The 56,644-nt window shown below is 63.8% G+C and carries 56 protein-coding genes, 1 tRNA gene and 1 other RNA gene (1 of these 58 cut by a window edge); 37 read left to right on the top strand and 21 right to left on the bottom strand.

Annotated elements, in window-relative coordinates:
- The 12 genes from fumC to ACP153_RS14180 all read right to left on the bottom strand — a co-directional run.
- On the bottom strand, positions 1-1,190 hold the 5' portion of the coding sequence (gene fumC / locus ACP153_RS14235) for a class II fumarate hydratase (protein ID WP_424971669.1). The gene continues 202 nt to the left of window position 1, outside the view; only the first 1,190 of its 1,392 coding nucleotides appear in the window; its start codon is at positions 1,188-1,190; its stop codon lies beyond the left edge, outside the window.
- A gap of 127 nt (positions 1,191-1,317) precedes the next feature.
- Entirely contained in the window at positions 1,318-1,851 is a 534-nt protein-coding gene (locus ACP153_RS14230; RefSeq protein WP_424971668.1) for an SspB family protein, read from the bottom strand.
- Between the two features lie 96 nt (positions 1,852-1,947).
- Complete coding sequence (chrA, locus tag ACP153_RS14225) at positions 1,948-3,207, bottom strand: chromate efflux transporter (protein WP_424971667.1); 1,260 nt, start codon at positions 3,205-3,207, stop codon at positions 1,948-1,950.
- Positions 3,208-3,247: 40 nt separating this feature from the next.
- Positions 3,248-3,592: an antibiotic biosynthesis monooxygenase family protein gene (locus ACP153_RS14220; RefSeq protein ID WP_424971666.1), complete on the bottom strand. Its 345-nt coding sequence runs from the start codon at positions 3,590-3,592 to the stop codon at positions 3,248-3,250.
- 74 nt (positions 3,593-3,666) lie between these two features.
- Entirely contained in the window at positions 3,667-4,326 is a 660-nt protein-coding gene (locus tag ACP153_RS14215) for a DUF1194 domain-containing protein (RefSeq protein WP_424971802.1), read from the bottom strand.
- A 111-nt stretch (positions 4,327-4,437) separates the two neighbouring features.
- Complete coding sequence (locus ACP153_RS14210) at positions 4,438-5,067, bottom strand: phage tail protein (RefSeq protein ID WP_424971665.1); 630 nt, start codon at positions 5,065-5,067, stop codon at positions 4,438-4,440.
- Between the two features lie 105 nt (positions 5,068-5,172).
- Positions 5,173-5,865, bottom strand: coding sequence for a hypothetical protein (locus ACP153_RS14205; protein WP_424971664.1), 693 nt, complete (start codon positions 5,863-5,865; stop codon positions 5,173-5,175).
- A 176-nt stretch (positions 5,866-6,041) separates the two neighbouring features.
- Positions 6,042-6,734: a hypothetical protein gene (locus ACP153_RS14200; protein WP_424971663.1), complete on the bottom strand. Its 693-nt coding sequence runs from the start codon at positions 6,732-6,734 to the stop codon at positions 6,042-6,044.
- A 117-nt stretch (positions 6,735-6,851) separates the two neighbouring features.
- Positions 6,852-7,202: a transfer-messenger RNA gene (gene ssrA / locus ACP153_RS14195) on the bottom strand.
- 2 nt (positions 7,203-7,204) lie between these two features.
- Positions 7,205-7,555 (bottom strand): DUF4345 family protein, encoded by a 351-nt coding sequence (locus ACP153_RS14190; protein WP_424971662.1) that lies wholly within the window; start codon positions 7,553-7,555, stop codon positions 7,205-7,207.
- Positions 7,556-7,658: 103 nt separating this feature from the next.
- Positions 7,659-8,705 carry an extracellular solute-binding protein gene (locus ACP153_RS14185; RefSeq protein ID WP_424971661.1) on the bottom strand — a complete coding sequence of 349 codons (1,047 nt, stop codon included), beginning with the start codon at positions 8,703-8,705 and terminating at the stop codon, positions 7,659-7,661.
- A 94-nt stretch (positions 8,706-8,799) separates the two neighbouring features.
- Positions 8,800-9,528, bottom strand: coding sequence for a FadR/GntR family transcriptional regulator (locus ACP153_RS14180; RefSeq protein ID WP_424971660.1), 729 nt, complete (start codon positions 9,526-9,528; stop codon positions 8,800-8,802).
- A gap of 79 nt (positions 9,529-9,607) precedes the next feature.
- Between ACP153_RS14180 and ACP153_RS14175 the strand changes: the two genes are divergently transcribed.
- The 11 genes from ACP153_RS14175 (at position 9,608) to ACP153_RS14125 (ending at position 19,742) form a co-directional block, all read left to right on the top strand.
- Entirely contained in the window at positions 9,608-10,363 is a 756-nt protein-coding gene (locus ACP153_RS14175; protein ID WP_424971659.1) for a DUF2182 domain-containing protein, read from the top strand.
- A 38-nt stretch (positions 10,364-10,401) separates the two neighbouring features.
- Positions 10,402-11,106, top strand: coding sequence for a DUF1326 domain-containing protein (locus ACP153_RS14170; RefSeq protein WP_424971658.1), 705 nt, complete (start codon positions 10,402-10,404; stop codon positions 11,104-11,106).
- Positions 11,103-11,609: a DinB family protein gene (locus ACP153_RS14165; RefSeq protein WP_424971657.1), complete on the top strand. Its 507-nt coding sequence runs from the start codon at positions 11,103-11,105 to the stop codon at positions 11,607-11,609. Before ACP153_RS14170 ends, ACP153_RS14165 begins: the two co-directional genes overlap by 4 nt.
- Positions 11,606-12,712, top strand: coding sequence for a dimethylsulfoniopropionate demethylase (locus tag ACP153_RS14160; protein WP_424971656.1), 1,107 nt, complete (start codon positions 11,606-11,608; stop codon positions 12,710-12,712). Before ACP153_RS14165 ends, ACP153_RS14160 begins: the two co-directional genes overlap by 4 nt.
- 48 nt (positions 12,713-12,760) lie before the next feature.
- Entirely contained in the window at positions 12,761-13,747 is a 987-nt protein-coding gene (acuI, locus tag ACP153_RS14155; RefSeq protein WP_424971655.1) for an acryloyl-CoA reductase, read from the top strand.
- Positions 13,748-13,940: 193 nt separating this feature from the next.
- Positions 13,941-15,371 carry a cryptochrome/photolyase family protein gene (locus ACP153_RS14150; RefSeq protein ID WP_424971654.1) on the top strand — a complete coding sequence of 477 codons (1,431 nt, stop codon included), beginning with the start codon at positions 13,941-13,943 and terminating at the stop codon, positions 15,369-15,371.
- 97 nt (positions 15,372-15,468) lie between these two features.
- Positions 15,469-16,713: a class I SAM-dependent methyltransferase gene (locus ACP153_RS14145; protein WP_424971653.1), complete on the top strand. Its 1,245-nt coding sequence runs from the start codon at positions 15,469-15,471 to the stop codon at positions 16,711-16,713.
- A 19-nt stretch (positions 16,714-16,732) separates the two neighbouring features.
- Entirely contained in the window at positions 16,733-17,173 is a 441-nt protein-coding gene (locus ACP153_RS14140) for a TrgA family protein (protein ID WP_424971652.1), read from the top strand.
- A 13-nt stretch (positions 17,174-17,186) separates the two neighbouring features.
- On the top strand, positions 17,187-18,317 hold the full coding sequence (locus tag ACP153_RS14135) for a gamma-glutamylcyclotransferase (protein WP_424971651.1): 1,131 nt from the start codon (positions 17,187-17,189) through the stop codon (positions 18,315-18,317).
- A gap of 76 nt (positions 18,318-18,393) precedes the next feature.
- The gene (locus ACP153_RS14130; RefSeq protein WP_424971650.1) at positions 18,394-19,431 is read left to right on the top strand and encodes a cysteine synthase A; all 1,038 of its coding nucleotides are present in this window, start codon (positions 18,394-18,396) and stop codon (positions 19,429-19,431) included.
- A 221-nt stretch (positions 19,432-19,652) separates the two neighbouring features.
- Positions 19,653-19,742: transfer RNA gene (locus ACP153_RS14125), tRNA-Ser, on the top strand.
- 397 nt (positions 19,743-20,139) lie between these two features.
- On the opposite strand, the gene ACP153_RS14120 is transcribed toward ACP153_RS14125, so the two are convergent.
- Entirely contained in the window at positions 20,140-20,811 is a 672-nt protein-coding gene (locus tag ACP153_RS14120) for a GntR family transcriptional regulator (protein ID WP_424971649.1), read from the bottom strand.
- A 105-nt stretch (positions 20,812-20,916) separates the two neighbouring features.
- Here ACP153_RS14120 and ACP153_RS14115 point away from each other — a divergent pair, with 105 nt between their 5' ends.
- The 12 genes from ACP153_RS14115 (at position 20,917) to ACP153_RS14060 (ending at position 31,244) form a co-directional block, all read left to right on the top strand.
- Complete coding sequence (locus ACP153_RS14115; protein WP_424971648.1) at positions 20,917-21,786, top strand: SMP-30/gluconolactonase/LRE family protein; 870 nt, start codon at positions 20,917-20,919, stop codon at positions 21,784-21,786.
- Positions 21,787-21,810: 24 nt separating this feature from the next.
- Entirely contained in the window at positions 21,811-22,845 is a 1,035-nt protein-coding gene (locus ACP153_RS14110; protein WP_424971647.1) for a sugar ABC transporter substrate-binding protein, read from the top strand.
- A gap of 77 nt (positions 22,846-22,922) precedes the next feature.
- Positions 22,923-24,452, top strand: a complete 1,530-nt coding sequence (locus ACP153_RS14105) for a sugar ABC transporter ATP-binding protein (protein ID WP_424971646.1) — start codon at positions 22,923-22,925, stop codon at positions 24,450-24,452.
- Positions 24,449-25,450 (top strand): ABC transporter permease, encoded by a 1,002-nt coding sequence (locus tag ACP153_RS14100; RefSeq protein WP_424971645.1) that lies wholly within the window; start codon positions 24,449-24,451, stop codon positions 25,448-25,450. The genes ACP153_RS14105 and ACP153_RS14100 overlap by 4 nt, the downstream gene beginning before the upstream one ends.
- A gap of 1 nt (position 25,451) precedes the next feature.
- Positions 25,452-26,240, top strand: coding sequence for an SDR family NAD(P)-dependent oxidoreductase (locus ACP153_RS14095; RefSeq protein WP_424971644.1), 789 nt, complete (start codon positions 25,452-25,454; stop codon positions 26,238-26,240).
- 26 nt (positions 26,241-26,266) lie between these two features.
- Positions 26,267-26,761, top strand: coding sequence for a lactoylglutathione lyase family protein (locus ACP153_RS14090; protein ID WP_424971643.1), 495 nt, complete (start codon positions 26,267-26,269; stop codon positions 26,759-26,761).
- A complete protein-coding gene (locus ACP153_RS14085; RefSeq protein ID WP_424971642.1) occupies positions 26,754-27,785 on the top strand; it encodes a C-terminal binding protein in 1,032 nt (343 codons plus the stop codon). Before ACP153_RS14090 ends, ACP153_RS14085 begins: the two co-directional genes overlap by 8 nt.
- Positions 27,786-27,797: 12 nt before the next feature.
- The gene (locus tag ACP153_RS14080; protein WP_424971641.1) at positions 27,798-28,487 is read left to right on the top strand and encodes an RraA family protein; all 690 of its coding nucleotides are present in this window, start codon (positions 27,798-27,800) and stop codon (positions 28,485-28,487) included.
- On the top strand, positions 28,468-29,388 hold the full coding sequence (locus ACP153_RS14075) for a 2-dehydro-3-deoxygalactonokinase (RefSeq protein WP_424971640.1): 921 nt from the start codon (positions 28,468-28,470) through the stop codon (positions 29,386-29,388). Before ACP153_RS14080 ends, ACP153_RS14075 begins: the two co-directional genes overlap by 20 nt.
- Positions 29,385-30,020 carry a 2-dehydro-3-deoxy-6-phosphogalactonate aldolase gene (locus ACP153_RS14070; RefSeq protein ID WP_424971639.1) on the top strand — a complete coding sequence of 212 codons (636 nt, stop codon included), beginning with the start codon at positions 29,385-29,387 and terminating at the stop codon, positions 30,018-30,020. The genes ACP153_RS14075 and ACP153_RS14070 overlap by 4 nt, the downstream gene beginning before the upstream one ends.
- Entirely contained in the window at positions 30,017-30,718 is a 702-nt protein-coding gene (locus tag ACP153_RS14065) for an SDR family NAD(P)-dependent oxidoreductase (protein WP_424971638.1), read from the top strand. Before ACP153_RS14070 ends, ACP153_RS14065 begins: the two co-directional genes overlap by 4 nt.
- 10 nt (positions 30,719-30,728) lie before the next feature.
- Positions 30,729-31,244, top strand: coding sequence for a 2,4'-dihydroxyacetophenone dioxygenase family protein (locus ACP153_RS14060; RefSeq protein WP_424971637.1), 516 nt, complete (start codon positions 30,729-30,731; stop codon positions 31,242-31,244).
- A gap of 135 nt (positions 31,245-31,379) precedes the next feature.
- Here ACP153_RS14060 and ACP153_RS14055 read toward each other — a convergent pair whose 3' ends face one another.
- The 5 genes from ACP153_RS14055 to ACP153_RS14035 form a co-directional block, all read right to left on the bottom strand.
- On the bottom strand, positions 31,380-32,540 hold the full coding sequence (locus ACP153_RS14055; protein ID WP_424971636.1) for a lactonase family protein: 1,161 nt from the start codon (positions 32,538-32,540) through the stop codon (positions 31,380-31,382).
- A 1-nt stretch (position 32,541) separates the two neighbouring features.
- Positions 32,542-34,593 (bottom strand): ABC transporter permease, encoded by a 2,052-nt coding sequence (locus ACP153_RS14050; RefSeq protein ID WP_424971635.1) that lies wholly within the window; start codon positions 34,591-34,593, stop codon positions 32,542-32,544.
- Positions 34,590-36,149 (bottom strand): sugar ABC transporter ATP-binding protein, encoded by a 1,560-nt coding sequence (locus ACP153_RS14045; RefSeq protein WP_424971634.1) that lies wholly within the window; start codon positions 36,147-36,149, stop codon positions 34,590-34,592. The genes ACP153_RS14050 and ACP153_RS14045 overlap by 4 nt, the downstream gene beginning before the upstream one ends.
- Positions 36,150-36,217: 68 nt before the next feature.
- Positions 36,218-37,339 carry a sugar ABC transporter substrate-binding protein gene (locus ACP153_RS14040; protein WP_424971633.1) on the bottom strand — a complete coding sequence of 374 codons (1,122 nt, stop codon included), beginning with the start codon at positions 37,337-37,339 and terminating at the stop codon, positions 36,218-36,220.
- Between the two features lie 37 nt (positions 37,340-37,376).
- Entirely contained in the window at positions 37,377-38,570 is a 1,194-nt protein-coding gene (locus ACP153_RS14035; protein WP_424971632.1) for an alpha-hydroxy acid oxidase, read from the bottom strand.
- A gap of 194 nt (positions 38,571-38,764) precedes the next feature.
- Between ACP153_RS14035 and ACP153_RS14030 the strand changes: the two genes are divergently transcribed.
- Entirely contained in the window at positions 38,765-39,436 is a 672-nt protein-coding gene (locus ACP153_RS14030) for a GntR family transcriptional regulator (protein ID WP_424971631.1), read from the top strand.
- Positions 39,437-40,254: 818 nt separating this feature from the next.
- Complete coding sequence (locus ACP153_RS14025; protein WP_424971630.1) at positions 40,255-41,628, top strand: phosphomannomutase; 1,374 nt, start codon at positions 40,255-40,257, stop codon at positions 41,626-41,628.
- 7 nt (positions 41,629-41,635) lie between these two features.
- Here ACP153_RS14025 and ACP153_RS14020 read toward each other — a convergent pair whose 3' ends face one another.
- On the bottom strand, positions 41,636-42,190 hold the full coding sequence (locus ACP153_RS14020) for a helix-turn-helix domain-containing protein (protein ID WP_424971629.1): 555 nt from the start codon (positions 42,188-42,190) through the stop codon (positions 41,636-41,638).
- 410 nt (positions 42,191-42,600) lie between these two features.
- Between ACP153_RS14020 and ACP153_RS14015 the strand changes: the two genes are divergently transcribed.
- The 5 genes from ACP153_RS14015 to ACP153_RS13995 all read left to right on the top strand — a co-directional run bounded on the left by ACP153_RS14015 (position 42,601) and on the right by ACP153_RS13995 (position 49,424).
- On the top strand, positions 42,601-45,060 hold the full coding sequence (locus tag ACP153_RS14015) for a GcvT family protein (protein ID WP_424971628.1): 2,460 nt from the start codon (positions 42,601-42,603) through the stop codon (positions 45,058-45,060).
- A gap of 317 nt (positions 45,061-45,377) precedes the next feature.
- Complete coding sequence (gene hisD, locus ACP153_RS14010) at positions 45,378-46,688, top strand: histidinol dehydrogenase (RefSeq protein WP_424971627.1); 1,311 nt, start codon at positions 45,378-45,380, stop codon at positions 46,686-46,688.
- A 5-nt stretch (positions 46,689-46,693) separates the two neighbouring features.
- Entirely contained in the window at positions 46,694-47,758 is a 1,065-nt protein-coding gene (locus ACP153_RS14005) for a LacI family DNA-binding transcriptional regulator (RefSeq protein WP_424971626.1), read from the top strand.
- Entirely contained in the window at positions 47,755-48,726 is a 972-nt protein-coding gene (locus ACP153_RS14000) for a cupin (RefSeq protein WP_424971625.1), read from the top strand. The genes ACP153_RS14005 and ACP153_RS14000 overlap by 4 nt, the downstream gene beginning before the upstream one ends.
- On the top strand, positions 48,723-49,424 hold the full coding sequence (locus ACP153_RS13995; RefSeq protein WP_424971624.1) for an alpha/beta fold hydrolase: 702 nt from the start codon (positions 48,723-48,725) through the stop codon (positions 49,422-49,424). The genes ACP153_RS14000 and ACP153_RS13995 overlap by 4 nt, the downstream gene beginning before the upstream one ends.
- A gap of 115 nt (positions 49,425-49,539) precedes the next feature.
- On the opposite strand, the gene ACP153_RS13990 is transcribed toward ACP153_RS13995, so the two are convergent.
- Positions 49,540-49,926: a YciI family protein gene (locus ACP153_RS13990; protein WP_424971623.1), complete on the bottom strand. Its 387-nt coding sequence runs from the start codon at positions 49,924-49,926 to the stop codon at positions 49,540-49,542.
- Positions 49,927-50,024: 98 nt separating this feature from the next.
- Here ACP153_RS13990 and ACP153_RS13985 point away from each other — a divergent pair, with 98 nt between their 5' ends.
- The 7 genes from ACP153_RS13985 to ACP153_RS13955 are packed head-to-tail and all read left to right on the top strand — an operon-like array spanning position 50,025 to position 55,879.
- Positions 50,025-50,912 carry a fumarylacetoacetate hydrolase family protein gene (locus tag ACP153_RS13985; RefSeq protein WP_424971622.1) on the top strand — a complete coding sequence of 296 codons (888 nt, stop codon included), beginning with the start codon at positions 50,025-50,027 and terminating at the stop codon, positions 50,910-50,912.
- A complete protein-coding gene (locus ACP153_RS13980) occupies positions 50,912-51,574 on the top strand; it encodes a malonic semialdehyde reductase (protein WP_424971621.1) in 663 nt (220 codons plus the stop codon). Before ACP153_RS13985 ends, ACP153_RS13980 begins: the two co-directional genes overlap by 1 nt.
- A 3-nt stretch (positions 51,575-51,577) precedes the next feature.
- On the top strand, positions 51,578-52,033 hold the full coding sequence (locus tag ACP153_RS13975; protein ID WP_424971620.1) for an OsmC family protein: 456 nt from the start codon (positions 51,578-51,580) through the stop codon (positions 52,031-52,033).
- Positions 52,034-52,060: 27 nt separating this feature from the next.
- Complete coding sequence (locus ACP153_RS13970; RefSeq protein ID WP_424971619.1) at positions 52,061-53,149, top strand: C4-dicarboxylate TRAP transporter substrate-binding protein; 1,089 nt, start codon at positions 52,061-52,063, stop codon at positions 53,147-53,149.
- 17 nt (positions 53,150-53,166) lie between these two features.
- Entirely contained in the window at positions 53,167-53,688 is a 522-nt protein-coding gene (locus tag ACP153_RS13965) for a TRAP transporter small permease subunit (protein WP_424971618.1), read from the top strand.
- On the top strand, positions 53,685-54,989 hold the full coding sequence (locus tag ACP153_RS13960) for a TRAP transporter large permease (RefSeq protein WP_424971617.1): 1,305 nt from the start codon (positions 53,685-53,687) through the stop codon (positions 54,987-54,989). Before ACP153_RS13965 ends, ACP153_RS13960 begins: the two co-directional genes overlap by 4 nt.
- Positions 54,990-55,006: 17 nt before the next feature.
- Complete coding sequence (locus ACP153_RS13955; protein WP_424971616.1) at positions 55,007-55,879, top strand: dioxygenase; 873 nt, start codon at positions 55,007-55,009, stop codon at positions 55,877-55,879.
- Positions 55,880-55,883: 4 nt separating this feature from the next.
- Here the strand turns inward: ACP153_RS13955 and ACP153_RS13950 are convergent, their stop codons facing one another.
- Positions 55,884-56,594, bottom strand: a complete 711-nt coding sequence (locus tag ACP153_RS13950; protein WP_424971615.1) for a GntR family transcriptional regulator — start codon at positions 56,592-56,594, stop codon at positions 55,884-55,886.
- Positions 56,595-56,644 lie beyond the last annotated feature (50 nt).

Raw genomic sequence — 56,644 nt, 5'->3', positions numbered from 1 at the left:
CGGTCCGTATTGGCCTGAATGCCCACGACGCAATTGTCGGTGAAGGCCACGCAGGCATCGCCGATCAGCTGCATGGATTGCAGCACGTTATAGGCCATCATGGGCTTGTAGACGTTGAGCTCGAAATGCCCCTGTGTTCCGGCAAAACCCACAGCGGCGTCATTGCCGATCACATGGGCGCAGACCTGGGTCATGGCTTCGCACTGGGTCGGGTTGACCTTGCCCGGCATGATCGACGAGCCCGGCTCGTTCTCCGGCAGCATCAGCTCGCCCAGACCGCAGCGCGGGCCGGAGCCCAAGAGGCGGATGTCATTGGCGATCTTGAAGAGGCTTGCCGCCACGGTTTTCAGCGCACCGGACATCTCGACCATGGCGTCATGGGCGGCCAGCGCTTCGAACTTGTTCGGGGCCGTGACGAAAGGCAGGCCGGTGATCTCGGCCATGTTCGCGGCAACCTGCTCCCCCCAGCCCTTGGGCGTGTTGAGCCCGGTGCCCACGGCGGTGCCGCCTTGCGCCAGCTCATAGATCCGTCCAAGCGCGCCTTCGACGCGGGCGATGCCCATGGCGACCTGATGGCTGTAGCCCGAGAACTCCTGCGCGAGGGTCAGGGGCGTGGCGTCCATGGTGTGGGTGCGGCCGATCTTGATGATGCCGTCAAACTCCGCGACCTTCGCCTCGAGCGCGGCATGCAGCTTTTTCAGACCCGGCAGGGTGACGTCCCGCGCGGTCATCGCGGTGGCGATATGCATGGCTGTGGGGAAGGTGTCGTTGGAGGACTGACCCATGTTGCAGTGGTCATTCGGGTGCACCGGGTCCTTGGAGCCGATCACGCCGCCGAGGATCTCGATCGCGCGGTTGGCGATGACCTCGTTGGAGTTCATGTTCGACTGGGTGCCGGACCCGGTCTGCCAGACCACGAGCGGGAAGTTGTCGTCGAACTTGCCTTCGACCACTTCGCCCGCCGCCTGAATGATGGCCGGGGCGATATCGTCGCCAAGCTTGCCATTGGCGTGATTGGCCTGGGCGCAGGCCTTCTTGATCACGCCCAGAGCGCGGACAATCGCGATGGGCTGCTTTTCCCAGCCGATCGGGAAGTTCATGATCGAGCGCTGCGTTTGCGCGCCCCAATACTTCTCGGCGGGGACCTCAAGCGGGCCAAAGCTGTCGGTTTCGGTGCGGGTCTCGGTCATGGGGCGCTCCCTTCCGTATACGTTCGCATGCCGTTTACCGGGCGCATGCGCGCGGGGCAATCAGTGATTGCGCAAACAGGTCAGGGCCAATTGGCGCAGGGATTGCCGGGGCGCGGGGGCCGCTCAGTTACTTGCGGAACGAGTCGAGGCTGACGATCTCGGCCTCACCGGATTTCGCGGGCTTTTCTTCCGCGTCGGCGGCCTCGCTTGGCGGCGTGCTGCGGGTCTCAGAAGCGGGGACAAGGGTGCGGACCTCGTGGGGGCCGTCGACCGCGTCCTCCTCCAGCGCCTCGTCGGCCTCGTCATCCTCGTGGTTCTCAAAGCGCAGGCCGAACTCCACCGACGGATCGACAAAGGTGCGGATCGAATCGAGCGGCACGGTCAGCGCCTCGGGCTGATCGCCGAAATTCAGGATCACCGAGAAATCCGCGTCGCGCACTTCGAGCCCGTCGAACCAGTGCTGCAGCACGATGGTCATTTCGTCCGGATAGCGCTCGCGCAGCCAATCCGAGAGCTCGACTTCAGGATGCTGGGTGTCGAAGGTGATGAAGAAGTGATGCTCGCCCGGAAGCCCGCCCTCGGCGACTTCGCGCAGGACGTCCTGAATCAGGGACCGCATGGCGCGGTGCATCATGTTTCCATAGTCCAGGCGGTCCGCCATCCATGGGCTCCTCATCATCCTCGAGGTCAGGGTAAGTTGAGTCGCGGGTAATGGAAAGGTCCGCTTGGGAAAAAGGGCGTTTCCGCGCCAGGGTTTTCAGAGAAGCGCGAGACCACCCGCCAGCGCCGCACAGATGCCCAGAACCAGAGGCATGCCGAGCTTGAGCCGCAGCAGGAGATAGGCTGCGGCCAGGGTCAGACAGAGCGCGCGCCCATCGAGGGAGGAGAGCTCCGGCACAATCAGCGCGATCCCCGGCAGATCGACCGGGGACAGGCGGTCAAACAGCACATGGAGCGCGAACCACAGCGCGAGGTTCAGGATCACGCCCACCACCGCCGCCGTGATCCCCTGCAGCGCGCCGGTCAGGCGGGGCCGCGTGGCGATCCAATCCACATAGGGCGCAAAGGTGAAGATCCACAGGAAGCAGGGCACGAAGGTCACCCAGAGCGTGACAAGCGCTGCCGCCACCGCAAGCCCGGGTTCGCCCTGCAGGAAACCGGCGAGAAAACCGACGAATTGGGTCACGAGGATCAGGGGCCCGGGCGTGGTTTCCGCCAGCCCCAGCGCGTCGATCATCTGCTCCGGTCCCAGCCAGCCGCGCTCGGACACGACCTCCTGGGTCATATAGGCCAGCACCGCATAGGCCCCGCCAAAGGTCACCACCGCGAGCTTGGCGAAAAAGAGCGCGATCTGCGTCAGAAAGCTCGCGCCCACGGCCCAGAGCATCGCGATCGGGGCCAGCCAAGCGGTCAGCCACAGAGCGATCCGCCCCCAGGCCGGGTGCGGCGGGCGGGCGCTCGGGGCTGCAGGCTCCAGCGGTGCCACCCGGATCCGCAGCGCGCCATAGGCCGCCGCCAGCGCAATGATCAGCGGAAAGGGCAGGCCGAACACAAAGAGCGCCGCAAAGCTCAGCCCCGCCAGCGCCCAGCGGTCCGGCGCGGTCAGGGTCCGTCGCGCAAGCCCCAGCAGCGCTTTCAGCACGATCACCACCACCGCCGCCTGCACCCCGAGAAACACAGCCTGGATCAGCGGCACCGATCCCAGCAGGGCATAGGCAAAGGCCAGTGCAAGGATCACGCAGGCCCCCGGCAGCACAAAGAGCCCACCTGCGATCACACCGCCCAGGGTCCCGCGCAGCCGCCAGCCCGCATAGGTCGCAAGCTGCATCGCCTCCGGCCCCGGCAGGAGCATGCAGAACGAGAGCGCGTTCAGGAATTGCGGTTGGCTCAACCAGGGGCGCGCCTCCACCAGCTCTTCCTGCATCAGGGCGATCTGGGCCGCGGGGCCGCCAAAGGACAAAAGCCCGATCCGTCCAAAAACGCGGGTCAGCTCGGCAAGGGAGGGGGCAGGGGTCATGGACCGGATCTAGCGCCGCGAGATCACGGGCCCATGACGCTCAACCATGGAGCGCGACACTGTCGTCGGGCGCCTCGGCCCGGTCCGTCATGCCGTAATCGCGCAGCACATGGGCCACGCGCAGCCGGTAGTCGCTGAACATGCTTTCACGTCCGGCCTTCTGGGCCTGCCGGTGCTTGGTCAGGCGCCGCCAGTCATCCAGCGCCTTCTCATCGCGAAAGAAGGAGACCGAGAGGAGCTTGCCCGGGGTCGTGAGGCTCTCGAACCGCTCGACCGAGAGAAAGCCGTCGATCTCTTCGACCAGCGGGCGCATCTCGGCGGCCATGGCGAGATAGGGGTCGGTCTTGCCCTCGGCGGGGTAGACTTCGAAGATGACAGCGATCATGGGGACTCCTGTGATGTGTCGGGGCCGGTGTGCTTGGGGCGGGTGCGCCTGGGGGGGAAATGTCCAGGGCGCGGCTAGAACATGATCTGCGCGGTCTCGCGGCGGATCTTCTCGCGTAAGGTGCGGGCATAGTCGCGATAGCCGCGGGCGGTCATGACGAAGCCGCCCCGGGTAATGACCGAACGCTTGAAGTAAGTGGTGATCGACAGGCCCAGGGACTCGATGGCCAGCCCGTTGATCTCGATCCCCGCACGCTCGGCAGTGCGGCGCGCGGCGCGTGGATCGGTGCCCGCATTGTCCGGTCCGTCGCCCGAGACATCGATCACCTTGCGCGCGCAATCGGGCACATCGGCAAATTGCGCCATGGCCGTGCTCAGGGCCTCGCCCACTGCGGTGTTCGACATGATATAGGCCCGCGGCATCTTGCGCGCGCGCTCGGCAAACAGCGCCAGATCGGCGGGCGTATGCATTCGCGTCCAGGGGATCGAGATCTGCTGCGCGTCGCGCCCCGACCATTGCATCACGGCCAATGCCATGCGCCCGCGCACCAGCGCCTCTGAGATCTCCGCATCCCCGAGCGCTTCGGCCAAACCTTCGGTCTGAAACCGGTATTCCGCGGCATCGATGGATTGCGACACATCAATCGCCAGCAGCAAAGCGGTCTGGCAGGCCTGCACTGCGGGCGCGCAGGTCAGGGCAGCGGCGGTCAGAGCGGGGGCTAAAAAGCGGCGCATGGGGATCTGCATGGCGCTACCATGGCGCGAGCGGGGACAGGGCGCAATCACTCTATGCGCTCACAAGTCCGGGAGGATGGGCGGCCCCTCCCGGAGCTCGCCCGGCTAGGGTCAGTTGCGCGAGGGGAAGATGCCCTGCAGAGCGATGCAATAGCGCAGCACAAGCGTCGGCTGCATGTTGTTCGCGGGCGTGCCGCTGCCAACGGTGTTCTGGGTCACGCTGGCCATGTCGCTGTTCATGGGCGTGTTGGGGGTCGCGCTATAGATTGACGCGGTTGGCGACAGGGCTGGCACGCCCCCGGCGGGGGAGGGCGATGTCCCCGGGGCCGCATTGCCCTGGATCGTAACGGCGACGCCGTGATTGTGGGGCGGCATGTTGTCGACGGACAGCGTGGTGGTCTCCGCGCCGACTTTCTGGCCGAGCGCGCGGTTCGAGAGGCCAGCGCCCTGGCCGAGCGAGACCGGCACGCGCCCGCGCAGATCCGGCAGTCCGAATGTGGTCCGGCCATCGCCTCCATAGACTGTCCCATAGAGCGCAAAGAGCGCGTTATTGTCCGCGATTTGCAGGATTTGCCCAGCCGCTTCGGTCCAACCGCGGGGACAATAGTTGAAGCCCACGAGCATGATCTCTCCGATAAATGGCTCTAACCCGGCCTTGGCGGGGCTGGCGGTCAGGGTGCCGAAGGCGCCACTTCCCAGAGCGGCGACAAGTGCGACGGATTTGCAAAAGGTTTTGAACACAGGAAATCTCCCAATCTGTGTGAAGGATAAAAAAACGCCCCCCGAACGGGGTCGGGAGGCGCGGTTTGGCATCTGTTTCAAGTCATGTGGGGTCGGCGGCGCGGATCAGCTCCGGCGCTTGCGCGCGCTGTAGCCCAAAAGACCCAAGGCGCCGAGCAGGAGCGGCAGCCCCGCGGGCAGCGGCACCGGCGCCGTGGTCGGCGCATTGTCGAATTCATAGCTCAGCGCGACAAAGTCGATCGCATAGGCATCTTCGCCCGAGAAGCCGGGGCCCGCGAATTGCAGGAAGTCCTGCTCCGGGATGATCGTGATCGTGTTGGTGCCCGTGACCAGCGTGTCGGCCATGACATCGAACATCACCGTTTCGACGCGGACCGGGCCGAGCCCATCCGCCGTGGGCGCCGAGAAATAGGTGCCCACATCGGTGCCGTTCACCTGAATGCGCGCGCCCTCGAATGCGTCACCGAAGGTGCCGCCATTGGCCGGGCTGGTCGCAAAGAGATCGAGGCCCCAGAATTTCGCCGTGAGCTCCACATTCGAGACGACGAGCCCCGTCAGGTCGAGGGCGAAATCGAAGCTGGCGATGCCGATCTCGCCGAAGATATCCTGCTTGTCCGGGTCCAGACCGCCGGAGTTGTCGAATGGGATGGCCGGGGGCAATCCGATGCCGACCGGGCAGGGGACATTCAGGCCAAAGCAGTCGTTATCCCCGAACGTTATGGTTGTGAGTGTGGTTGCCGAGGCCGCGGAGGCGCTGGCGAGGAAGGCTGTCGTCAAAATCGAAAAAAGACGCCGCATCTGGGTCTCCCATACAAGGTAAGGTTGAAACCACCATTCCACTCGTTAACCCACGCCCCAGAATGCTCAGATTTTGACTAAAATAGAAACAGTTTTTTCTGCCGGCTGCCTTGAGCCTGGGCGAGCGGCAGGGCGCGCGGGGCGCGAGATTGCGCCCCACACGCGGTTGCCGCGCGTCACGATCCTGCAGATTGGCCCTGCGAGAGGCGCGCGCGCCCGACCCAGCCCAGCAGACAGAGCGCGCCCAGACCCAGGGGCAGGCCGCCCGGCAAGGGGATCGGCGCGGTGTGATAGCTGAGCTCCACGAAATCCAGTGCATAGGTTTCCGGCAGGCCGATCGCGTCTATGAAATCCTCTTCGGGAATGACCGTGATCGTGTTGATCCCGGTTACCAGCGTGCCCGCGAGCACGTCGAAAGAGACCGTCTCCACCCGGTCAATGGTCTGCGGGCCGAAATCGGTGGAGGCGGCATAGGTGCCCACATCCACGCCATTCACGATGAACCGTGTGCCCGCAAAGGCATCGCCGAACGGCCCCGGATGGGTGCCCGGCGGGAAGGAGGCGAGCTCTGCCCCCCAGATCCGTGCGGACAGGGTGACATCCGAGATCCGCTGATCGGTCAGATCGAGCATCACCTCGAACGAGGAGCGCCCGATCACGCCGAACACATCCTGATTGGCCGGATCGCTCGCGGTTGAATTGTCAAAGGGCTGATCCGCCTCGGCGGGTTCAGCGATGAAATCCGGGCAGGCGATGTTAAGCCCAAAGCAATCGTCGTCGCCGATCATCACGGTCACCATTGTGCTCGCCGCCGCCGGGGCGAGCCCCGCCAAAAGGGCCGCGCATGTGGTCAAAAGCAGTCGTTGCATGAAAGTCTCCTCCCGAGAAAATGCCGGTATTCAAAGAACAGGGGCCAGAGGAACCTTGCCGCAACGCGACAGCTGCGACCTTGATCTTGGTTAAAGACCGGCAATCTGGAGGGAGGAAATGCTGGCTTCTGTTGCCAGGTGCCAGCGGACCCCGCCTTACGCGGCTAGGCGCAAGGGCTTAAGTTTCGGTGTTGTTACTGCTTACGCAGCAACGGCCACCGGAGCACGGTTGTCGTTTGCAACTGTACAATTTAGGCCGATAACGGTGGCACCCAGCCGAGACAAAGCTAACCCCTTTAGACGTTCGTCGATCCTGTTTCGGCCCCATCTGCCCGCAAACGACGGGGATGTTGGTGGAGCCGCCGGGTACCGCCCCCGGGTCCGATCCGCTTATTACGAGCGCGTTTATGTCCATAGTCCCGAAGGACAGCACCCAACATAAGGGCAGGCGCGCGAAGTTGAAAGAGGGATCAGAGGTTGATCGCAAGCGCGAGGGCCGCCACCACCGCTTCGGTCGCGAAAAAGCCCCAGGTGCGGCGGGTGGGGGCCTCGTCCCGCAAGAGCGAGGTGAGCCGCCCCATGGCCGCTCCGCCCCAGGCAAAGCCCACCATGGCATAGGCCGTGGGGCTGCCGAGGATCAGCGCGCCCACCCCCAGCCCCACAAAGAGCGCCCCCGCCGAGGCGCGGATTTCCGACACCCCCATGGTGGTGGCGCCGCGCTGGAGATCGAGCGCCTCCATGGTGAATTTCGGGGCAAGCCAGCCAAAGCAGCCGAGGCCGATGCTGAGAAGGGCGATCAGGATGTTCAGAATGTCGATCATGGGGTCCGGTGTCGTTTGGTGTCTCGCAAGGAGCTAGGGCGCGCCTGAGACGAAAACACCGCGCCAAAGCGCGGTGGTCCCTGATTTCCGAAAAAAGCGGGGCTTAGAAGCCGGCCTTGATCCGCTCAAAGGTTTCCGACTGCTTCTGACGCAGGTCCATATCCATGGGCAGCTGCGCGAGCACGGGCGCGTTCACCTCGCCCAGACCGACCTCGGCCAGCGCCTCGGCCCCGACCTCTGTCATCGCCGCCGCGTTGGAGTGGCCATAGCCCGCCTCCAGCAGGGGCTGGGTCGAGCTCGGGTCGAGCACCGCGTTGAGGAAGTCATAGGCCTTGTCTTCGGAGCCCTGACCTTTCGCGAGGTTCACATAGCCGCAGAGCCAGAGGGAAGATCCCTCTGCCGCTTCCTGCTGGTACCCGATCGGGAAACCTTCCTCGGCCATGGTCGGCAGGGTCTCGTTCCACGCCCAGGCCGCGACGACTTCGCCCGAGGCCAGCAGCTGCGCCAATTCTCCCGGATCGGTCCAGTAGGTGCGCAGGTTCGGATGCACCTCGCGCAGCCAGGCGGAGGCAGCGTCGAATTGCGCCTCCGTGGCCGTTGTCCAATTCGTGGTGCCCGTGGCGAGATAGGCCAGCGCATAGGCGTCGTCCACATTGTCCGGCAGTGTCAGCATCTGGCTATAGGCCGGGTTGCGGAAGATCTCGAGCGTGGCGACATCCGCCGCAGGCACCTTCTCGGTGTTATAGGCGATGGCGGTGGAGCCGAAGTCGACCGGGATGAAATAAACATCGCCGATCCCCTCGGTCACGTCCTGCCCGGTGAGGTTCGCGTTCAGATCCCCGTAGGAGGGGATGCGCGAAACGTCCCAGGGCTCGAGAATGCCGCTCTCGACCCATTTCGTCACCGAGCCGGCGCAGACATGGCTCACATCGGGCTGGAAGCCGGAGACGATCTTCTGAAACGCCTCTTCCTCATCGCCAAAGAAGGTAAACTCCGGGCTGTCCCCATGGGCCGCGGTATAGGCGGTGTGGAAAGCGGGGTCTTCGAACCCGGCATAGTCAAAAACGATCAGATCGCCATCGGCGGCCCAGATCGGCGCGGCGAGCGCGACAAGCGCGGTGGTGGCGGTCAGGCGAAAGGCTGCGGTCATCAGGGTCCCAAGCTCCAAGATCAACGATACGGGCGCGACGTTAGAAAGAACGCCCGGTGGGTGCAATACGCAGAGCAACCGGGGGCAGGCCCGTTCAGCGCGCCGCCCGTTTTGCGCGCATCTGGCTGCCCAGATCGGCGGTGTAATCGGCGAGATCCGACAGGGCCGCGGTCACAGCGGCCCCGTCCCGCGCGGCCATCCCGTCGCGGATCCGACCATGGAGCGTCGCGATCCGCGCGCGAGAGCGCTCGGTATAGGTGATCATGTTCATCAGGGGTTGCATCCCCTCGACCGCGCCAGCGAGCTGATAGCTCAGCACCGGGTTGTCGGCGGCCTCCACCAGCACCCGGTGAAAGGCCACATCGGAGGCGCAAAAATCGGTATCGCTCAGGCTCGGGTCCGCCTGACGGGTGATCTCGGCGCTCATGGCCGCGAGATGCGCGTCTTCTCGCCGGGCCGCAGCGAGCGGAGCCACCGCGCGTTCCAGCGCAAAGCGCGCCTCGCAGGCGGTCTCGAAATCCACGGCATTCATGCTGAGCACGAGGGTCGCTGTGGTCTCCTGTTGCGCGGCAGCTTCGGCAAAGCTCAGCCGGTTCACAAAGGCCCCGCCCGTCGCCCCGCGCTGGGTCCGGATCAGGTTCTGGGCCGCCAGCCGCTTCAGTGCCTCGCGCACGGTTGGGCGGGACACCTCGAACCGCTCGGACAGCTCGGCCTCCGAGGGCAGGCGATCATCCACCAGAAGGTCCTCGCGCAGGATTGCCTCCTTGATCGCATCAGCGATCTGAACGGCCAGGTCACGGCCCGGGTCGAGTTGATAGTCCATGCCCGCTCCATATGTCAGACATTAATTGTTTGACATTTAGTCTGCGCCGATAAATCCTGATCCGCAAGAGGGAGGATTCATGACTTATCTGCGCGCATCCATGCGGAGCCTGTCCTGGCTCACGGTGTTCGTCATCATCCTTCTGGCGTGGTGGGTGATGTTCGACATGGCCCGGATGAGCGGCGTCGATGTCTGGGGTCGCCCGGTGGGCATGAACATGATGCCGATGGAGAGCTTCGGTACGCTTTTTGCCATGTGGGCGATCATGATGGCGGCGATGATGCTGCCCACCATGGTGCCGACCATGGGCACCTATGACGCGCTGATCAAATCCGCCAATGGCACGCGGCTCGGCTGGGTCGGGGTGCTGTTGGGGTATTTCGCGGTTTGGGTCGGGATGGCCGCCGCGCTGGCCGCGCTGCAACTCGTCGCCTTGCAGGCCGGGATCGTGGACGGGCTTGGTGCGTTCCACTCGCTCTGGGCGGCGGGCGTCTTGCTGCTGGCGGTGGGGGCGTTCCAGTTCAGCCGCCTCAAGGCGACCTGCCACGGCGTGTGCCATGCGCCGATGCAATACTTCCTCGGCCATTGGCGCACAGGCTTTGTCGGCGGGTTGCGCATGGGGGCAGGGCTGGGCGTGTTTTGCGCCGTCTGCTGCTGGGGCCTTATGGCGCTGGGTTTTGTTGGCGGTACCATGAGCCTTGTCTGGATGGGGCTCGCGACCCTGTTCATGGTGCTCGAGAAGCTGCCCCAGATCGGGGAATACGTGATCCGCCCCATGGGTGCAGCACTCATTGTGGCCGGGCTGGCCGTCATCGGCCTCGCGGCGGTCGGATAATCACCGGGTCTGGCACCCGGCAACGGAGAGGGAGAGGCATGGCAGTGAAGAAAGCGCGCAAGAGCGACCGGCTGCAGGTGATGGAGCGGATCGACGCCCGGATGAACCCGCGGCGGCGCCGGGCCGAGCCCACAAACTGGGAGATCAAGGGCGAGCTGTTCCTGAACTGCTCCTGTGATCTTTTCTGCCCTTGCGTGGTCTCCCTGGGCAAGCACCCGCCCACGGAAGGGCACTGCCACGCATGGATGGCGATCCGCATTGATGAGGGGCATTTCGAGGGCGAGAGCCTGTCGGGTCTCAATGTCGGTCTGATGGTCGAGATCCCCGGACGCATGGCCGAGGGAGGTTGGCGCGTGGCGGCCTATGTGGACGAACGCTCCAGCCAAAAGGCCTATAACGGGATCCTCAAGATCTTCTCGGGCGCCGCGGGGGGGACCACGGGGCTCTTCACCCTGCTGGTCTCGGATATCGTTGGCGCGGAACGCGCGCCCGTGGAAATCGTCACCGATGGCGCGCGCCGCTCGATCAAGATCGGCCGCAAGATCGAGGGCGAGATCGAGATGATCGGCGGTGCGGATCCGAACCACCCGGTCATGGTGTCGAACTCGAAATACTGGATGGGGCCGGATATCATCGTGGCCAAGGGCCTCAAGAGCCGGGTGCGCGATTACGGGCGCATGTGGGATTTCGGCGGCAAGTCGGCCGAGATCTGCCCGATCCACTGGCAGGGACCAGGCAAGTGATCACGCCGGAATACTGCCGCACCATGGCGCGCTACAACGCCTGGCAGAACGGGTCGCTCATCGCGGCGGCCACCGGTCTGTCCGAGGCGGAGCGCGCCAAGTATCGCGGCAGTTTCTTTGGCTCGATCCAGCAGACATTTTCCCACCTTCTCTGGGGCGACACGCTCTGGATGAGCCGCTTTGATGGCTGGGACAAGCCCAAGGGCGGGATCACCGACAGCGTCCGCTTTGTCGAGGAGTGGGACCGGCTGACCGACCTGCGTTCGGATGCGGATGCGATGATCCGCGACTGGGCCGACGGGCTGGACGAGGCCGCGCTGGGCGGGGATCTGAGCTGGTATTCCGGCGCGCTCAAGGCGGATGTCACGCGACCGATTGCACTTTGCGTGGCGCATTTCTTCAACCACCAGACCCATCACCGGGGTCAGATCCACGCCATGCTCACAGCCGCAGGCGCGCGCCCGGAGGATACGGATCTCTTTGTCATGCCGGAGGGGATATGACCCATCTTCTTTCGCCATCGCGCCGGTTGCGGCGCACGCCCTTTTCCGACGGTGTCGAGGCTGCCGGGGTGCGGGCCTATACGATCTATAACCACATGCTGCTGCCCACGGTGTTCGACAGTGTCGAGGCCGATTACCACCACCTGAAGTCCAAGGTGCAGCTCTGGGATGTCTCCTGCGAGCGGCAGGTGGAGCTGCGCGGGCCCGATGCGGGCAAGCTGATGCAGCTGCTCACGCCGCGGGACTTGCGGGGGATGCTGCCGGGGCAGTGCCTCTATGTGCCCATGGTCGATGAGACCGGCGGGATGCTGAATGATCCCGTGGCGCTCAAGCTGGCGGAGGACCGGTTCTGGATCTCCATCGCCGACAGCGATCTGCTCCTCTGGGTGAAGGCCCTGGCCAATGCAAGGCAGCTTGAGGTGCTGGTCGAGGAGCCCGACGTCTCGCCGCTCGCGGTCCAGGGGCCTCTGGCGGATACGCTGATCGCGCGGATCTTTGGTGCGGATGCGGTGGCGCTGCGCTTCTTCCGCTTCGGCTTCTTCCAGTTCGAGGGCCGCGATCTGGTGGTTGCGCGTTCGGGCTACTCCCGGCAGGGCGGCTTCGAGATCTATGTCGAGGGCAGTGATCTGGGCATGCCCCTCTGGCAGGCGTTCATGGCGGCGGGCGAGGATCTGGAGATCCGTGCCGGCTGTCCCAACGGGATCGAGCGGATTGAAGGCGGGCTGCTCAGCTACGGCAACGATATGACCCGCGCCAATACCCCTTATGAATGCGGGTTGGAGCGGTTCTGCAATGTCCAGACCGCCATTGGCTGCCTCGGGCGCGACGCGCTTTTGCGGGTGGCCATGGACGGCCCGAACCGCCAGATCCGCCCGATCGAGATCCGCGGGGAGGCCGTGCCGCTCTGCGACCGGGCCTGGCCACTGCTGGCCCAGGGGCGGCCCGTGGGGCAGGTGACCTCGGCGGCCTGGTCCCCGGATTTCTCGACCAACGTGGCGATTGGCATGGTGCGGATGACCCATTGGGATCCGGGCACCGAGCTCATCGTCGAAACCCAGGACGGCGCCCGCGAGGCGGTCGTCCATGACACATTCTGGCACTAGGCGACGCCCATTCGCGGCGCGTCGCAGCACGACTCAAGGAGAGTTCAGATGAAAGCATTGGTGGTCCGCAAGGAGGGCGACGAGAAACCTGTCGCCGCCGTCGAGGAGATCGGGATCGACGATCTGCCTGCGGGCGAGGTGACGGTGGATGTCGAGTACTCCACGGTGAATTACAAGGACGGGCTCTGCATCGGGCCGGGTGGTGGCCTTGTGCGGAACTACCCCCATGTGCCGGGGATCGATTTCGCCGGTACGGTCTCGGCCTCCGACGATGACCGCTACAAGCCGGGCGACAAGGTCGTGCTGACCGGCTGGCGCGTGGGCGAGGCCTATTGGGGGGGCTATGCCGAGAAGGCCCGGGTGAAGGCCGACTGGCTTGTGCCGCTGCCCGAGGGGCTGAGCACGAAACAGGCCATGGCCGTGGGTACGGCGGGCTTCACTTCGATGCTGGCGGTCATGGCGCTGGAGGATCACGGGCTCGCCCCGGGGCAGGGTCCGGTGCTTGTGACCGGTGCGGCCGGGGGCGTGGGCTCCGTGGCCACCGCGATCCTAGGGGCCAAGGGCTATGAGGTGGCGGGCGTCACCGGGCGGCCCGAGACGGCGGACTACCTCAAGAGCCTTGGCGCGACCCAGATCGTGGCGCGCGAGGACGTCGCCGAGACCGTGAAGCGTCCGCTTGAATCCGAGACTTGGGCGGGCTGTGTCGATGCGGTGGGCGGCGCCATGCTGGCCCGCGTGCTGGGCCAGATGCAGTACGGCGCCTCGGTGGCTGCGGTCGGTCTCGCGGGGGGCGCGGGCCTGCCGGCGACAGTCATTCCGTTCCTGTTGCGGGGTGTGAACCTGCTCGGGATCGACAGCGTGATGCAGCCCTATGACAACCGTGTCCGCGCCTGGGGCGAGATCGCGGCCCATCTGCCCATGGACAAGCTCGAGGCGATGGTAAACCCGGCGACCCTGTCGGACCTGCCGCAGCTCGGGCGGGACATCCTCAAAGGGCAGGTCAAAGGCCGTGTGGTCGTGGATGTGCGCGCCTGAGCGCAGGCTCTGAAGCGGATTTAAGTGTTGAAAGCCCGGGCCTTGCGGTCCGGGCTTTGTCTGTTTTGTGAAGCATTTGCGCGGTGGTGCCGATCTGCGCCGGACCGCCGCGACGCTCCCTGCACTCCAATGCTTGACCTGCGATCCCGGCGCGCCATGTCACGCTCAAGCGGAGACGCGCGTGAGGGTTGAGATGAGCGAGACGGACAAGAGGGCACCGGTCCTGTGGTGGGTGCGCCGGGATTTGCGGCTGTCGGACAATGCCGCGCTGGTGGCGGTCTGCGCCTCGGGTGCGCCGGTTATCCCTGTCTTCATCTGCGACGATCTGCACGACGGCCTCGGCGCGGCGCCGAAATGGCGCTTTGGCCTCGGCATTGCAGCGCTGCAGGCGCGGCTGCGCGAGATGGGATCGGAGCTGATCCTGCGCCGGGGACCCGCGCTTGAGGCGCTTCGCACCCTGATCGCCGAGACCGGGGCGCGCGCCGTGCATTGGAGCCGTGCCTATGATCCGGATCAGGTTGCCCGGGACACGGGCGTCAAATCCGGGTTGAAGGCCGATGGCATCGAGGCCCAGAGCCATGCGGGGCATCTTCTGATCGAGCCTTGGACGGTCGAGACCGGCACGGGCGGGTTCTACAAGGTCTATACGCCTTTCTGGAAATCCGTGCGGACCCGCGAGATGCCCGCGCCCCTGCCGCAGCCCGCCGCCATCCCCGCGCCGACTGCGTGGCCTGCCTCGGATCCGCTAGAGGATTGGGCGCTCGGCGCGGCCATGAACCGGGGCGCGGCCATCGTGGAGCCCCATCTCGCCGTGGGCGAGGACGCGGCGCAGGCCCGGCTCGAGGCCTTTATCGCGCAGCGCGTGGCGGCCTATGACACGGATCGGGACATTCCCGGGGTTCCGGGCACCTCGCGCCTGTCGGAGAACCTGACCTATGGCGAGATCAGCCCGGCCACCTGCTGGGCCGCGGGCCGGCGCGCCATGGAGGAGGGGAAGGCCGGGGCCGAGACCTTCCTCAAGGAGCTGGTCTGGCGCGAGTTTGCCTATCACCTCCTATGGCACACGCCGCGCCTGCTCGACAGCAATTGGCGCGAGGAATGGGACGACTTTCCATGGCGCGAAGACAATGCCGACGCGGAGGCCTGGCGCCAGGGCCGCACGGGCATTCGCTTTGTCGATGCGGCCATGCGCGAGATGTATGTCACGGGCACCATGCACAATCGCGGGCGGATGATCGTGGCCTCGTATCTGACCAAGCATCTGATGACCCATTGGCGGGTCGGTCAGGCCTGGTTCGATGACTGCCTCGTGGATTGGGACCCGGCGGCCAATGCCATGGGTTGGCAATGGGCGGCGGGCTCGGGTCCGGACGCGGCACCCTATTTCCGGATCTTCAACCCGGACACCCAGCTCGACAAGTTTGACCGGGACCAGAGCTATCAGCGTCGCTTCATCGCCGAAGGGCAGGGGAGCCCGGGCGACACCGCGCTCTCCTACTTCGAAGCCATTCCCCGCGCCTGGGGCCTCTCGCCTGATCAGCCCTATCCGAGCCCGATTGTTTCGCTGGAGGCGGGCCGAAAGCGCGCGCTCGAGGCTTATCAGGCCCGCCGGGCCGCCGCATAATTGACACCATTGGTGTAAACCCCCTACGACAAGAGAGCACGTCCTTGAATCGGGGGCGTTTTTGACTGCCCCGCTCGGGCCATAGCCGAGGACCTAAATGACACTGCTTGCTGGAACCAAAGGCGCTGCCGACACGATCCTGACCAGCCCCAAGGGGCAATCCAATCTGCCCCGGTATTTTCAGGCTGCGTTCGACACTGCCGCAAAGATCGAGCATGGGCGCCTGGATTTCATCCTCGCCGATGGGCGGCGGTTCCGGGTCGAGGGCGCGCATCCGGGTCCCGTGGCCGAGCTGGTGATCCATAATGACGACGTGTTCGGCCGGCTGATCCGCGAGGGCGAGCTCGGCTTCTGCGACGCCTATCTCGATGGCTGGTGGAGCACGCCGGATCTGCAGGCCTTCATGGATCTGATCAGCGCCGATAACGAGGCGCTCTTTGACGGCTATACGGGCTTTGCCGTGGTGCGCGCGGTGGAGAAGCTGCGCTTCTGGCTGCAATCCAACAGCAAGAAACAGGCCAAGAAGAACATCTCGGCCCACTACGATCTGGGCAACGAGTTCTACGGGCTCTGGCTCGACGATACGATGACCTATTCTTCGGCCATGTTCGAGACGGGTCAGGAGAGCACCGAGGCCGCCCAGCAGCGCAAATACGCCTCCATGGTCGACGAGATGGGCGCGGCCCCGGGCGACCATGTGCTGGAGATTGGCTGCGGCTGGGGCGGGTTCGCGGAATACGCCGCCAAGGAGCGCGGGCTCAAGGTCACGGGCCTCACCATCAGCCAGGCGCAATATGACTACGCGGTGGCGCGGATCGCCAAGGCGGGCCTATCGGATCAGGTCGAGATCAAGCTGCAGGATTATCGCGACGAGCGCGGGCTCTATGACGGGATTGCCTCCATCGAGATGTTCGAGGCCGTGGGCGAGAAATATTGGCCGGTCTACTTCGACACCCTGCGCGATCGGTTGCGCCCGGGTCGCCACGCGACGCTCCAGATCATCACCGTCAAGGATGCGAAATTCGAGACCTATCGCAAGGGCGTGGATTTCATCCAGAAATACATCTTCCCGGGCGGCATGCTCCCTGGTCCGACCGTGCTGCGCGATCAGGTGCGGCGCGCGGGGCTCGAAGTGAAACGCTCTATCGAGTTCGGCGAAAGCTACAGCCAGACCCTGCGCCGCTGGCACGAAACCTTCAACGAGCGCTGGGACGATGTCTCGTCTTTGGGCTTTGATGACAGATTTCGCCGCATGTGGAACTTTTATCTGACATCTTGTGCTGCCACCTTCCATTACGGGAACTGCGATGTGACGCAGATCACCGTGACCAAACCGGGGTGAGGGCAGACAAGAGGGCGTCATGCCGACAGGCGCAAAACTGATCGGGGCAATCATTTTCGGACTGACCGGTGCGCTGGCGGCGTGGATCGGGATCCCGGGCCTGCCGGACGGGCGGCAGGCTGGGGCGCTCTTGCCGCTCGCGACCTTGTCGGGCATCTGGTTCGGCTGGCGGATGGCGGGCACTCAGGTCGGCGGCACCCTGCGACAGGCGCTGACGCTTTCGGTGCGGACTGTCTCGATGATGCTGGCGGCGACGCTCTTTCTGATCGCGGGCGAAGAGGCCTATCAACGCTCCATCAAGCTGCGCTATGACGGGCCCATCGAGGCGGTGACGGATGTGGCGAACCTGATGCTCTATTTCGGTCAGATGGCCATACAGGGGCCGGTGCTGACGGTGCTGGCCTTGGGGATTGTCACGGGCGCGGTCTTTGTCCGCTGGGCTGGCTACACGTTTGAATAAGGCATTTGATGGCATGACGCGCCTCTTTGTGTTCGGCACCCTGCGCGATCCGGCGCTGCTGGAGCTGGTTCTGGACCGCGTGGCCGAGACCCGCGCGGCGGCGCTGCCCGGGGCGGCGGTCTTTCAGGCTGAGGGACATGATTTTCCGATCTGTTTGCCCGCAGGGCCTGAGGACCGAGCCGAGGGGCTGGTGATCGAGGGGCTGTCGGAGGGGGACCTCTCCCGGCTGGATTTCTATGAGCTGGGCTTTGGCTATGCCCGCGAGACGGCAGAGGTCGTCCTGGAGGATGGCAGCAGGGTGATGGCCGCGCTTTACCGTCCCGATGGGCCAAGCCTTGCCCCTGGCGGTGCGTGGGATCTGGCAGCCTGGCAAGACCGCTACGGTCCGATCACCCGAGAGACAGCCGTTGAGGCCATGAGCTATCATGGCAGCCTCAGCCCGGCGGAGATGGCTGCGCTCTGGCCCGTGATGGAGGCGCGCGCCCAGTCCCGGATCGCCGCGCGGGAACGTCCCGCGCCCCGGCGCGCCGGACTGCCGGACCCGGCGCAGATCCGCACCGAACGGATGGAGATCGGCTATAACGGTTTTTTTCGCCTCGAAGAGCACCATCTCAGCTATCCCAGCTTCAATGGCGGGCAGAGCCCGGTTGTCAGCCGGGTGGCCTTTGTGTCGGTCGATGCGGTGACGCTGCTGCCCTATGACCCGCTGCGCGACCGGGTGCTGCTGGTCGACCAGTTTCGCGTCGGCCCCCATGTGCGCGGCGATGCCCAGCCCTGGACGCTGGAGGCCGTGGCGGGCCGTGTCGATGGTGGCGAGACCTGGGAGGAAGCCGTTCACCGCGAAGCGCGGGAGGAGGCGGGGCTGACCCTCTGGCATCTGGAGCATATCGGCTCCTACTACCCGTCGCCCGGGGCGGTGACCGAATACCTCGCCTCTTACATCGGGCTCACGGATTTACCGGACAGTGCGGCGGGGCTCTTTGGCGTGGCCGCCGAGGCCGAGGATATCCGGGCGCTCTTGGTGGAGTTCGACGATCTCATGGCGATGACACGGGACGGTCGGATCCAGAACGGACCGCTCATGATCTCGGCCCTGCGACTGGCGGCGGATCGCGAGATGCTGCGCGCGGTGCCGCGCCCGTGACCGCCCTGTGCGCGAGGCCTTGAGGTCCGCCCGGCCCGGGCGTATCACTCGAACACCGCGCGAAAGGGAGATCGCCATGCAGACCTACAAGGACCTTGCGGAGGCCATTGGCCACACACCGCTGATCCGGCTGAACGCCGCCAGTGAGGCGACCGGTTGCGAGATCCTGGGCAAGGCGGAATTCCTCAACCCGGGCCAGTCCGTCAAGGATCGCGCAGCACTCTATATCATTCGCGATGCGGTGGCGCGGGGCGCGCTGCAGCCGGGTGGGACGATCGTCGAGGGGACGGCGGGCAATACCGGGATCGGGCTCGCGCTGGTCGGGGCCTCCATGGGGTTCAAGACCGTAATCGTCATCCCCGAGACCCAGTCCGAGGAAAAGAAGGAGATGCTGCGTCTGGCCGGTGCCGAATTGGTACAGGTGCCCGCAGCGCCCTATCGCAACCCCAATAACTATGTGCACTACTCGCGCCGTCTGGCCGAGCAGCTGGCCAAGACCGAGCCCAATGGCGCGGTTTGGGCGAACCAGTTCGACAACACGGCCAACCGGCAGGCCCATGTGGAGACCACGGGCCCCGAGATCTGGGAGCAGACCGGCGGCAAGGTCGACGGGTTCATCTGTGCGGCAGGCTCCGGCGGGACCGTTGCGGGCGTAGGCATGGCGCTCCAGCCCAAGGGCGTGAAGGTCGGGCTCGCGGATCCCGATGGCGCAGCACTCTATCACTACTATGCCCATGGCGCGCTGAAGGCCGAGGGCTCGTCGATCTCGGAAGGGATCGGGCAGGGGCGGATCACCGCCAATCTCGAAGGCTTCACGCCGGATTTCACCTATAACGTCCCGGATGCCGAGGCGCTGCCGCTGGTGTTTGACTTGCTGCGCGAAGAGGGGATCTGCCTCGGCGGGTCCTCGGGCATCAACATCGCGGGCGCGATCCGTATGGCCAAGGATATGGGGCCGGGCCACACGATCGTGACCATCCTGTGCGACTACGGCACGCGGTATCAGTCCAAGCTCTATAATCCTGATTTCCTGCGCGAGAAGGGCTTGCCCGTGCCGGAATGGCTCGACACCACCCCGCGTGGGCTGCCCTCGGTCTTCGAAGAGGTTTCCTGAGGGCTGAAGGGGGCGGCATCGTTCAAGAACGATGCCGCGGACCCGCGTCGCTCGCAGCTTTTGGGCAAGGGACATGCCCGGTTTCTCAGTTCCAGGCGCGGCATCGCAGGGCAGGGCGTGGCAACAGGGCCGCACCATGCGACACCCGCGACAGGATGGCCCAAAACACCCCACTTCTGCCCTTGCAACCGCCCCGGCTTTGGCGCTAAGACGCCCCTCACGGAGAGGTGGCCGAGTGGTCGAAGGCGCACGCCTGGAAAGTGTGTAGGCGGGAAACCGTCTCCAGGGTTCGAATCCCTGTCTCTCCGCCACTACCCCAATCTGTACAGCATCAATCGATTAGAGCGTGTCTTCGTTTCCGTCGGTTTTCCTCCCTGTCACGCGCTTTACCTCACAGGGTGGCGAGACGTTCGGCGTGTGTCTGTGTTTTGCGGGCAGTTGACGCAGTAGTTGGTGATGGCTTTCGGCCCTGGGCGGCACGGGGATGGGGCTGTGTTGTACTTGGTCGTCGATCCCTCCGGCGCGCCGCCTTGGGTTGTGCGCATGAAGGTGAAAGACTAGCAAAACGGCAAACGGCAAACGGCTCCCTTGCGGACCGATTTCGGCTTGGGTCGCTCGTTGGCCATGAGGCTCACAAAGAGCCATGCTCGATTTGCAGGGCCGCGCCAAGATCTTGTGGGATGAGATTCCCGAGAACCCAAAGCTAGATCAGACGTGAGCCGTTCCTTCGAGGACAATCATCGCGCTGCTATAAGCCTGACGCGTTCGGTCAATGTGCTGCTCGAGAAGTTCCCGGATCACACGCATCTCGCCATCGCGAACCGCTCTGGCAAGGCCGACATGCTCCTCATAGGAGAGGTCCGTGTGCTGGGGCAGTTTCGCGAGATGCGTGCGCAAGGCCGCAATCTTGCCCACATAGCGCGTATAGCTCGCGGTCAGATAGTCATTCCCCGCATGCTCAAAGATCAGGTGGTGGAACGTCGTGTCGAGCTCGAGATAGCGCCGCTCGTTCTGCGAGGTTCGTGTGGACTTCATCTCGTCAACGACAGCGGCCATGTCCTTTGCCAGCCCCTCCGGGCTGCGCTTCAGTGCAAGTTCAAAGGCGGCGGTCTCGATCGCCTGACGGAAGTCGCAGATCTGGGTCACCTCCGCTTCGGAGAGCGTGAACACGCGCGCGCCCTTCTGGGGTTCGATGCTGACCAGGCCCTCATCCCTCAGCTGCGCCAAAGCCTCCCGGACCGGTGACTTCGACACACCGAGCTCTTCTGAGATTCGCCGTTCTGAGAGCACCTGACCCATCTTGAGCGTGCCGTCGACGATACTGTTGCGTAGGTGCTCCAAGGCCAACTCACGCAGGGATTTTGGTCTCTCCAGGGCCATGATCATTCCTCCCAAAATTCCTCTTGCAAGAAAAACGATATCTGATACACCAGAATAAGCAAGCTGGAATATCAGATATCAGATTTGCGTTGGGAGGACGGTAAAATGCTTGCAGAGCGCGTTGTTGCCTGCCGGAATCAGCACGGAGAAGGGATCTTCTGGGACCCGGCCGAAGGTCTGGTCCGCTGGACAGACATCGAAGGCCGCGCGCTCTGGGCCTATGATCCTGCCGACGATGTTTCCGCAATGATGCCCATGCGGGATCGGGTGTGCTGCTTCGCACCCCGCCGCCAAGGCGGGCTGATCGTCGCCTATGCCGACCGCGTCGCCTTGTTTGATCCGGAAAGCGGATCCGAGGAGCTGATCCATAGGTTCGAGCCCGAGAACCCCGACACCCGTCTCAATGACGGGCGTACGGATAGGGCAGGGCGCTTCGTCTTGGGGGGCATGAACGAGGTGACGGGCAAGCCCGACTCTTCGGTCATCTCGATTGGTCCGGATCTGTCGGTCAGGACATTGATCGAGGGCGTTTCATGCGCCAATTCCACCTGCTTCTCGCCGGATGGGGCCACGATGTATTTCACCGACACCCCGGACCGCGAGATCCTGGCCTTCGACTATGACGCCGAGGGCGGCAACCTGTCGAACCGGCGTGTTCATGCCGATTTCACCTCAGAGCCCGGTCTGCCTGATGGATCCTGCGTGGATGCGGAGGGCGGGGTCTGGAACGCAGAGTGGGAGGGCCGCCGCGTGGTGCGCATCGCACCCGATGGCGAGATCGACGCGATCATCGAGGTGCCGGTCTGGAAGCCCACCTGTTGCGCGTTCGGCGGACCCGATCTGGACACGCTGTTCATCACCACATCGCGGCTCATGAGCGATGAGGATGTTCTCAGGAAAGAACCGGATTCCGGCGGCCTCTTCGCCGTCAAACCCGGCATTCACGGCGTCATGGATGCGCCATTCAACGGATAGACAACAGATCTCAGGAGGAGAAACATGCGAAATTCCGTAGTCAAGATGACCTGTGCCGCGAGCTTTGCGGTGTTGGCGAGTGTGGCCTTGGCCGAAGACTATCCGACACCGGTGGCGCTGGCCGAAGGGGCCCAGGCGCCGATCGATGCGATCACGCCGGTCAACGAGACCTTTCGCATCGCCTACATGCCCCCGGCGACGGAGTTCAACTACTACATCGCCATTGGTGAGGGCATCAAAACCGTCGCCGCAGAGGCTGGCGTGGACGTTTTCATGCTCGCCCCGCAATCGGGTGCCGACATCAACGGTCAGATGGGCATGATCCAGGACGTGCTGACCCAGGATGTGGATGCGATCATCTTTGGCACCCATGACGAGTTCGCGGCGGCACCGCTCCTGAAGCGGGCCGTGGACAAGGGCATGGCGGTCCTGATGATCAACTCCGACATTCCGAATTTCCCCACGCCGATCCATGGCGTTGTCGGCTATTCCCAGCGCAACGGCACGCATAAGCTCGCCGATTGGGCGATCGAGACCTATGGCGCCGATCCGCTCCGGGTGGGCATCATCGAAGGCCAGCCCGGCTATCACTCCACCGAACGGGTCGGTGGGTTCCTCGACGGGATCAAGGGCAACGAGAACTTCGATGTCGTCGTCTCGATTGATGGCAAATGGAATGTCGAAGGCGGAAACACCGCAGGCATGGACATCCTGCAGGCGCATCCGGATCTCGACATGATCTTTGCAGCCAATGACTACATGATCATCGGAGCCTCCTATGCCGCCAAGGCGCTGGGCCGCTCGGACATCGTGCTGCTCGGCAATGATGGCGACACCTCGGGGCTCGAAGAGATTGCGGCGGGCAATGTCACCGCGACGGTCAACACCTCGCCCTTCCTGATGGGCAAGGCCGCGATGCACGCCACACTCGACGCGCTTGAGGGCACCTATCCCGGCGGCTGGATCGAGACGCCCACATCCATCGAGGATGAGCAGGGGGCCATCTCGGTTCTGCAAGAGCCCGAGAAGCTCTTCCCGCAGCCCTCGAAAGACTACTGAGGTCCTCCCCGGGGTTCGGGGGCGCGCTCTGCGCTGTCGGACCCCTCCCTTCCCATCGACAAGCAGCAGGTGACGATATGGCGAAGCAAGCGCAGACGCCTCTCTGGGAATTCGTCGATATCTCGAAGTCCTATCCAGGGGTTCTGGCGAATGACAAAGTGTGCATCAAGCTTATGCCCGGATCGATCCATGGGCTCTTGGGGGAGAATGGCTGCGGCAAGTCGACCATGATCAAGACCCTGTCGGGTGTGCAGCAGCCCGATAGCGGCAAGATCCTCTACAATGGCAGTCCGGTGACGATCTCCGATCCGCAGGCAGCCCGAGACTTCGGCGTCGCGACCGTGTTTCAGGAGTTTTCCATCGTGCCCACCTTATCCGTGGGCGAGAATATCTATCTCGGGAACATGCCCCGGTCCCGCTTGGGCGTCATCGACTGGCAGAAGGTGCATGCCGATGCCGCCGCCGTTCTGGCCGATATGGATGTCGATATCCCGACAGAGGCGATCACGGGGAGCCTGTCCGTCGGCGAGCAGCAGCTTGTCGAGATCGCCAAGGCCGTGGCGATCAATGCCAAGATGATCATTCTCGACGAACCGACCGCAGCGTTGGGCGAGGATGAAATCGAGCGCCTGCATGACCTTTTGCGGGCGATGCGCCGGCGTGGGACCGCGATCCTTTATGTGTCGCATCGGCTTGATGAGGTAGAGCGGATCGTCGATGAGGTCACGATCCTGCGCAATGGCCGCGTCGTGCGGGCCAGCGGCGAGACCGAGATCAATGTCGCGCAGATTGTCAGCGCCATGGTGGGCGAAGACATTGGCGAGCATTACCCCAAGGAGCAGAATGCCACTCGGGACGTGGTGTTCGAGGCCCGCGATATCGCGACAGGGGCGGGCGTCTCGGAGACCTCCTTCTCGCTCTGCAAGGGCGAGGTTCTGGGGCTCGGCGGTGTGCTGGGATCAGGGCGGACCGAGATCGCGCGCGCGATCTTTGGCAGCGATGAACTCACCGCGGGTGAGCTTGTCCTGAATGGTGCACCTGTCGCGTTCCGCAACGAAATCGATGCCATTCAGGCCGGGATCGCGCTGGTGCCCGAGAACCGCAAGTTCGACGGTCTCTTCTTCAATTTCCGCGCCAGCGGCAACATCACCTCGGCGGCACTCGGCACGCTGTCACGGTTCGGGGTTCTGGACCTCAAGGCCGAAGAGCAGGCGACCCGAGATCTGATCCGTGACCTCGAGATTTCGACCCAGGCGGAGGAGAAGACCGTCAACTTCCTCTCCGGGGGCAACCAGCAGAAGATCGTGATCGCCCGCTGGCTCTTCTCGGATGCGCAGATCCTGATCCTGGACGAGCCGACCCAAGGAATTGATATCGGAGCGAAAATCGCCGTTTACAAGCTCATCAACAAGCTGACCCGTGCGGGGAAGTCGGTCATCCTGATCAGCTCTGACCATGATGAGTTGCTCGCGATGAGTGACCGGATCGCTGTTGTTCAGCACGGCACGATCCGGCGCATTCTGCCGGCCTCGGAGCTGAGCCACGATGATCTCGTGCGTGCCTCCGCCGATCCCGTCGACATTGTGAAAGAGGAGGCTTTCGCGTGAAACGCGTTTTTGACACCCAACTCATTGGTCCCTTTGCGGCCATGGTCATTGTCGCGGTGATTGTCGCCTTGACGACCGACCGTTTTCTGAACCCCGGCAACTTGTCTAACCTGTTTCTTCAGGTCAGCATCGTGGCGCTGATCGCGATCGGGGCGACGGTGGTGATCTTTGCCGCCGGGATCGACCTGTCAGCGGGCTCCATGGTGGCGCTTCTGACGATGATCCTGGCGCAGATGCTCAAGTTCATGGGCATTCCGCTGGCTCTGGCGCTCCCCCTGATCCTGGTCGTGGGGGGGATCTTCGGGCTGATCCTGGGGCTGATCACGGCCTATGGACGCATCCCGTCCTTCATCACGACGCTCGCGGCGCTGATCGCTTTGCGGGGGCTGGCCCTGACCTTCAACAACGGCTCGCCGATCTTCTCGCTGAACCCCGCGCTGGAGCCGATTTTCTACGGCAAGGTCGCCGGCATCCCGCTGCCCTTCTTCTACCTGCTGTTCTTCTATGGGCTCGCGGCCTTCACCATGAACTTCACCAAGCTCGGGCGGGAGATCTACGCGGTTGGCGGCAATCCTGCAGCCGCCGTCCTGACAGGCATCAACGTCAAGAAGGTCCAGACGATCACCTTCGTGGTGGCCGGGTTCATGACGGCCGTGGGCGCGATCCTGATGTCGGCCCGGCTGAATTCCGGCTCACCCAATTACGGACAGACGCTGGAGCTTCAGGCCATCGCAGCCGCTGTGGTCGGCGGAGCGAGCCTCGCAGGCGGGCGCGGCAACATCCTCGCCACCTTCATGGGCGCGATGACCATCGTCATCGTCCAGAACGGGCTCAACCTGAATGCGGCCCCGTCTTCGGTCCAGAACATCGTGCTGGGGCTCATCATTCTCATGGCCGTGGGCATCGACATGTGGCGGGCCGAGATCTCGTCGCTGATGGCACGGGTGTTTGGCCGAACCAAAGGCGCCGCGAGCGCGCCGAAACGCAAGGAGGCCTGACATGGATCTGGGGCTGAAAGACAAACTCGTTCTGGTCACCGGATCCGGTTCGGGGATCGGCAAGGCAGCCGCTCAGGCCTATCTCGAAGAAGGCGCGCGCGTTGTGGTCCACGGGCTGACCAACGAAGAGGTCACAGCCTGCGTCGCAGGTCTGTCACCCCTGGGAGATGTCACCGGCAGAGCGGCGGATCTGACCAAGCCGGAGGAGGCAGACGCGCTTGTGGCCTTCGCGCAGGATCAGGGCGATGTCGATATCCTCGTGAACAATGTGGGCATCTTCTCGGTCAAGCCGTTTGCCGAGCTCAGCGATGCCGACTGGATGCGGTATTTCGATATCAACGTGATGTCCGCCGTGCGGATGAGCCGCGCCCTCCTGCCAGAGATGTTGGAGCGGGGCGAGGGCTCGATCATCAACATGGCCAGCGAGGCTGGTGTGAAGCCGCTGCCGCAGATGGTGCATTACTCGGTGACCAAGACCGCGATGCTGGGCCTGACCCGCGGCATGGCCGAGCTGACCAAGGGCACGCGCGTCCGCGTGAACTCGATCCTCCCGGGGCCCACCTGGACCGAAGGGGTCGAGGCGTATTTCGACGGGCTCGCCGAGCAAAAGGGCGCGCCTTTGACCGAAATTGTCGATGGATACTTTCAGTCGGACGAGCCCACCTCTCTGATCCAGCGCTTTGTCCAACCGGAGGAGGTGGCCCGGATGATCGTCACGATCTCCGCCAGCACCGCATCGAACGGGGCCGCGCACCGGATCGAGGGCGGCATCGTCCGCAGCATTCTCTGACACATCTGACCCCATAGGAGCCAACCATGGTCGCACTCACTTTCTCTCATATCGGCATCACTGTTCCCGACCTTGAAAAGGCCGTCGAGTTCTATGCCAAGGGCTTCGGGATGTATGTCATCATGGGCCCCACCGAGATCCAGCATGACGAAAGCGCCATCGGCCAGATGTGCGATGACGTCTTCGGCGAGGGGTGGGGCTCGTTCCGGATTGCCCATCTGTCCCTTGGCGATGGGGTGGGGATCGAGCTCTTCGAGTTCCCGAACACGATCGAGGAAGAGCGCCCCTTCGAATACTGGCGCCGGGGCCTGTTCCACTTCTGCGTTCAGGACGAAAACCTCGAGGAGCGGGTGAAGATCCTGGAAAGCCTGGGCGGACGGCAGCGGATGCAGCAGGTCCGCAGGTACTATCCGGACGAGAAGCCCTACCGCATGGTCTATATGGAAGACCCGTTCGGCAATGTGTTCGAGCTCTACAGTCACTCCTATGAACTGACCTATTCGGCGGGTGCCTATGTCTGAGTGGCCGACATTCACCCCCCGCACAGATCGTCCGAAAGTTGTCATCACCGACTATGATTTCGGGGATGTCAGCGTCGAGCAGAAGATCCTGGAGGCGGCTGGCGCCGAGGTGATCGCGCTCCAAGCCAAGAGCGAGACCGACCTCTCGGAGGTCGCGCCCACATGCGCGGCCATGATGAACCAGTATGCCCGGATCGGAAAAGATACCATCTCCTGCATGCGCAACTGTGAGGTCATCGCCCGCTACGGTGTAGGGGTCGATATCGTGGATGTGGAGGCCGCGACCGAGCGGGGCATCCTCGTGACCAACGTGCAGGATTACTGCACCGAGGAGGTGGCGGATCACGCCATTTCCCTCTGGTTGACCCTGTCGCGCAAGCTGCCGGAATATGATCGGGCGACCCATGCGGGTGTCTGGAAATGGCAAAGCGGCCAGCCGGTCTTCCGGCTGCGCGGACGGACCATGGGCGTCGTCTCCTATGGCAAGATCGGTCAGGCGATCGCCGTGCGCGCGAAGGCGTTTGGCGTCGAGGTTATCGCCTATGATCCGTTCCTGCCTGCGGAGGTTGCCGCGTCTCAGGGGGTCGAGCTGGTCTCCAAGGCCGATCTGTTGGCGCGGTCGGACTACATTCTCATGCAAGCACCCATGACGCCGGACACACGGCATTTCCTGTCGGATGCGGAATTCGCCGCGATGAAACCCGGCGCGATCCTGGTGAATACGGGCCGCGGTCCGACGGTGGACAACAAGGCGCTCTACCGGGCCTTGACCGATGGCCATCTCGCGGCAGCAGGTCTTGATGATCCCGAAGAAGAGCCGGCCAAGCGGGCCAATTGGACACCCGCCGACAACCCGATCTTCACCCTGCCCAATGTGCTCGTGACGCCGCACGCGGCCTACTATTCCGAAGAATCCATCCGCGCGGCACGTGTCACTGCCGCCACGCAGGTGGCCAAGGTCCTGACGGGGCAGCCACCCGATTACACAGTCAATGCCATGGCATTGGCCGAACAACTCGCATAGCAGGAGACGCCCATGCCAGACGTGAGCACAGACCTCAGGGTCTTCAATGATTTTCAGCGCAATCCCGAGCTCTTGAAGAAGTTCGACAAGGTGCTGGAGGCCTATTCAGCCGCCGCCATCTTCGCGGATGTGCAGTATCGGACCGGTGTCATGGACAGTGCCATCAAGCCTGCCTTCCGCGCCAAGGTGACAGGGCAGGCCGTGACTGTGCAACTGTCCAAGGGTGATCTCGTCGACCCGTTGCGGGCGCTGGAGATGGGGCAACCCGGCGATGTCATCGTGGTGGATGCCGGAGGCGATCAGCAAACTTCGGTCTGTGGTGGGCTCATGGGCGGGCTGGCCAAGAACCGCGGCATTCGCGGCATGATCGTGGATGGCACGGGCCGGGATACGGATGAGCTGGAAGACATCAACTGGCCGATCTGGACCAAGGCGATCACCCCGCGCGGCACCCACACGATGTTCTCCGAGCGCAAGGAGGAGCTGTCGATCAACGTGCCCATAGCCTGTGGCGGCGTGGTTGTGAAACCGGGTGATTTCATCGTGGCCGACCTCATGGGGGTCGTGGTCATCCCGCTGGAGATTGCCGAGGAAACGGTGCGTCTGGCGCAAGAGCAGGCGGATCGCGAGGAGGCGACGCGGGAATGGGTCGCGCAGGGCAAAACGGTCGAGGATCTCCTGAATGAATTCGGCCGCATCTGAACCCGCGCTGATCGGCATCGATTGGGGCACCTCGTCCCTGCGGGCGTTTCTGATTGGCGCGCAGGGCGAAGTGCTGGACAAGGTCTCCTCTGCTGAGGGGATCATGCATGTCAAGGATGGCGACTTCGAAGCTGTCTTTCGCAAGCTGATCGCGGTCTGGGGGGCAAATGCGAAGGTCCCGGTTCTGGCCTCTGGCATGATCACCAGCCGCAATGGTTGGGTCGAGACGCCCTATGCCCAGGTTCCTCTGGGCGCCGGGGATCTGGCACGCGCTCTGGTGCCGCATCCGACCTCTTGCGGCATGGATCTGCGCTTCATCACCGGGGTGACAACGGATCACGCGGCGGGCCCGGATGTGATGCGCGGCGAAGAGACCCAGATCATCGGGGCGCAGGCGCTGGGCATGTCCGATGGCACTTTCGTCATGCCGGGCACCCACAGCAAATGGATCCGCGTGGCGGATGACCGGATCGAGGATTATGCGACCTACATGACCGGCGAGATCTTCGCCGCTCTGAAAGGCCACACGATCCTCGGGACCCTGATCGAAGATGGTCCTTATGACGCCGAGGGGTTTTCCCGCGGCGTTGCGGCGGGCCTCGATAAAGGGTCCAGCCTGCTCCATGACCTGTTTCACGTGCGGACATTGCCGCTCATGGGGCGGATGGAGAGCCGGTCCGTGGCGGACTTCCTGTCGGGCCTGCTGATCGGGGCAGAGGTCAAGGCGGCGCAGGACAGAGGTGATGCGACGGCCGCTGTCACAATCATCGGGCGGAGCGATCTGGCCGACCGGTATGAGACCGCCCTGACCGCTGCGGGGCTGCATAGCACCCGTGCTCCGGATGACATCGTCGCCTCGGGGCATTTCCTGATCGCGCAAGCAGCCGGACTAATTTCATGATGACACTTCCGGATGCGCTGGCCGCGTCGCCCTTGATCGCGATCTTGCGCGGCCTTGAGCCTGCGCGGGCTGCCGAGACGGCGGAGGTTCTGGTCGAGGCGGGGTTTCGCGCCATCGAGGTGCCGCTCAATTCCCCGTCAGCCTTGGTCTCGATCGAGCGGATCTCGCAGCGCGTGGGGGGCAAGGCCCTGATCGGGGCGGGCACCGTTCTGACCGCGGCAGAGATGCATTCGGTTGCCGATGCCGGGGGGCGCATCATCGTTGCGCCCAATATGAACCCCGCACTCGGGGCTGCAACGGTGGCACGTGGGCTGGCGTGGTGCCCCGGTGTCATGACGCCGAGCGAGGCGTTTGCCGCGCTCGAGATCGGGGCGGGGGTTCTGAAGCTGTTCCCGGCTGAAATGATCCCGCCCAAGGTGGTCGCGGCCCTGCGCGCCGTGCTGCCACGCGAGGCTCTCGTTGCAGCCGTCGGCGGCATAACCCCGGACGGTATGGCGGCCTACCGCGATGCAGGGTGCGATGCGTTCGGGCTTGGCTCGGCGCTGTTCAAGCCGAGCTATTCGCGCAAAGATATCGCCGAGCGCGCAAAACGATTTGTCGCCATGTCCGCGGAGCTGAGACCCAGGCAATGAAAACAGCAGTTGTTACCGGCGGGACGCGGGGGATTGGGGCAGGGGTCGCCAAGGCCCTCGTCGATGCGGGTTGGCGCGTTTTGGCGGCTTCCGCGTCCGAGGCCGAGCGCGCGGCGTTCGAGCCGACGGCGGGGATCGAGCTTGTGGATCTCGACGTGACAAAAGACGCCTCCGTATCCGCCGTGTTCGAGGGGCTGGACCGGTTGGACGGTCTTGTGAACTGTGCGGGTATCCTGCGGCGCGGTGAGGAATACGATATCGACGTGTTTCGCCAAGTGCTGGAAGTGAACCTGACGGGCACAATGCGCTGTTGCCTTGCCGCACATGATCTGCTCGCGCGGTCCAAAGGGGCAATCGTCAACACGGCCTCCATGCTCAGCACCTTCGGGGGACCGCTTGTGCCGGCCTATTCCGCCTCCAAGGGCGGTGTCGCGCAGCTGACAAAGGCGCTCGCCGGGGGCTGGGCGGATGACGGCATTCGCGTCAATGCCATCGCACCGGGCTGGATCGAAACCGAGATGACCCAGGGCTTGCGGGACGACCCCACCCGCACGGACGGCATCATGGCGCGGACCCCGCTCAAACGATGGGGAAAGACATCCGAGGTCGGCGTGCTCGCCCGCTGGCTTCTGAGTGACGAGGCCAGCTTCGTGACCGGCGCGATCTATCCCGTCGATGGCGGCTATCTGGCGATGTGAGGAGGACCCCATGACTGACGAAACCGCGCGTATGCCCTATCAACTGCCGTTTCCCAAGGACGCGCAGGATGAGATCGTCATTCCCAACGCCATGACCGAGGATGAGCGGCTCTGGGTGCCGCAAGCCGAGAATGTGTGGTTCCGTCCGCTCTGCCTCAACCGGTCTCAGGGCTACTGGATGAACCTTCTCAAGGTGCGCAAGGCCGGCGTTCTGTCACGCCATCGCCATCCTCAGCCTGTCCATGGCTTCGTGCTGAAAGGGCGCTGGCACTATCTGGAGCATGACTGGATCGCCGAAGAGGGAAGCTATGTGTTTGAGCCGCCCGGCGAGACACATACGCTGGTGGTTCCCGACGATGTCGAGGAGATGGTCACCTATTTTCAGGTCAATGGCGTCATGTGCTACGTGGATCCCTGGGGAAAGGTGACGGGATACGAGGACGTGTTCACCAAGATCGATCTCTGTCGCAAACACTTCGCCGAAGTGGGTTTGGGCGAAGACTATGTGGATCAGTTCATCCGCTGAGCAGCCAGTTAGGTGATCGCGCGCCGCGCTGTGCGTGTGCTGTGTTCACGCTCATAGCACCTGTCTCAATTGGCGGATGGCGACGCAGGGCCATGGCCCCGGCGGGATGGCTTTGCAAGGGCCGGCCCGGTCCCCCTAGAACGCAAAGTCGACCGGTGTGGGGCAGGGCACTTCAAAGAGCGGGTCTGACAAGCTCCCATCCTCCGGGTCGATCGCGAACACCACAATGGTGTTGGAGCCTTGATTGCCCACATAGAGGAACCGCCCCTCGGGGCAGATGTTCATGCCGCGGGGCCGTTCTCCGCACGTGGATGTCCAGCCGACGGGGCTCAGCCGCTGGAACGCGTCGTCGAAGGCAAAGACCGCAACCGAATTCATGCCCCGGTTCGTCACATAGACAAACCGTCCGCTCGGGTGCAGTCGGATTTCTGCCGTGGTGTTCCCCCCTGCAGGCACAAAACCCGGGTTCGTCGGATCAAAGCGGGGGCGACCGAACGGGCTCGCCGGGGGAAGGGCCGAGAGTGTTTGCCGCCAGATCGCACCGGGCTCCCGCTGCGCAGGTGGTGCGAACACATCAATCGTCGAGGACAGCTCGTTCAGCACGAGTACATAGCCGCTGACCGGATGCACGGTGAGGTGCCGTGGCCCCGTACCCCCGGCGGTCTGGATATAGGGCGTTGCATGGGGCACAAGCCGTCCCGCTTTGCGCTCGAGGGTCCACAAATACACGCGGTCCTGTCCAAGATCCGCGCCAAGGATCAATCCGAGGCCTGGGTCTTCGGCTATGAAATGTGGATGCGGCTGGCTCTGACGGGCCGTGTCCGGGCCGCTTCCGCGCGCGTCCTGCTGGTCCGACATGGGCGCGATATGGCCATCATCGGTTAGAGGAAAGACAACGAAGCCTCCGGAAGCATAGTTCGAGGCCAGCAAGTGCCCACCATCCTGCGTCACGCTCAGGTGACAGGGCCATGTTCCCCCAGAGGGTTGGCTGTTGAGTTTCGTCAGCGTTCCGGTGTCCGGATCCCGGTGAAAGGCCAGGACCTTGCCCGCGGGCGTTCCATCCGCGCCCGGCCCCATCTCGGAGACGGCGTAGAGCGCCTGACGCCCCGGCGAGAATGCGAGAAAGGACGGGTTCTCCGCCGGAACCGTTTGGGTCAGCTCAAGGCTCCCATCTTCGAACCGGTGAAACACATAGATGCCAAGGGCTTCACTGGCAAAGGGCTCACCGGGCGCCGTGTGCGGAGCCGTATAGGTGCCGACATACAAGGATCGGGGCCAGTTTGTGTCGTCGTTCATGTTACCGTGCCTGTGCTGCTCTGTGTTTGTCCGCGCCTCGAGACAGTTTTTGCAGAAGGCCGCCAAGTCTCTGTGAAGACTGCGCGAAAAGGATGAGAATAAGGATCGCCCCATAGAGAACCTGGCGCCAATAGGGAGGCATCTGAATGACCGCCAAGGTGCTTTGCAAGAGCGTCACGAGGAGGACCCCCACAAGCACGGCCAGAAGATGCCCGCTGCCACCGGTGATGCGCGTGCCCCCCAGAACGACCGCTGCAATGGCCGGCATGAGATAGGCGCTGCCCATGTCCTGAAACGCCTTTCCAGAGAAACCGGTGAGCAGGGCCGCACCAAACCCGTAGCAGAGGCCAGCAAAGACGAAGACACCCGTGATGACCAGCGGGGTTCGCACGCCCGAAAGATAGGCCGCGCCCTCCGAGAACCCGATCGCCTCGATCTCGCGCCCGATCTTGGATCTGCGGAGCAGAAAGGTCACCAGAAGGATCGCGGCCAGGACCACCAGAATGACATTGGGAAGGCCAGCGATTGATCGCTCCGCCCCGAGAAACACCATGGCGGCAGTCGCTTCGGATCGCGGCGCGAAGCCACCGGTCAAGAGCACCATCATACCCAGAAGAATGCTGTTCACGCCCAGGGTGAAGATGATCGACGGAATGCGAAGCAGCGCGACACCGAGCCCGTTGATCAGGCCGATCAGTGCCCCGACAAGAAGTGCGACGGGGATCGCCAGCGGCCCCCCGATCGAGGTGGAGACCATGGCGCAGGCCGTGATCGCCCAGGGCAGGGACAGGTCGATTTGCCCGATCTTGATGACCAGAAAGGCCCCCATAGCAAACATGGCCAGAAAGGCCGCGGATTGGAGCTGCAAGATCAGGAAGTCTGGCGACAGGAACGGGGGCTGCTCGCCACGTGCGAGCAGGACAATGCTGGAGAGAACCAGCAGCAGGCCCACAATCCCGCACCCTAACCAGACGGACCGCCAGATGTCATGGGTCTCGCGGGACCTGTCAGCCTGACCGAGGATGGAGATGCGATCCTTCGTGCGGAGCGCTTGGGCCGCACCGATCGAGATCGCCAGCAGCAGCACGATCCCCTCGAAGAGCGGTTGGATCAGCGGGCTCGCTTCGATCAGCCAGAACACCTTGTCGGTTACGCGCATGATCGACGCGAGCAGGCTGAGGACGTAGGCGCCGAACACGGCCCCTAAGACCCCGCCCACGCCACCGATGAGGGAGGTTCCACCGATGACAGCCGCCGCGAGCGAATTCAGGGTGTAGTAGCCCGCCTGAATGGGGTTCGCGTCTCCGGTCAGCGTGAGCGCGGCCAGGAAAATCCCACCAAAGGCTGCAAACAGTCCACCCAGCCCGTAGGCCATGACGCTGGCTCGCTGGACCGGAAGGCCCGAAACCAGCGCGGAATTGCGGTTCGACCCGACGGAGATGATCGCGCGCCCCAGGCGGCCGAATTTGACAGGCAGCCACACCAGCGCGATCAAACCCGCGATCAGGAGGGCCGCACTGGGCAGGTTTCCAAGGAAGGTTGCGCCGAGTGGCTCGGGCAGCCAGAGATCGGCCTCATAGGTGAACGCATCCGCGAGGCCGAAATGCACATCACCGCCGGGTTGCGGACGCAAGGCCAAGGCGGCGCCCGCATAGATCGCGCCCGTGGCCAAGGTGGCAATAACGGGCTGAACCCGGCCATAGACGACAATAAGGCCATTGATGAGGCCTGCGAGAAAGCCGGTGCCCATGCACAGGATCAGCCCCAAGCCCACCATTGCCGGAGAGCCGTCGAGCACATGGGACGCGACAGCGCGCACGAGAATGAGGATGGATCCGATAGACAGATCGATCCCCCCCGACAGCAGAACGATGGACTGACCGATCGCAGCAAAGGCGAGCGCCGCACCCTGATTGACGTTCGTTGTGATCGTCGCTGTGGCAAACCCCGACGGGTGCTGATGGGCGTAGATCCCGTAGGCACAAACGAGCAAAACGGCTGCAACGAGACCGGTCCCGAAGACACGCTTTGGCAGCGCAAAGAGAGCTTTCATGCGGGTGTCTCCTTCGTCGCCAGAGGTTCCTTGACTGCGTCGACTGCCTGCAGGGGCAGGTTGAACGCGGCATTCACCAGGTTGTTTTCTGTCAGCATTTCGCCCGAGAGCTCGTGGCTTACGCGGCCCTCATAGAAGACCAGCACCCGGTGGCAGCAATTCGCGAGCTCCTGATAGTCCGAGCTGTAGAGAAAGATCGTGCACCCCGCGGCGGCCAGTTCTTGCAGCAGAACAAAGATCTCTTGCTTGGTGCCAACATCGATACCGCGCGTGGGGTCGTCGAGCAGTAGGATATCGGGCGTCTCCAGCAGCCACTTGGCCAGCACCACCTTCTGCTGGTTGCCCCCCGACAGGGTGAAAGCAGGCTGGCGGGGTGAGGCGGCCTTGACCTTCAGCTTCGTCATGACGTCGGACAACCTGCTTTCATTGCGACCCGGTGCGCGCAGGACATCCGCGATGTAGCCCGCCTTGGACGCCAGAAGGATGTTGTCCCCAATGGACATTTGTTGCGCGAGGCCCAGCGATCCCCGGTCTTCGGGCACATAGGCCATGGTCGGTGTCCTCCGCACACGCTCAGCCGGTGTTGCGGTATTGGCATCCGTGCCCGCGAGCCTGAGGCTGCCTTCGGTCCCCTTCAACGCCCCGAAAAGCGCGAGCAGCAATTCGTGCTGCCCCTGACCATCCAGACCACCTATACCCACGATCTCACCGCGCCGCGCTGAGGCGCGGACGTCTTGCAAGACCCCGGCCCAGGATAGCTGATCAATCTCGACCAGCGTGTCATCGCCGTGCACGGACGAGAGCGGCGGGAAGGAGGCTTCGATACTCCGGCCCAGCATCATCTCGACAATCTCGCTGTCGCTCCGGGCATTGGCGTCAAAGCTCTCGACCTTGCGCCCGGAACGGAACACCGAGCATTCATCTGCCAGTTCGCGGATCTCGCCCATTCGATGCGAGACATAGAGGATCGCAAGGCCTTCATCTCGAAGCTGGCAGGCCAGGGACAGAATATGCCGTGTATCCGAATTGGTGAGTGCGGAGGTGGATTCGTCAAAGATCAGCAGCTTCGGATCCCGCGCGAGACCTTTCGCGATCTCAACAAGCTGACGCCGGGAGAGGGGCAGGTCGCGCACCATCGTGTTCGGGTTCAGGTCACTGGCGCCGACGCGTTCCAGAAGGCGGGCTACCTGCCGACGCTGCGCCCGGCGATTGATCAGACCAAAGCGCATGGGAGGATCTGCCAGCAGGATGTTGTCGGCCACGCTCAGGTCAGGCACCAGTGACATTTCCTGAAAGATACAGGAAACGCCTGCGCGCTGGGCCTGTACCGCATTGGCAAACGCGACCGGTGCGCCGTTGATCTCGATCCGCCCATGGGTAGGCGGTTGAACTCCGGCAATCGCCTTGAGGAGCGTCGACTTGCCCGCGCCATTCTCGCCAATGATCGCGTGTATGCGTCCTGCACGGATGTCGAGATCAACGCCGGAGAGCGCGCGCACGGGGCCATAATGGACCTCCAGGTCGCGCAGACGCATGAACGGTGCATCTCCCGTCATCTTGCCCCTCCCGTTCCTTGCAGAGCGAGGCGGATCGGCCTGGGCCAACCCGCTTCTGCTCGCTGGTTCTAGTTCACATCCTGCGTCATGATCTGCTCTGCCGTGAAGTTCACATTGCAGGGCGGAAACTCGTTCGGAGTGAAGAAGTTGTCGTCGAGATCAGACCAATAGTTCATGCCATCCTTCAGCTCGCCAGAATAGGCGACGGGCAGGGGGACAGACATGAGTTGCGGCAGGGCTTCGCCTTGAAGGGCCGCGATGGCGGCCTTCACAGCAATAGCCCCGAGGGCCGGCGAATAACCGACCGAGACAACTTCAAGTCCCTGATCGCTCAGTTCCGCAGCCATCTTGCGAAAGCCGTTCTCGGCTTCGGCGGCAATCGGAACCAGCGGGTGGCCTGCATCCATGATCGCGCGCAGGGCGCCTGTGCTGCCAGCCTGCACGGCGAAACCATCGAAGCTCCCATGGGTTGCAATGGCGTCCGCAACGACCTTTTGTGTGGTGCCATCATCCCAATTGCCGACAACCTCAACGACCTCGATCTCCGAATGCGGATCGAGGATCTTGCGGAGGCCGTCATGTCGGTCCAGATCCACCGAAATACCCGGCAGACCGCGCACCTCGAGGACCTTGCCGCTTGTGCCCATCTTGTCGATCAGGAATTCGCCCTGGATGCGGCCAAACTCATGGTTGTCCGAGCTGAGCTGCATCAGCTTGTCGGTGCCTAGCACGTTGTCGAATGTCATGACGATAGACTCAGCGCGTTCGCCCGCGCGGATTACGCGGTCGAAACCATCTGTGCTCATCGCATTGGCGATGACCGCGTCGTAGCCCTGGTTGATGAAATCTTCCATCGCGGCGATCTGCGCGGACACATCCGTGCCGGTTGAGATCACTTTCAGCTCATCGATATTGGCGGATATCTCGGGTGTTTCGGCGAATGCGAGCAGCGTTTTCAGCATCTGGATCCGCCATGTGTTGCCGGTAAAGCTGTTGACGACGGCGATCCGGTACGGCCCCTCGCGGCCCTCATGCACCCAGGTATCTGTCGTTTCGGCCCAGGGACGGAAACACTCGGCCTTGAAACTGGCATCTTCTGTCGGACTGCGCCAATCCGCGTGAGCGGCAGTTGCGCAGGTGCCAAGCAGGGCGACCAGGACCGCACCCTTCAATTTGCCTTTTAGTGTCACGATGATCTCCTCCTAAATCGATATGGCTGTTGGGCGTTCATTTCATGCTCACCGCTTTTTGGGGCGGCAGCGCAGGTTCAAACGCGCGCTGAGTTTCGAGCAGATAGTGAGAGAGCTGGTCGAGCCGTTCAGCGCCAAGCTGGCTCATATTGGCTTCGATATCCGATCGCAGGACGTGGATCAGATGCTCGATGCCGCGGGCGCCAAAGGCCGCAACGGCGTAGAGAAAGGCGCGCCCGAGCATCACGAAACTGGCGCCTTTTGCCAGCGCGCGCATCACATCCAAACCCCAGGCCACACCCGAGTCGTAGATCAATGGAACCTCGGGCCCCACGCCCGCCCGGATCAGGGGCAGTTGGTCGATCACCGCAGGTCCCGCTTCGAATTGTCGACCCGAATGGTTGGACACCCAGATGCAGTCCACGCCCTCGGACACCATGCGCGCAGCGTCATCCGGGCGCTGCACGCCCTTTACGACAAGCTTGCCATCCCATTCCTCGCGGAGTTCCCGAAGATAGGTCCAATCCGGAATGCCCCGGATCAATGCACCTGCATGGGTAAAGCTTTCGCGGCCGCGCTGCGGGACATAGTCGTCAAAAAACCGCATGCGCGGCATGACGCCTTCGCGCAGATGAGCGACACACCAGGTCGGGTGGCGCAGCATCTCGGCGATCGTCCGCAGGTCAAACTTGGGCGGGACCGTCAGGTTTGCGCGCCGTTGGCGTTCCCTTCGGCTTTCCTCGGGCACGTCGACGGTCATGACCAAGGTGTGAAAGCCAGCCGCCTTGATCCGAGGTAGCATTTTGCGACGCAGCTCGCCTGAATTCACCGGATAATGCTGAAACCAGCCATTTTGACCGATATGGGGGGCGATGTCCTCGGGCGAAGCGACGGCGACGCTTGAGAGGCAATAGGGGATATTCGCGGCGACGGAAGCTTTTGCGAGCATACGTTCCGCGCCGGCCCAGATGAGCCCTGACATGCCCACGGGCGCCATGCCAAAGGGCAGGTCATAGCGTTCCCCCATGAGCTCGCAGGACAGATCTGCGGTCGTCCGGCCACATAGCACGCTTGGCATGAAGCCGATCGCGTCGAGCGCGTCGCGGTTGATCTTGAGACCCAGCTCGCGCCCGGTCGCACTGTCGAGATACTCAAACGCGAATTTCGGAATCCGGCGCCGCGCGGTGCGGCGCAGGTCCTCGCACGAGGGGTGGGAGAGGTCGAGGCTCATGGCGTTCCCGCCGCCGCGCCGCGCATGAGCTCAAGAACGGCGCCTTTGGCCCGCGATCCGAGTGCTGTCATGTTGTCCTCCCGGGGAGATCGAATGCTTTTGCGACCTCTCATTGCGATCTAACATATCAGATATTGTATAGACTTCAACCCGGTTTGTGATAGTGTGGGGGTGCCGCGATAACCGAGGACGCCATGGCTCAAGTTACACAGATCAAACGTCCGGATTCCCTGAGCAAATCAGCAGAGGACTTTATCCGTGACCAGATTGTCCGGGGGCGTTTCCAACTCGGAGAAGCCTTGCAGGAGGCCAAGCTGTCATCGGAGCTCGGCATCAGCAAAACGCCTATTCGCGAAGCGTTGGCCGCCTTGAATCTCCAAGGCCTTGTGCAAATCATTCCGCAACGGGGGGCGTTTGTGTTCACGCTCTCGGAGCAGGATGTGGTGCAGTTGTGCCAGTATAGGACGATCCTGGAGCATGCCGCCCTCGACCTCGCGCTGGAGAGGGACGCGGACCAGTTGCTGAGCACACTCGACACAGTCCTCGCAGCCATGGTTGAGGCTCGGCGCGAAGACGACTTCCAGCTCTATCTCGATCTGGATGCCGATTTCCACGATGCATTCTTTCTGCTCTGCGAGAACAACTACCTGGCCGAAGGATACAAGAAAGTGGGCGACATCGTTCGCACCATCCGAATGCATCTTTCCCGTCGCCCGCATAGAACCGACAAGTCATTTGCCGAGCACGAGAGCATTGTTCAGTCCTTGAAGTTGGGCCGCGTCAGCGCCGCCAAGAAAGTTCTCCGCACACAGATCATGCGGGGCGAACGGGCTTACTCAGACTTGTCGGGGGGCGCGCAAGTATAACCCTGCGAGTTCGGAGCAACTCGCGCGAAGACAGGACGTAGGGGCAAAAGGATGGCACCGAGCGTCTCGAGACCAGAGTGCGCTCCAAGCATAAGGCGCACCTCGGTTCAGTTGCCGGCGGAGTTTGGGCCTTGAGCTAGTCCAGCGAGGCTGTCGATTGGGACGACAGCACCCTGCGACAGTGTCATTCGAGGGACAGTCACCTCTTTGCTTGCAGTCCTGGCAAATCGGAATGCGTGGGCGTTTTCGATTTTTCCGATGCTGGAACGGAGTTGAATTGGCATTGCGAGCAGCCGGCATCAAATGAACCGCTACCAAGCCATGATGGAGAGACACCGTTGCTGCTTTCAACAAGAAAGGAGCGCAGCAGTGCAGACATTGTTCGAACTGAGAGCAGCTCAGATGTTTCTGGGAAATCAAGCGGAAGGGGGCTCTTTCGTACCAGTTGGAGTCTTCTGCCCTCAAGGCGAACGGCGCAGTGGCTTCGCGTTGGCGTCTTTTTAGATGCTCACGCGGCGCTCAAAGGTTGCCTGGGCATCGAAAAATGCCGCTGATCCGAGATAACTTATCGGTCGATGTGCCCCTGTAGGGCGCCGTCGCGGCGTGGTGTGAAGTGGGATGCGCGAAGAGAGCGCCATAATCTATTGCAGTAGAAAGAGTAAGTAGTCGCGATTCCATCGTGGCCGGTCTCTCCGCCATCGCCCCCGAGCTTCAATTCTTGTTACCAGCCTGTTGTTCTGCGGCGCCCCGCGCGGCTTGCCACTTGCGCCTGTGTGAGGGCTCGGCGCAGCATGTGCGCTCCGACAGAGGAGCGTTGCGTGAGCCGTCTGCCCGTCTTCAAAGCCTATGACATCCGGGGAGCGGTGGGCCCTGACCTGTCCGAAGGGTTCGCCTTCGCTCTGGGTCGTGCCATTGCGACGGAGCTTGGCGCCCAGCGGGTGGTGATCGGGCGCGATGCGCGGGCTTCGTCACCCGTCCTCTCTGCAGCGTTGGCACGGGGGCTTCAGGGCAGCGGGGTCGAGGTGCTCGATCTCGGGCTGTGCGGCACGGAGGAGGTCTATTTCGCCACGGATCACTGCCGGGCCCAGGGCGGGGTGATGGTCACGGCCTCCCATAATCCGATCACCGATAATGGGTTCAAACTAGTGGGGCCGGGGGCCACACCACTCCCTGATGCGCAGTTTCGCGCCATCGAGACACGGGTGGCCGCAGGACCCGCGCGCGCCAGTAGTGCGCCGGGGCCCTATCGGGAGCTGTCCTGCCGCGACGCGTATGTGGAGCGAGTGCTGTCCTTTGTCGACCCTAGTGCTATGGCGCCGATGCACCTCTTTGCCAATGCCGGGCATGGGGCGGCGGGGCCAACCTTCGACGCTGTGGTTGAGCGGCTGCAGGGGCAGGGCGCGCCGCTGACGGTCACCCGGGCCTTTCACGCGCCGGATCCAAGCTTCCCCGTAGGGATCCCGAACCCGATGCTGCCCGAGAACCAGCCGCTGACCAGGGATGGGACGCGGGCGGCGGGGGCGGATCTGGGCGTGGCCTGGGATGGGGATTTCGACCGGTGTTTCTTCTTTGATCATCAGGGCGCGTTCGTGCCGGGTGAATATGTGGTGGCGGCCCTGGCTCAGGCGCTGGTTGCGCGGGCGCCGGGCAGTCGGATCGTGCATGACGCCCGGGTGGCCTGGAACACGCAGCGGGTCGTGCGCGCCGCCGGGGGGCTGCCGGTGATGGGCCAGACCGGTCATGCCCTGATGAAGACGCGGATGCGCGCGGAGGGCGCGATCTATGGCGGGGAGCTGTCGGCCCATCACTATTTCCGTGACTTCATGTATTGCGACAGCGGCATGATCCCCTGGCTCTTGATGCTGGCCCAGATCTCGACCACCGGGCGGAGCCTGCAAGAGAGCTTTGCCGAAATGCGAGCGCTCCATCCCTCGTCGGGCGAGATCAACTTCCGGGTCGCGGATCCGGAGAAGGCGGTGGCGGCGGTTCTGGCGGATCTGGCGCCTGAAGCGACGGAGATCGACCATACGGATGGTCTGAGCCTGAGCTTTGCGGATTGGCGGGCCAATCTGCGCAACTCCAATACCGAGGCGCTCTTGCGGCTCAACGTGGAGGCGCGGGGGGAACCGGATCTCGTGGCCGAAGGGGTGGCGCGGATCACCGCGCTGTTGCGCCCCTTTGCCGACGCCTGAGCGCGGCTCAGTAGACCGGAGGCGAGACGATCCAGATCACGGTGGCGGGCGCGTCATTCGGGTTGCGCCATCGATAGACATCATCGGAGAACTGAAAGCTGTCGCCGGTTGCCAGGGTAAACCACGCGCCGTTCAGTTCCAGATCGATCTGCCCGTCGATCACCACGCCGCCATCCTCGCGCCCCCGCGTGCTGACCTGGGTTTCGCTCTCGGAATGGGCGGAGAAGGTCGAGTGGATCATCTCGAAATTGCCGTTGAGATTGGGGGAGAGCAGCCGTTCGCGCAGACCGCTTTCCTCCGACCCGATCGGCTCGGCGGAGGCGCCGCGCACGATCAGCCCGCGCTCGGCCTCCGATTGTGAGGCAGAGCGGAAGAAAAAGCTGATCGGCACCTCGAATTGCGCCGCCAGCGCCGAGAGATCCTGGATCGACGGATCCGTCTTGCCCCGCTCCACCTGGCTCAGCCAGCCCACCGAGCGCCCGACCTCGGAGCAGAGCGCCTGCAGGGTCCAGTTCCGGGATTTCCGCAGGGCGCGAATGTCTTCTCCGATATGCGGTGTCATGGGCGAGGACCGGTTCCGTTTCTGGATGAAATTTAGGCTGGTGCGGGCTCTCTACCGCAGCTTCGGTGAAGGAATCCAGATTTTTCCGCCTCGATGTGAAAAAATGATTTGAAATTTCATTTCGGTCTGTGGCAACGAATGCGCAAGCTTCGGGCATTTGCACGGCAGAGCGTCATGCAGAGCAACCCGACACTCGATTGGGAGATCGCACCCGTGCAGACCGCACCCCTCTTCAGGCCAGTAACGCAGGCGCGCCGCCCCGCTACCCCGGTGACCCAGGGCCGGGCTGTGCCGCAGCCGCGTGGCCGGGGGCTGCTTGGTCGCAGCACCGTCTCCCCCCTTCGGACTTCCCATCGGCCCAAGACCCCAGCCTGCGCGGCGGGGCTTTTGTAAACAGGATTGCTGCTGTCATGACCCAATTACCTACTTCGGCGCGCGTCGTTATCATTGGTGGGGGTGTGTCCGGGTGTTCGGTCGCCTATCACCTGGCCAAGCTCGGCTGGAAGGACATTGTCCTGCTGGAGCGCAAGCAGCTGACCTGCGGCACCACCTGGCACGCGGCGGGCCTGATCGGGCAGCTCCGGGCGAGCCAGAACCTCACACGGTTGGCGAAGTATTCCACGGATCTCTACGGCAAGCTCGAGGCGGAAACCGGCGTCTCCACGGGTTTCCGCGAGACCGGATCCATCACCGTGGCCCTGACCGAGCACCGCAAGGAAGAGATCCTGCGTCAGGCGGGCATGGCCCGGGTCTATGGGGTCGAGGTTGAAGAACTGTCGCCGACCGAGGTGCTCGAGCGCTATCCGCATCTGAACATCGAGGGCGTGACCGCGGGCGTGTATCTTCCCCATGACGGTCAATCCGATCCGGGCAATGTGGCCCTGTCGCTGGCCAAGGGCGCGCGCAATCTCGGTGCCAAGATCGTCGAAGGCGTCAAGGTCACCGCTGTGACCCAGGCCAAGGGCCGGGTGACGGGCGTGAGCTGGGCGCAGGGCGAAGAGCAGGGCCATATTGCCGCCGATATGGTGGTGAACTGCGCGGGCATGTGGGCCCGCGAGCTGGGCAAGATGTCCGGCGTCAATGTCCCGCTCCACGCCTGTGAGCACTTCTACATCGTCACTGAGGGCATTAAGGATCTCAAGCCGCAGCCTGTGCTGCGGGTGCCTGATGAATGCGCCTATTATAAGGAAGACGCGGGCAAGATCCTGCTCGGCGCCTTTGAGCCCAAGGCCAAGCCCTGGGGGATGAACGGCATCTCCGAGGATTTCTGCTTTGACCAGTTGCCCGAGGATTTCGATCATTTCGAGCCGATCCTCGAGGCGGCGGTGAACCGTCTGCCCATGCTGGCCGAGGCGGGGATCCACACCTTCTTCAACGGGCCCGAGAGCTTCACCCCCGATGACCGCTACTATCTCGGCGAAGCGCCGGAGCTGGGCGGCTATTGGGTCGCGGCGGGGTATAACTCCATCGGGATCGTCTCGTCTGGCGGGGCGGGTATGGCTCTGGCCCAGTGGATGAACGATGGCGAGCCGCCCTTTGACCTCTGGGACGTGGATATCCGCCGCGCGCAGCCTTTCCAGGGCAACCGCCACTACCTGCAGGAGCGGGTCTCCGAAAGCCTCGGCTGGCTCTTTGCCGACCACTATCCGTTCCGCCAGCCGGAGACCGCCCGGGGCATCCGCCGCTCGCCCCTGCATGAGCATCTCAAGGCCAAGGGCGCTGTCTTCGGCGAGACCGCGGGCTGGGAACGCGCGAACTGGTTCGCCAATGAAGGCCAGGAGCGCGACTACAAGTACGACTGGGCCGGTCAGAACTGGTTCGAGAACCGCGCGGCCGAGCATATGGCGATCCGCGAAGGCGTCGGCATGCTCGACATGTCCTCCTTCGGCAAGATCCGGGTCGAGGGGCGCGATGCCTGCGCCTTCCTGCAGAAGATGTGCGGCGCGCAGATGGACGTGCCCCAAGGCAAGATCGTCTATACCCAGATGCTCAACCAGCGGGGCGGGATCGAATGCGACCTGACCGTCACGCGCCTCTCGGAGACCGCCTATTTCCTCGTGGTTCCGGCGGCCACGGTGCATCGCGATCTGGCCTGGCTGCGGCGCCATGTGGGCGACCATTTCGTGGTCATCAGCGATGTCACCAGCTCCGAGGCGGTGCTGCCGCTCATGGGGCCCAAGGCGCGCGATGTGCTGATGGCCTGCTCGCCCAATGACTTCTCGAACGACCACCACCCCTTCGGCATGGCCCGCGAGATCGAGATCGGTCTGGGTCTCGCCCGGGCGCACCGGGTGACCTATGTGGGCGAGCTTGGCTGGGAGATCTACATCTCCACGGACATGGCCGCCCATGTCTGGGAAACCCTGGTGGAGGCAGGGGCCGATCACGGGCTCAAGCTCTGCGGGCTGCATGCGATGGATACGCTGCGGCTTGAGAAAGCCTTCCGCCATTATGGGCACGACATCACCGATGAGGATCATGTGCTCGAGGCTGGTCTGGGCTTCGCGGTCAAGACGGACCTGCCCGGCAAGGAGGACTTCCTGGGTCGCGAGGCGGTGCTGCGCAAGCGCGAGACCGGGCTTGAGCGGCGTCTCATGCAGTTCAAGCTCGAGGATCCGAGCGCCCATCTGCACCATAACGAGCCGCTGATCCGGGACGGCAAGATCGTGAGCTACCTGACCTCCGGCGGCTATGGCCACAAGCTGGGCGGGGCGATCGGTCTGGGCTACGTGCCTTGCGCCCATGAGCGTGAGACAGCGGCCGAGATGAAGGCCGGCACCTATGAAATCGAGATCGCCGGGCGGCGCTATGCGGCGCAGGCAAGCCTCGCGCCCATGTATGACCCGAAATCGGAGCGCACCAAGGCCTGATCGGGTCAGCGCGGGATCTGAACCGAGACAGCCGGGCCCTGTGCCCGGCTTTTATTCGCCCAGGATGGCTGCGGCAGTGCTGGTGAATACGCATTCATTAAGGCACTTGAATACGCATTCACGCAGGTCTAAGGTTTCGTCAACGCAGCCGTCGCCGGGCGGCGAGTCGTCATGCAAGAGCCGGGGCAGGACTCGTAACTCCCGTTGAGGCGGGCAGGGTTTCCAGACCGGAATGTGTGCTCTCGACCCGGTGTGCCGGCCTTGACGACACACCACGCAGAGACCCCGAAACCGCGAACCGGATCAGGACAAGACCCATGACCATCGAGTATCTCAAGCACTCCAAGCCCGAGGCAGAGCGGGCCGAAGACGACGCCAAGGTCCGCCAGGTTGTTGAGAGCACCCTGGCCGATATCGAGAGCCGGGGCGACGTGGCCATTCGCGAGCTCAGCCAGAAATTCGACGGCTATGCGCCCGAGCGGTTCCGCCTGAACGCCTCCGAGATCGAGGCGGCCATGCAAAAGGTCTCGACCCGGGATATGGAGGATATCCGCTTCGCTCAGGACCAGATCCGCGCCTTTGCCGAGGCGCAGCGGGCCTCCATGACGGATATCGAGGTCGAGACCCGGCCCGGCGTCATCCTGGGACATCGCAATATCCCCGTGCAATCCGTGGGCTGCTATGTGCCCGGCGGCAAGTTCCCCATGGTGGCCTCGGCGCATATGTCCGTGCTGACGGCCTCTGTGGCGGGGGTGCCGCGCATCGTGTCCTCGGCCCCGCCCGTGGATGGCGCGCCCCATCCGGCCATCGTCGCGGCCATGCATCTGGGCGGCGCGCACGAGATCTACGTGCTCGGCGGGATCCAGGCCGTGGGCGCCATGGCGATCGGGACCGAAACCATTGAGCCCGTGCATATGCTGGTCGGGCCGGGCAACGCCTTTGTCGCCGAGGCCAAGCGGCAGCTCTATGGCCGGGTGGGGATCGACCTCTTTGCCGGGCCGACCGAGACCATGGTCATCGCCGACGACACCGTGGATGCCGAGATGTGCGCCACGGACCTGCTGGGCCAGGCCGAGCACGGGTATAACTCGCCCGCCTGCCTGATCACCAATTCCCGCAAGCTCGCCGAAGAGACCCTGGCCGAGATTGACCGGATCCTCGCGATCCTGCCCACCGCCGAGACTGCGGCCACCAGCTGGCGCGACTATGGCGATGTGATCCTCTGCGACACCTATGACGAGATGCTGCAGGTCGCCAATGACATGGCCTATGAGCATGTGCAGGTGATGACCGACCGGGATGACTGGTTCCTGGCCGAGATGCATTCCTATGGAGCGCTCTTCCTCGGGCCCCGCACCAATGTGGCCAATGGCGACAAGGTGATCGGCACCAACCACACCCTGCCCACCAAGAAGGCCGGGCGCTATACGGGCGGGCTCTGGGTCGGCAAGTTCCTCAAGACCCATTCCTATCAGAAGATCACCACCGATGCCGCGGCGGCCGAGATCGGCGCCTATGGCTCCCGGCTCTGCATGCTCGAAGGTTTCGTCGGCCATGCGGAGCAGTGCAATGTCCGTGTGCGCCGCTATGGCGGGGCCAATGTGCCCTACGGGGCTGCAGCGGAGTAACCCAAATGCCCGAGGCCCGGATCACGGCGGCGGATGTCGCGCGCAAGGCGGGTGTGAGCCAGCCGACCGTGAGCCGTGTTTTTACCCCGGGCTCGCGAGTCTCGCCGGACAAGGTGGCCCGCGTGCGCGAGGCCGCGCGCGAACTGGGCTATCTGCCCAACACGCTGGCGCGCTCGCTCAATACCGGGCGCAGCTACACGATCGGGATCGTGCTGGCATACCTCACCAACCCGTTCTACCCCGAGGCGCTGCAGATCCTGTCGGAGCGGTTCAGCGCGCGCGGCTACCACATGATGGTGATCTTCGCCCAGAACCTCGAGGAGGAGGTGGATGGCGTGGTTGAGAACCTCATGGCCCATCAGGTGGACGGGATCATCCTCGCCTCCGTGAGCATGTCGAACTCCCTGACAGCGCGGCTGCGTGATCTGGGGATGCCCTTTGTCCTGTTCAATCGCGGGCAAGAGGATCGCAGCCTGCCCTCGGTCACCTCCGCGAACTACGCGGGCGGGTATCTGGCAGGGCAGTTTCTCGTGGCGGGGGGGCACCAGCGGATCGCCCATGTGGCGGGTTGGCACAAATCGCTCAACGGGCGTGACCGGCAGGCGGGGTTCGAGGCAGCTCTGGCGGAGGCGGGGCAAGCGCCGCTGGCGATCATCGAAGGCGCGTTTCGCCGGGATATCGCCGCCGAGGCCACGCGCACCCTCTTTGCCCGTCCCGATCCGCCCGATGCGATTTTTGTCGGCAATGACCACATGGCCTTCGCCGTGCTCGAGACGCTGGAGGCCGAGCTTGGCCGCGCGGTTCCCGACGACGTGTCCGTTGTGGGCTATGACGATGTGGCCATGGCCGCCTGGCCTTCCTATGACCTCACGACCCTGCGCCAGCCTGCCAGCGATATGGCGGATGCGACGGTCACCATGCTGCTCGGCATGATCGAAGCGGGGGACGCCCCATCCGGTCGGCTCGAAATCGAAAGCCCTCTCATTCTGCGCGGCACGGCCCGCATTCCCGAGGGCTGGCCGCGCGACGCGGCGCGCCCCTCTGTTGAAATCCAAGGAGACCCGAAATGACTTCGCCCGATCTGCAGCCCCGCATCGTGCGCTATGGCGAGCTTGTGCCTTGCAAGACCGCCTTCATTGACGCCCACACCCCGGGCTCGGACCAGAAGGAAAACTTCACCATTATCGGGGGCGGCGTCTCGGAAAGCCCGGACCAGCATGTCCATCTGCGCGATGCGATCGGCTTCAATATCGGCGCGGCGGGCCAGCCGCCGAAATGCCGCAACTCGCTCCATGATCACAACACCGCCGAGGTGTTCTTCGTGCTCAAGGGGCGCTGGCGGTTCTTTTGGGGGCGCCATGGCGATGCGGGGGAGGTCGTGCTGGAAGAGGGCGACATCTTCAACATCCCCACGGGGATCTTCCGAGGGTTCGAGAATATCGGGCTCGACTATGGGATGATCATGGCCGTGCTGGGCGGCGATGATGCGGGGGGCGGGGTCCATTGGGCGCCGCAGGTCGTGGAGGATGCCGGGGCCCATGGGCTGGTTCTGGGCGAGAATGGCAAGCTCTATGACAGTGCCAAGGGCGAGCACTTGCCCGAGGGCGTCGCGCCTATGCCGCTCATGTCCGCCGAGGAGCTCTCCAAGCGCGGGGAGCCCAGCACGGCGGATGTCGTGCCCCATTACGTTGCGCGGTATTGGGACCTGATGGCGCTGGCGGATCGCGCGCCGGTCAAGGTGATTGGGACGGGGGCCGTGCTCGAGGATCGACCGGGCTTCGAGGTGGAGTTTCTCACGCGCGGATCTGCCTCCGAGGCGGCGCTTCTCAGCGAGATGCCAGAGGTGCTGATGCCCATGCGGGGGCATTGGCGGCTCGCCTGGGACGGGGGCGAGACCGTGCTCAATCCCGGTGACACCTGTCTGATCCAACCGGGGCTCTCGCACACCCTGACGCCGGCCATGACAGGGGAGGTCAGCCTCTATCGGGTACGGCGGACGAGCGATCCGGCGGGCAAGACCCTGCCGCGCGCGGGATGAGCGAACCGCTCGTTCTGCTGCCCGGGATGATGTGCGATGCGCGGCTTTTCGGATCCCAGATCGCGTCCCTGTCCCGAGATCGCGCCATTCTTGTTGCGCCGCTTACCGGGCAGGACAACATCGCGGAGCTTGCGGAGGCTGTGCTCGATATCGCGCCGCCCCGTTTCGCGTTGGCCGGGCTCTCCATGGGGGGGATCGTCGCCATGGAGGTGATCCGTCTCGCCCCGGAGCGGGTGACGCGGCTTGCGCTTCTGGACACCAACCCGCGGGCGGAACCCCCCGGAAAGGCGGAAGGGCGGTCTGCCCAGCTGGCACGGCTGCGCGAAAAGGGCCTCGAGGCGATCATGCGAGAGGAGCTGATGCCCTATTACCTCGCCTCGGAGGACCCGGCGGATCCCAATCTCGACCTGTGCCTGCGCATGGCGCTGGATTTTGGGCCTGAGGTCTTTGCGGCGCAGTCCCGGGCGCTGCAGACCCGCCCGGATCAACAGGAGAGTTTGCGCGCGGTGACAGTGCCGAGCCTGGTGCTCTGCGGGGCGCAGGACCGGCTGTGCCCGCCTGCACGGCATGAGCTGATGCGGGATCTGATCCCCGGTGCCGAGTTGGTGCAGATCCCGGAGGCGGGGCATTTGCCGACGATCGAGACGCCTAATTCGGTGACAGAGGCAATGCAGAGCTGGTTGGCGCGGAGCGCGTGAGGGTAGGAGAAGGGGGCTCTGTCCGTAGCCGGACAGAGCGGACGCGCGCCGCGGATCTCGCCCACGTGCCAGGATTTGCCTACCTGCACCCTGGCAGCCGCGGTCCAGAGGGGCCCTAGTCGAGGGTGACGGTCTTGCCGGACAGCCCGACCGACAGGGTCAGGGACCCTTCATTGATCAGCCATTTCCGCAGCACATAGCTGCGCGCGCCACAGGCATGCATCGGGTCGGCCTCGGCCATCACCTTGGCCGCCTCGAAGGATTCCGCCCGGTAGATGATCAGCCCGATCCCCTCCATCAGCGCGCCGGTCTCATCGGACATCGGCCCGGCAAAGGCGAGCGCGCCAAGCGCCTCCAGCTCGGCCTGATAGGCCAGGTGATCGGGCAGGGCGGCCTTGACCGCCTCCGGTGCGCCGGTGGGCGTCGATTGCGCCACATACAACTCCAACGCGAGCGCACCCCGCGCCTTGGCCTCAGCCTTGTAGCTCTCCCATGGGGGCATTGCCTCCCTCCTTCCATGCTCGATTTCAAAATATCGATTTTATTTGACTTGAGGTTTTTTTATCGCCAAAAATACCCGTAAGCAAGAGGGAGGCTGGGATGCGATTTCTAGTGGGGCGCGTCGAGGGCGCACAAAGCGTATTTGCCGTAAGCGGCGATCACGCGGTCAATCTGAGCGCGGCTCTGCCGGGCGTTGGCGCCGATCTCGCCGCGCTGGCGGAGGACCCGGATCTGCGCGCGGCCGCGGCAACCGCTGCTGCGTCCGGGGCGGCGACCATCCCCGTTTCCGAGATCACACCCGCGCTGCCCATCGCGGCCCCGCCCACGATCATCTGCCTTGGCCTGAACTATGTGGAGCATATCAAGGAGGGCGGCTACGAGATCCCGGATTACCCGGCGCTCTTCATGCGGGGGCGCAAATCGATCATGGCCGCAGGCGCGCCCATGGTGCGGCCCAGCTGCTCGGAGCAGCTCGATTATGAGGCCGAGCTGATGGTGATCATCGGCAAGGAGGGGCGCAACATCACCGAGACCGACGCCCTGTCCCATGTCTTTGGCTATACGGTGTTCAATGACGGCTCCGTGCGTGACTACCAGCGCAAGACCCACCAATGGACGCCCGGCAAGAACTTCGACGCCACCGGCGCGATCGGGCCCTTTGTGGTCACGCCCGAGGATTTGCCCGAGGGCGCGTCCGGCCTCAAGATCGAGAGCCGGGTGGGGGACGAGATCCTGCAATCCTCGAACACAAGCAACATGCTCTGGGGCGCGGCCAAGGCGATCTCGATCATTTCGGGCTACACCACGCTCAGCCCCGGCGACCATATCGCTCTTGGCACCCCGCCGGGCGTCGGCCATGCCAAGAAACCGAACCCGCGTTGGCTCCGCCCCGGCGAGACCGTCGAGATCGAGATCGAGGGGATCGGCATCTGCGCTAGCCCCATCATCGATGAGGCCGATCTGGCCCAGAAGACGGCGGCCGAGTGATGGGGGAGGGCGAGCAATCCCTCGCGGCCCTGCGCGCCCAGGCGCAGGAGGCGGTGCGGTCTCTGCGCGCGCGTAAGCCGCGGCTCGACGATGATGCGATTGACCTGATCCTGCGGGATGCGCGCTCCCACTACGCCTGGACGGACAAGCCGGTCAGCGAAGAGATGTTGCGCACTCTCTACGAGATCACGATCAATGGCCCGACCAGCATGAATACCTGCCCGGCGCGGTTCATCTTCGTGACCAGCGATGCGGCGAAAACCCGGCTGGCCAAGTCCCTCAAGCCCAAGAATGTGGAGAAGATGCGCGCGGCCCCGGTCACGGCGATCATCGCCTGGGACCCGGAGTATTGGCGCAAGCTCGACTTCCTCTTTCCCCATGAGGATCGCAAGCCGCTCTTTGAGGGCAAGCCGGGCTATGCCCATGACACCGCCTATCGCAACTCCACCCTGCAAGGCGCGTATTTCATGATCGCGGCCCGGGCCATGGGGCTCGATGTGGGGGCGATGTCGGGGTTCTCAAACTCCATCGTGGATGAGGAGTTTTTCGCCGAGAATGGTTGGAAATCCAATTTCCTCTGCAATATCGGCTATGCGGATGAAACCGCGCTGTTTCAGAAGCTGCCGCGCTTCGGTTTTGACGATATCTGCGAGATCATCTGAGCCATGGCGTTGCGTCCGAAAACCACGGTCACGCTGAAGGCCGATGCGCGAGGCTCCAGCCACTCACGGGCGGATGTCACCATTCGCGATCTGGGCTTTGCCATCGACGAGCCGACCGAGCGGGGCGGGACCAATGCCGGGCCGACGCCGACGGACACGGCGCTGAGCGCATTGATCGGCTGCACCAATGTGATCGGCCATAAATGCGCGACGAAGCTTGGGGTTGATATCGGGCATCTGCAGATCAGCGTCGCCTGTCAGTTCGACCGAAGGGGCGTGACGCTCTCCGAAGAAATCGACGTCCCGTTTCAATCCATCACGCAAACCGTCCTCAGCGACGGCACCGCAACCGACCAAGAGTTGCAGGCCGTGGCCTCCGAGGTCGAAAAATACTGCCCCCTCGCCAAGCTCTTTGTCGCGGCGGGGACGGAGCTCACAACAATCTGGAGGAAGGCCTGAGAAAACAGGCCAATAAGGGAGGATACCATGTTCAGCAAACTGACACGCCGCGCCACGCTGGCGGCGCTTCTGATCGGGGCCACCGCGCTCCCGACCTTGGCACAGGAAAAGATCCGCGTGAGCGTGATCGACGGCTACCCGGCCCGGGCGCTTTGGGTGAAGGAGTTCACGAATTTCTTCATCCCCGAGGTCGACAAGCGCCTCGCCATGACCGGTAATTATGAGATGGACTGGATGGAGAGCTATGGCGGCACCATCGTCAAACCCAAGGGCGTGCTCGAGGGCGTCAAGCTGGGCCTGGGCGATATCGGCATCGTCACCACCATCTTCCACAGCTCCAAGCTGCCCTCCCAAGGGCTTGCGGCGGTGACCCCCTTCGTGGCCGCAGACGCGCGCGCCGTGGCCAAGGCGGTCGACGAGATCGCCAAGGAATACCCGGCCATGCAGGCCGAGTTCGACAAGCAGAACCAGGTTTATCTCGCCACGGGCGTGGTGCTCGACACCTATCAGGTCTTCTCGCGGGAGCCCGTGAACGCGCTGTCCGATCTCGAAGGCTCCAAGGTCGCGGGGGCAGGGATGAACCTGCGCTATCTCGAGGGGATCGAGGGGGCTGCCGGTGTGCGCGGAGGTCTGACGGATTTCTACAACATGGTGCAGACCGGGCTTGTGGATCACGCCATGCTCTGGCCCGAGGCGGCTTCGACCTTCAAGATCGCCGAGGTGGCGCCCTATATGCTCAAGGCTGATCTGGGCGCGGTGAACTCCAAGACGATCACCGTGAACAAGGATTACTGGGAGAAGCTCCCGGATGAGGTGAAGGACGTGCTGCAAGAGGTCGCCGTGGCCTATCGCGACCATGTGGCGGGCATTGCCATGGACCGGGCCGAGGCGAGCCGCGAAGCCTATGTGGCCGCAGGTGGCACCGTGGTCGAGATGGACGCGGCCGAGCGCGCGGCCTGGGCCAATGCCATGCCGAACATCGCAGCCGAATGGGCCGCGAGCCTCGACGCAGCGGGTCAGCCGGGCACGCAGATGCTCAACACCTATATGGGCAAGCTGCAGGCCGCGGGCTTCACCCCGGTCCGCGATTGGTCCGATGATGATGCGGTCAACTGAGCTCTGACGGCCCCGGAATGAGCCTTTTTTCCAAAATTGCCAGCGACGTCGCCATGGCGGCCAACGCCGCTGGCACCTTTGTGGTCATCGCCCTGATCGCGGTGGTCAATTACGACATCATCGCGCGGGGGATCTTCTCGAAACCCTTTCTGGGCGCGGTGGAGGTCGTGCAATTCTCTATGGTGCTCATCGTCTTCCTACAGCTCCCGGATGTGATCCGGGTCGGGCGGCTGACGCGTTCGGACGGGTTCCTGATGCTGATGCGCCGCCGCAAACCGCCCGTGGGCCGCGCCATGAGCCGGATCATCGACGCGGTCAGCGCGCTCTTCATGGTGCTGGTGGCCGTCGCGATCTGGCCGGAATTCCTCGAGATGTGGGAGACCAAGGATTTCTTCGGTGTCCCCGGCGTCTTCACGGCGCCTTGGTGGCCGGTGAAGCTGGTGATCTTCCTGAGCGCCTGCCTCTGCACGGTGCATTTCATCCTGCACATCTTCAGCCAGACCGGGGATGATGCGCCCCATCAGGAAAGCGGCTCATGACCCCCGTCGATATCGGTCTCGTCTCCATCGTCGCGATCATCGTGCTGATCTATCTCGGCATGTATATCCCGATCGCGCTTGGCCTCGTGAGCTTTCTCGCGATCTGGATCATGCGCGACAGCATGGATCTGTCCTTTGCGCTGCTGAAAATCGCCATCGGCGACAGCGCGATGGAATACACTTTCGCCACCATTCCGCTTTTCACCTTCATGGGGCTGATCGTCTCTAAGGCGGGGCTGGGCGCGGATATCTACTCGGTCATGAACCAGGGCTTCCGTCGCATCACCGGCGGGATCGGCATGGCCACGGTGGGCGCGAATGCGGTTTTTGCCGCAGTAACCGGGTCGTCCATCGCCTCGGCCTCGGTATTTTCGAAAATGTCCGTGCCCGAGATGCTGCGCCACAACTACAACCCACGCTTCGCCGTGGGTGTGGTGGCCGGGAGCTCGGTGCTCGGCATGATCATCCCGCCCTCGGCGATGCTGATCATCTATTCCTTCGTGGCCGAACAATCCGTGGGGGAGATGTTCCTCGCGGGCGTGATCCCGGGCCTGTTGCTCGCGGCGGCCTATGTGGCGGCGATCTGGTTCATGGGGCGCTTCACTCCGGGCTTTGTCGGCGGCGAGATGGTGGAGGAGGGCGATCTCATGCCCTGGTCCGAGATCGCCGTGAAAACCCTGCCGATCCTTGGGCTGATCATCGTCGTTCTTGGCGGGATCTATACGGGCTGGACCACACCGGTGGAGGCCGGGGCGGCGGGCTCACTGCTCGGGATCATCATCGCCGCCGTGCGGGGGCGGATCAACCTGCGCAGCTTCTGGGAGACGGTGATCGAGACCGGCCATATCACCGCCGCGATCCTCTTCCTGATCACGGCGGCCTCCATGTATGCCCGGATGCTCGGCCTTGCGGGCCTTCCCAACGAGCTGCAGAACTTGCTGGCAGCCAATGAGTTTTCCTTTTTCTGGATCATGGTGTTGCTTGTCGTGCTGATGCTGTTTCTCGGGACCATCCTCGATACGGCCTCGATCATCCTGATCGTCGTGCCGCTCTTCCTGCCGCTGATCGACGATATGGGGCTGAGCCTCGTGTGGTTCGGGATCGTGGCCGTGGTCGCCGCCGAGATCGGGCTGCTGACGCCGCCTCTGGGCCTGAGTTGCTTTGTCATCAAGGCGACGCTCGATGATGACCGGATCAAGCTCAAGGATGTGTTCCTCGGCGCCTTGCCCTTTGCCTTCGTGATGCTGCTGGTGCTGATCGTGCTGATCCGCTTCCCCGGCCTCAGCCTCGCCCTTCTCTGACCACAGGAGACCGTCCCATGCGGAATGTGACCAAAGACAATATCACCGATGTGTTCATGGGCTATCTGGGCGAGGGGACGGACCCGCGCCTGCGGGAGGTGATGGGCAGCCTCGTACGCCATCTCCATGCCTTCGCGCGGGAGACGAACCTGACCCATGCGGAGTGGAACATGGGCATCCAGTTCCTCGAACGGGCGGGCGAGATCTCGGACAAGGAGCGGCATGAGTTTGTGCTCCTCTCGGATGTGCTGGGGCTCTCGTCGTTGGTGGATATGCTGCACAATGCGCCCGAGGGGACGTCCTCCTCGGTGCTGGGGCCGTTCCACATCACGGGTTCGCCGCCGCTGCACGTGGGGGGCGATCTGCGGCAGGATTTCGACGCGCCCGTGTTGCTGGCCGAGGGCGTCGTGCGGGCGCCCGATGGCAGCCCGATCCCCGGGGCGACGCTCGATATCTGGCAGACGGCGCCGAACGGGCTCTATTCCAGCCAGGACCCAGATCAGGACACCTACTCATTCCACGGGCTGCAGACCGTCGGTGATGACGGCCGCTATGCCTTCACCACCGTGCGGCCCGTGGAATACACCGTGCCTTCGGACGGGCCCGTGGGGGATATCCTGCGCGCCTGTGGGCGGCACCCATGGCGGCCCTCGCATCTGCACTACATCGTCGAGGCCGAGGGCTATAAGCCGCTCGTCACCGAGGTTTTCCCCGAGGATGACCCCTATCTCGATCAGGACACGGTTTTTGGCGTGCGCGAGGATCTCGTGATGCGCTATGAGACGCGGCCTGCGGGCAGCTTCCCGGCAGAGGGGTTCGCCCTCTCGGGCAAGGTGCCGGAGGATTACCTCGCCGTCACATTCGATCTGACGCTGGTGCCCTTGGGCTGAGGCGCTATTCCGCCACCTTGGGGGCCGCGCTGTCCCCGAGGCTTTCGGCCAGAAACGCCCCGGTGTTGCGGTAGTGATCCAAGAGGCGCGTGCTCGCGGCCTCCACATCCCGGGCAACGACGGCAGCTAGAATGCCTGCATGCTCATCGCCCACATCCCGGCGGCCATAACTCAGCGCGCTGCCCGCGAGATAGCGGTAGCGGATGTTCAGATCATAGAGCTGGGAGCAGAATTTCAGCAGGATGGGCGAGCGCGCATTGGACAGAAGCGCCATGTGAAAGCTCTTGTGAAAGGTCTCGTAGTCCGGGTCCTGCGCGGCCTTGGCCCGCTTCATCCGGTGATGGGCGAGCACCACGTCTTCTTCCCAAGCCTCGGTTGCCGCCGCGAGGCTCTCGCGCAGGGCTAGATCCTCCAGCGTGCAGCGCAGGGTCAGGATCTCATCGAAATTCTCAGCACTGACATCGGCGGTGCGAAAGCCGCGCTGGTCGATCCGCTCCACCAGATAGTCCGAGGTCAGCAGGCTCAGCGCCTCGCGGATCGGCGAGGCCCCGGTGTCGAGCCGCTTGCGCAACCCGTCGATCTTGAGCTTTTCGCCTGGCTGCAGGGCCCCGGTCACGATCATCTTGCGCAAGGTGTGGTAGGCCCGCTGGGTGGCCGAGCCATCGCCCGGGGCCAAAGTCTGGGCCTGAGCCGAAAGGGGATCTTGCGCCTGCATTTGGTGGTCTCCGCAAACATACATAGTCGAGTCAGCTTAACCGTCAGGCC

Origin of the sequence: Dinoroseobacter sp. S76, assembly GCF_049801095.1 — a bacterium.
GTDB lineage: Bacteria > Pseudomonadota > Alphaproteobacteria > Rhodobacterales > Rhodobacteraceae > Dinoroseobacter.
Note: the sequence above shows the minus strand (reverse complement) of the source record. Positions and strands in the feature narration are given on the sequence as shown.

Coding starts and splice junctions, on each gene's coding strand:
- ACP153_RS14230 (WP_424971668.1), bottom strand. CDS start 1,851: ATGGCGGACCGCCTGGACTATGGAAACATGATGCACCGCGCCATGCGG.
- chrA (WP_424971667.1), bottom strand. CDS start 3,207: ATGACCCCTGCCCCCTCCCTTGCCGAGCTGACCCGCGTTTTTGGACGG.
- ACP153_RS14220 (WP_424971666.1), bottom strand. CDS start 3,592: ATGATCGCTGTCATCTTCGAAGTCTACCCCGCCGAGGGCAAGACCGAC.
- ACP153_RS14215 (WP_424971802.1), bottom strand. CDS start 4,326: ATGCGCCGCTTTTTAGCCCCCGCTCTGACCGCCGCTGCCCTGACCTGC.
- ACP153_RS14205 (WP_424971664.1), bottom strand. CDS start 5,865: ATGCGGCGTCTTTTTTCGATTTTGACGACAGCCTTCCTCGCCAGCGCC.
- ACP153_RS14200 (WP_424971663.1), bottom strand. CDS start 6,734: ATGCAACGACTGCTTTTGACCACATGCGCGGCCCTTTTGGCGGGGCTC.
- ACP153_RS14190 (WP_424971662.1), bottom strand. CDS start 7,555: ATGATCGACATTCTGAACATCCTGATCGCCCTTCTCAGCATCGGCCTC.
- ACP153_RS14185 (WP_424971661.1), bottom strand. CDS start 8,705: ATGACCGCAGCCTTTCGCCTGACCGCCACCACCGCGCTTGTCGCGCTC.
- ACP153_RS14180 (WP_424971660.1), bottom strand. CDS start 9,528: ATGGACTATCAACTCGACCCGGGCCGTGACCTGGCCGTTCAGATCGCT.
- ACP153_RS14175 (WP_424971659.1), top strand. CDS start 9,608: ATGACTTATCTGCGCGCATCCATGCGGAGCCTGTCCTGGCTCACGGTG.
- ACP153_RS14170 (WP_424971658.1), top strand. CDS start 10,402: ATGGCAGTGAAGAAAGCGCGCAAGAGCGACCGGCTGCAGGTGATGGAG.
- ACP153_RS14160 (WP_424971656.1), top strand. CDS start 11,606: ATGACCCATCTTCTTTCGCCATCGCGCCGGTTGCGGCGCACGCCCTTT.
- acuI (WP_424971655.1), top strand. CDS start 12,761: ATGAAAGCATTGGTGGTCCGCAAGGAGGGCGACGAGAAACCTGTCGCC.
- ACP153_RS14150 (WP_424971654.1), top strand. CDS start 13,941: ATGAGCGAGACGGACAAGAGGGCACCGGTCCTGTGGTGGGTGCGCCGG.
- ACP153_RS14145 (WP_424971653.1), top strand. CDS start 15,469: ATGACACTGCTTGCTGGAACCAAAGGCGCTGCCGACACGATCCTGACC.
- ACP153_RS14140 (WP_424971652.1), top strand. CDS start 16,733: ATGCCGACAGGCGCAAAACTGATCGGGGCAATCATTTTCGGACTGACC.
- ACP153_RS14135 (WP_424971651.1), top strand. CDS start 17,187: ATGACGCGCCTCTTTGTGTTCGGCACCCTGCGCGATCCGGCGCTGCTG.
- ACP153_RS14130 (WP_424971650.1), top strand. CDS start 18,394: ATGCAGACCTACAAGGACCTTGCGGAGGCCATTGGCCACACACCGCTG.
- ACP153_RS14120 (WP_424971649.1), bottom strand. CDS start 20,811: ATGGCCCTGGAGAGACCAAAATCCCTGCGTGAGTTGGCCTTGGAGCAC.
- ACP153_RS14115 (WP_424971648.1), top strand. CDS start 20,917: ATGCTTGCAGAGCGCGTTGTTGCCTGCCGGAATCAGCACGGAGAAGGG.
- ACP153_RS14110 (WP_424971647.1), top strand. CDS start 21,811: ATGCGAAATTCCGTAGTCAAGATGACCTGTGCCGCGAGCTTTGCGGTG.
- ACP153_RS14105 (WP_424971646.1), top strand. CDS start 22,923: ATGGCGAAGCAAGCGCAGACGCCTCTCTGGGAATTCGTCGATATCTCG.
- ACP153_RS14095 (WP_424971644.1), top strand. CDS start 25,452: ATGGATCTGGGGCTGAAAGACAAACTCGTTCTGGTCACCGGATCCGGT.
- ACP153_RS14090 (WP_424971643.1), top strand. CDS start 26,267: ATGGTCGCACTCACTTTCTCTCATATCGGCATCACTGTTCCCGACCTT.
- ACP153_RS14085 (WP_424971642.1), top strand. CDS start 26,754: ATGTCTGAGTGGCCGACATTCACCCCCCGCACAGATCGTCCGAAAGTT.
- ACP153_RS14080 (WP_424971641.1), top strand. CDS start 27,798: ATGCCAGACGTGAGCACAGACCTCAGGGTCTTCAATGATTTTCAGCGC.
- ACP153_RS14075 (WP_424971640.1), top strand. CDS start 28,468: ATGAATTCGGCCGCATCTGAACCCGCGCTGATCGGCATCGATTGGGGC.
- ACP153_RS14070 (WP_424971639.1), top strand. CDS start 29,385: ATGATGACACTTCCGGATGCGCTGGCCGCGTCGCCCTTGATCGCGATC.
- ACP153_RS14065 (WP_424971638.1), top strand. CDS start 30,017: ATGAAAACAGCAGTTGTTACCGGCGGGACGCGGGGGATTGGGGCAGGG.
- ACP153_RS14060 (WP_424971637.1), top strand. CDS start 30,729: ATGACTGACGAAACCGCGCGTATGCCCTATCAACTGCCGTTTCCCAAG.
- ACP153_RS14055 (WP_424971636.1), bottom strand. CDS start 32,540: ATGAACGACGACACAAACTGGCCCCGATCCTTGTATGTCGGCACCTAT.
- ACP153_RS14050 (WP_424971635.1), bottom strand. CDS start 34,593: ATGAAAGCTCTCTTTGCGCTGCCAAAGCGTGTCTTCGGGACCGGTCTC.
- ACP153_RS14045 (WP_424971634.1), bottom strand. CDS start 36,149: ATGACGGGAGATGCACCGTTCATGCGTCTGCGCGACCTGGAGGTCCAT.
- ACP153_RS14035 (WP_424971632.1), bottom strand. CDS start 38,570: ATGAGCCTCGACCTCTCCCACCCCTCGTGCGAGGACCTGCGCCGCACC.
- ACP153_RS14030 (WP_424971631.1), top strand. CDS start 38,765: ATGGCTCAAGTTACACAGATCAAACGTCCGGATTCCCTGAGCAAATCA.
- ACP153_RS14020 (WP_424971629.1), bottom strand. CDS start 42,190: ATGACACCGCATATCGGAGAAGACATTCGCGCCCTGCGGAAATCCCGG.
- ACP153_RS14015 (WP_424971628.1), top strand. CDS start 42,601: ATGACCCAATTACCTACTTCGGCGCGCGTCGTTATCATTGGTGGGGGT.
- hisD (WP_424971627.1), top strand. CDS start 45,378: ATGACCATCGAGTATCTCAAGCACTCCAAGCCCGAGGCAGAGCGGGCC.
- ACP153_RS14005 (WP_424971626.1), top strand. CDS start 46,694: ATGCCCGAGGCCCGGATCACGGCGGCGGATGTCGCGCGCAAGGCGGGT.
- ACP153_RS14000 (WP_424971625.1), top strand. CDS start 47,755: ATGACTTCGCCCGATCTGCAGCCCCGCATCGTGCGCTATGGCGAGCTT.
- ACP153_RS13995 (WP_424971624.1), top strand. CDS start 48,723: ATGAGCGAACCGCTCGTTCTGCTGCCCGGGATGATGTGCGATGCGCGG.
- ACP153_RS13990 (WP_424971623.1), bottom strand. CDS start 49,926: ATGCCCCCATGGGAGAGCTACAAGGCTGAGGCCAAGGCGCGGGGTGCG.
- ACP153_RS13985 (WP_424971622.1), top strand. CDS start 50,025: ATGCGATTTCTAGTGGGGCGCGTCGAGGGCGCACAAAGCGTATTTGCC.
- ACP153_RS13980 (WP_424971621.1), top strand. CDS start 50,912: ATGGGGGAGGGCGAGCAATCCCTCGCGGCCCTGCGCGCCCAGGCGCAG.
- ACP153_RS13975 (WP_424971620.1), top strand. CDS start 51,578: ATGGCGTTGCGTCCGAAAACCACGGTCACGCTGAAGGCCGATGCGCGA.
- ACP153_RS13970 (WP_424971619.1), top strand. CDS start 52,061: ATGTTCAGCAAACTGACACGCCGCGCCACGCTGGCGGCGCTTCTGATC.
- ACP153_RS13965 (WP_424971618.1), top strand. CDS start 53,167: ATGAGCCTTTTTTCCAAAATTGCCAGCGACGTCGCCATGGCGGCCAAC.
- ACP153_RS13960 (WP_424971617.1), top strand. CDS start 53,685: ATGACCCCCGTCGATATCGGTCTCGTCTCCATCGTCGCGATCATCGTG.
- ACP153_RS13955 (WP_424971616.1), top strand. CDS start 55,007: ATGCGGAATGTGACCAAAGACAATATCACCGATGTGTTCATGGGCTAT.
- ACP153_RS13950 (WP_424971615.1), bottom strand. CDS start 56,594: ATGCAGGCGCAAGATCCCCTTTCGGCTCAGGCCCAGACTTTGGCCCCG.